Origin of the sequence: Taibaiella chishuiensis (assembly GCF_003014535.1) — a bacterium.
In the GTDB taxonomy this organism is placed as follows: domain Bacteria; phylum Bacteroidota; class Bacteroidia; order Chitinophagales; family Chitinophagaceae; genus Taibaiella; species Taibaiella chishuiensis.
In genome coordinates this window covers 57,672-115,342 of the sequence record NZ_PYGD01000012.1, presented here as the reverse complement: position 1 = coordinate 115,342, position 57,671 = coordinate 57,672, and the positions used below count along the sequence as shown (strand labels likewise).

The window sequence follows — 57,671 nt, the reverse complement described above, 5'->3', positions numbered from 1 at the left end:
TTATTTACCGGCAACAGGACCACAGGTACGGAAGATGCGGTCAAACAGGCTCCTTCGCTGATCGTATACCCCAACCCCTCGTCAGACCATTCCTTTACGATAAAAAACACATCGGAAGGATCGCTCGAATATACCTTCCTGGACTTTAACGGCCGCCGGATCAGCTACGGTACCTTACGCCGGAGCGAGCAAAAACAGTTCCATTTTCCGGAGCTGGCAGCCGGCGTCTATTTCATACGCACCCGTGATGAAAAGACGACCAGGACCATCAAGGTCGTACTGCAATAGCTTTATACAGGCAGCAAAAGCAAGCGCCGGCAATATGTGCCGGCGCTTGCTTTTTGGGGGATACCCTTGCTGGTCTACAACAGCGATTCGCGTTTAAAGTCGAATATCTCGCGGGCGTCTTTCTCGATCAGCCGGTCCAGCAGCGCATTGTAGCCATGGGCTATCTTATACTCGAGCTCCGGTCCGTAAAGCGGGAACACGCTATAGATATTGATAGGACCGTCGGGAGCGGAAAGGGTCGTAAAATCCTCTTCGAAGGTAACGGAAGGCAGGATCACCACACCCCGGTATTCCGTAGCCGGGTCATAAGGCTCCATATCTTCAGTGGCCTGCAGGGTATGCCCTATCGCCAGCCAGCTATCGTAGTGATGCGGGAAACGTGCTGTTTCTTTCAGCAGGTTGATGATCCAGTCATTTCCACCCTCGCCGGTTATCGTGCCCCCAAATTCAATATCCTTCGGCAGGATCATCATCAGTTCGGCAAATCGGTAAGGCTGTTTGTCTTCGACTACATCGGGCACAGTCATCTCCAGCAGGCTCATCCCGGAAGTAACGAGGACATTGTACTCCCGCTCCGGGTCATTGATCATGTACACATCGAGATGAAAGTCGGGCGAGAGCATCTCATGAAAAACGGTGGTTTGTTCTTCTTTAAAAAAACGGGCCAGGTGGTTGCTTACCAGCTCCGGGTGCGCATCATAAAAATGACGGTCGCGGAACTTTTCGGTCAGGGGGTGTATAGCCATATCAGTTTCTATTTTTTGCAGGTAAAAAAATACCGTACGCCGGAGCGCACGGTAGGATCATGATTTATTATTTCAGGCCACGGTTTTTCAGCATGGGATTGATGTCGGGGTCATGTCCGCGGAAGGCTTTAAACATCGTACCGTAGTCCTGGGTATTGCCCCGCGACAGGATCATATCCCGGAAGCGCTGCCCGTTCTCGCGGGTAAGCCCGCCATGTTCTTCAAACCAGGCATATGCATCATGGTCCAGCATTTCGGTCCAGAGGTAGGCATAATACCCTGCGGCATAACCATTGCCCCAGATATGCAGGAAGTAGGAAGAGCGGTACCGCGGCGGCACATAACCCAGGTCGAGATGGGTTTTCTTCAGGGCTTCCGTTTCAAACTGGTCTACGTCCTGCTGTGGCGCATCAGCCTTAAGCGTATGCCATTGGATATCCAGGTCGGCAGCTGCCAGTACTTCGGTAAGCGCATAACCCTGGTTAAAGGTTGCTGCATTCTTGATTTTGGTAACCAGCGCCTCTGGTATCGGGGCATTGGTCTGGTAGTGCTTCGCATAGTTTTTCAACACCGAAGGATAAAGCGCCCAGTGCTCGTTGAACTGCGAGGGGAACTCTACGAAGTCGCGCGCCACACTGGTACCGGAAAGTGCAGGATAACGCTGGCTGGCAAAGAAGCCGTGCAGGGCATGCCCAAACTCGTGGAACATGGTAGTTACCTCGTCAAAGCTAAGCAGGGCGGGCTGTCCGTCGGCAGGCTTGGTATAGTTGCATACATTATAGATCACGGGCTTGGTATTGAGCAGGCCGGATTGCCTTACCATATTGTCCATCCAGGCGCCGCCGTTTTTATTATCCCGTTTAAAATAGTCGCAGTAAAACAGGCCGATGGTAGCGCCATCATGATCGGACAATTCGAACACACGTACATCCTTATGATAAACGGGAATATCGGTACGCTCTTTAAAGGTAATGCCATACAGCTGTGTAGCGGCATAGAACACGCCGTTGCGCAGTACGCTGTCCAGCACGAAGTAGGGTTTGATCTGGCTTTCGTCCAGGTCGTAACGTGCCTTGCGTACCTGTTCTGCATAGTGGTCCCAATCCCAGGCCTGCAGGCTGAAGGTATCTTTCTGTTGGGCGATAAGCGCCTGTATGTCTTTGGCTTCGTTACGCGCCTTGGCGGTAGCAGCAGGTATCAGTTTGCTGAAGAAGGCATCTACGGCAGCCGGCGTTTTCGCCATCTGGTCCTGCAGTTTCCAGGTCGCATAGTCCGGGAAGCCCAGCAGCTGAGCCTTTTCGGCTCTTATCTTGGCAATGCGGGCAATCAGGGCACGGGTATCGTTGGCATCCTTGTGCTCGGCACGGTTCCAGGAGGCTTCAAATAATTGCTGCCTTGTGTTCCGGTCGCTCAGCGACTGCAGTGCAGGTTGTTGTGTGGTATTTTGTAAAGGCAATAACCATTTACCTTCCATACCGGCTGCTTTGGCATCTTTGGCGGCAGCATCCTGTTCGCCGGCCGCCATGCCGGCCAGCTGGTTTTTATCGTTCACCACCAGGGCGCCTTTTTTAGCGGCAGCCAGCAACTGGTTGGAGAATTTGGTGCTCAGGGTAGCTTCTTCTTCGTTCAGTTTTTTCAGCTTTGTTTTTGCATCATCGGCCAGGTTAGCACCCGCGAGCACAAATTGCTGGTAGTAGTATTCGACCAGGCGCAGCGATTCGGCATCCAGGTTCAGTTCGTTCCTTTTCTGGTATAGGGTATTGACCCGGGCAAACAGTTTCGCATCCAGGTAAATGGCATCCTGGTGTGCGGCCAGTTTGGGCGCTTCTTTTTCCTGTACCTGCTGCAACAGGTCGTTGGTATTGGCACTGGTCAATACGCCGAACACCATGCTCACGCGCGACAGTAGTTGCCCGCTCTTTTCCATAGCTACCAGGGTATTTTCAAAAGTAGGCGCTTCGCTGTTGCCTGCGATCTTCTGTATCTCCGCCAGCTGCTGCTTCATACCCTCTTCCAGGGCAGGCTCGAAGTCGCTGTCTTTTATCTTGTCGAAGGGCGGGGCCTGGTAAGGCAGGGTGCTGGCCTGGAAGAACGGGTTGGCGCCGGTTTCAGCGCTCTTATCCCCTTCGCCCTTATTGCCGCAGGCAGTAATTAGTCCGGTCATAGCAAACATACATAAATAGGTGAATTGCTTCATTAAGATCAGATTTTAAGAGCAGTAAAGCTAAGGATAATCGGGAAGAACGGTTACAAAAAAGCGTGTTTTCACGTGTTAAAATAACGTAGAAACGCTGGTGATGCATCCCGTACCGGGTACCAACTTTGTACCGGTAAGCCCGGGTAGCCGAAAACGGGATCCAGAGTAGGCACAACAAAAAAACATCCCTCATGAAAAACATTGAATTCAGTGCACTCGAAAAAGAAGCTGCAAACTTTGATTTTAAAACATTCCTGGAAGCCGACGCTTCTGTAGCCAGGAACAACATCGCAGCCGCGGAAAGCGTAGCCGATGTAAAAGAGCAGATCTGTAAAGTATGGCGCAAGATCCGCAAGTTTGTAAAGATGGCAGAAGTCGTGCCCATCGTTGGTAAATTCATCACCATCCTGGCCGACCTGCTGGATACTATCTGCGGTGAAACAAATTAAGGCAACAGCTACAAACTACGACCGCCCTGATCCAGAGCCAGGGCGGTTGTTACAAAAAGGAAACAACAATATTTAAATACACTTCCGATTAACCCATTCAATTAAAACACCATGAATCATTTTCACAAAAACCACGCCTATGTTTTCCTCCTGTTATGCCTCTGCATAACATCATCATGCGGTGGTGACAGGTGTCCTGACGGAGAAGTGGTATACCGGGATAAAAGCAGTATAGACAACTACAAAGGATTTACCAAAACATTTGAAGCCAGTATAAAAGGGACAGTTGAGGTGATCGACAAAGTAAAGCTGGCCGACCTGGATGCAGGTTTACAAAACCAGGTTACCAAACTGCGGGATGACCTGGACCAGTATAGCGGTCGCTCTTCTAACCTATTAATGACTTCGCTGATCCGGAGCAATATGTACCCCTGCGACAAAGAGCTGCGGCAGAAAACTACGGCCCTTATCGAACAGATGCAATTGCAAAGCTCGGAAATAGAGCGGTTGCGGTATTCTGTTTCGGCAGTTACCCAGGAAAAAAACGAAGCTGCAAAAGATACCGCGATTCAAAATGCACTCATTGACTTTAAAGGCGTGCAGGAGGAAATCACAGACAAGCTGCAGAACAATACCCTGAACACCCTGCAGACAACCGACGAATGGGTGGTTGTATGCTCCGGCGACAAAATCCTGGAAGATTCGCAGTTTGAAAAAAACAAAATAGAAAAACAAGGATTCAGCAATAATATGATCCTGTTGCGCAATGGAAGCTACAGACTGATAACTAGCGCCTTCAGCACCAAGGGTGACGCGACGGAAGCCCTTTACAAACTGAGAAATGCCTATAAAAATGACGTTTACATCGTGAACCTGAAAACATGGTGTCCTAATAAAATTTCCCGCAGCGGTTATTACGAATGCAATTAGCTGGAAAGATTAATACGATGAAGGACGGCTTAAATGACATGAGCAATGATCCCATTCCATTGATCCAGGGAGAAAAGCTACTGCTCCGACTTAAATTGAAATGTCCCTTCCCTGTCGTTAAAAATAACAGCGGCCTTAATCTTTCGTCCCCGGAACTTGGGTCCTATCCAATGTAAACAGTTAAGCCTTGTAATGATTTCTTTTTTCAGCCAAGCAAACTCTTCCAGTTCAAATAGAAGAACTGTTTGTGTGCCGATAAAAACATCCTTGATGTTATCTCCATTAAATGCGATATAAAGTGATTTACCGAATTCTGCCCCATCGCGTTTTGAAGTCAGGGTATCCCAAAAAGGTAGTGCTTTACGGATAGCAGATATCGTACTATCAGGATATACCACATAGGGTAAAGTGAGCCCCTGACCACCCCTCTCCAGGCATACGGCCTCCAGATAAGTTCTGGCATAGAAATCGGCACCATAACGCTGTACAATGGCTCCGTCCATCAAACTGTCATACAAGGTAAACCATCGCTCTTCCATGCAGTCCGGCCGGATATCCCTGGACGATACCTTATACTTATGCGCCAGTAAGTATTCATAGGTCCTGTTACCCGGAGGACTGGATCTCATCCTGTAGGGCCAGGTATACGTGCCTTGTTTCCGGTGGGTATCAAGCAGTGTCGCCACATGTGCATAGGTTTCCGCATTAAAAAAATAATCTCCCTCCGGCTCATAAAACCGGTCCCGCTCCACATGAAGCAAACGCTCGGCCTCCAGGCTATCGCCGGCTGAAAGTGTACAGGGCTGTGCCTTTAGCACACATACCGGCACCAGGAAAAGCAGGCAAAAGAAGAAAGCAGGACTTCGCATATTTTTTTCGTGATTGATAAAAAACAGAAAGCGACCGGAACATAGATCCGGCCGCTTTCTGTTATAAGTTATTGGATTACATATTCCTCCTGTACTGGCCACCCACTTCAAACAAAGCTCTGGTGATCTGTCCCAGCGAGCAATACTTCACGGTTTCCATCAGTTCTTCGAAAATATTTTCGTTGTGTACCGCTTTCTGTTGCAGGCGGTGCAGCATCTCCTGTCCTTTATCGCCGCTGCGGGTCCACAGGTTGTGTACGTTCTCGATCTGGAACTCTTTCTCCTCGGTAGTAGAACGGATAACCTCGGCAGGAATTACCGTAGGCGAACCTTTGGAGCTCAGGAAGGTATTTACCCCGATGATCGGGAATTCGCCGGTATGTTTCAGGGTTTCGTAATAAAGACTTTCTTCCTGGATCTTACCGCGTTGATACATGGTCTCCATGGCGCCCAATACACCGCCGCGTTCCGTGATCCGGTCGAACTCCGTATATACCGCTTCTTCCACCAGGTCGGTCAGTTCTTCGATAATGAACGAGCCCTGCAGCGGGTTTTCGTTTTTGGCCAGTCCCAGCTCTTTATTGATGATGAGCTGGATCGCCATGGCCCGGCGCACGCTTTCTTCCGTAGGTGTGGTAATGGCCTCGTCGTAAGCATTTGTATGCAGGGAGTTACAGTTATCGTATATCGCGTACAGGGCCTGCAGCGTAGTACGGATATCGTTGAAGTCGATTTCCTGGGCATGCAGCGAGCGGCCCGAAGTCTGGATATGGTATTTCAGCATCTGGCTGCGTTCGTTACCGCCATACTTCAGCTTCATGGCTTTAGACCAGATACGGCGGGCCACACGGCCGATCACGCTGTATTCCGGATCCACACCGTTGCTGAAGAAGAAGGACAGGTTCGGTGCAAAATCATCGATATGCATGCCGCGGCTCAGGTAATATTCTACAAAGGTAAAGCCGTTGGAAATGGTAAAGGCCAGCTGTGATATAGGATTGGCGCCGGCTTCAGCGATATGATAACCCGAAATGGAAACGGAGTAGAAGTTACGTACACCTTTATCGATAAAGTATTGCTGCACGTCGCCCATTACCCGCAGGGAGAATTCGGTAGAGAAGATACAGGTATTCTGCGCCTGGTCTTCTTTCAGAATATCGGCCTGAACCGTACCCCGCACGGCTTTCAGCGTATCGGTCTTGATCTTTGCATATACATCGGCAGGCAATACCTGGTCGCCGGTAACGCCTAGCAGCGTTAAGCCGAGGCCATTGTTGCCCTCGGGCAATACGCCGGTACCCTCGGCTGCCGGTTTGCCCATACCTACAGATGAGCTGTATACCGGTCGGGGCAAGCCTTTCTCTTCATAGATCGCTTCGATCTTCGCCTCTACCTCAGCTTCCAGGCCATTGGCTTTGATGTATAACTCGCATTGCTGATCGATGGCGGCATTCATAAAGAAGGCCGTAATCGTAGGCGCAGGACCGTTAATGGTCATGGATACCGAAGTCTTGGGATCGGCCAGGTTAAAGCCGCTGTACAACTTCTTGGCATCGTCGAGCGAAGGCACACTCACACCGGAGTTACCGATCTTACCATAGATATCCGGGCGATGGTCAGGATCCTGACCGTATAGGGTTACACTGTCAAATGCCGTACTTAAACGGGCGGCAGGCAATCCTTTGCTTACATAGTGGAACCGCTTGTTGGTACGCTCCGGTCCGCCCTCGCCCGCAAACATACGGGTAGGATCTTCGCCCTCTCTTTTGAATGGATAGATACCGGCTGCGTAAGGAAATTCACCGGGGAAGTTTTCGGTAAGGGCCCATTTCAGGATCTCACCCCAGGCTTCGAACTTAGGCACGGCTACTTTAGGGATCTGCGAATGCGACAACGACTCGCTGTGTGTTTTAATCTTCAGCTCTTTGTCCCTTACTTTAAACACATAGTATTCGTCCTGGTAATGCCTTTTCTTCGACTCCCAGTTTTGCAGCAATTGCAGGTTTTTCGGATCGATCTCCAGGGTTATTTTGACATACAGCTCTTCGAGTTCTTTAACCAGGCGGTCTTTATCTTCGATCTGTGTAGCCTGCAGGGTTTCGATGGTTTTGCGGATGCCGAACAGCTTCTGGGCAATATCGGCCTGCTCCTGCGAACGTTTGTCGTAACCGCGGTTATTCTCCGCAATCTCGCTCAGGTAGCGGGTCCTGGCAGGAGGAATGATAAATATTTTTTCGCTCAGCTCTTCACTCGGGTGGAAGGTTGATTTCAGGTCGGCGCCGGTCTTGGCTACCACTACATCCATCAAAGCGCGGTAGAGGGTATTGGTACCGGGGTCGTTGAACTGCGAAGCGATAGAACCGAATACAGGCATGGTTTCGGCATCGCGGTCAAACAGCTTATGGTTACGCTGGTATTGTTTTTTTACATCACGCAGGGCATCGAGGGCGCCGCGTTTGTCAAACTTGTTCAAGGCTACGATATCCGCAAAGTCCAGCATGTCGATCTTCTCCAGCTGGGTTGCAGCACCGTATTCCGGTGTCATTACGTACATACTCAGGTCGCAGTAGTCGGTGATCTGCGTATCGCTCTGACCAATACCCGATGTTTCGAGAATGATCAGGTCGTAATGCGCCGCCTTTAAGATGTTTACCGCGTCATGGATATATTTGGATACGGCCAGGTTGCTTTGCCTGGTGGCCATAGAACGCATATACACCCGCTCGTTGCGGATGGCGTTCATACGGATACGGTCGCCCAGCAAAGCGCCGCCGGTCTTACGTTTGGAGGGATCGACAGAAATGATGCCGATCGTCTTATCTTTAAAATCGAGCAGGTAACGCCTTACGATCTCGTCGACCAGCGAGCTTTTACCCGAACCGCCGGTACCGGTAATACCCAGTATGGGGGTCTTGCTTTCCTTAGCCTGTGCAGCCACGTTCTTGAGCATGGCCTGCGTTTCGGGCAGGTCGGAAAAGTTTTCTGCAGCCGAGATCAACCTGGCGATCGACTTGGCTTCTTTATCGACCAGGTGGCCGGCTTCACCGTTCAGTTGGTTGCCTGTTGGGAAATCACTTTTCTTCAACAGGTCGATGATCATGCCTTCGAGGCCCATAGCACGGCCGTCGTCGGGCGAATAGATACGGGTAATGCCATATTCATGCAGCTCTTCGATCTCGGAAGGGAGGATTACGCCGCCACCGCCGGCAAAGATGCGGATATGACCGCAGCCTTTTTCTTTCAGCAGGTCATACATGTATTTCAGGTACTCCACGTGCCCGCCCTGGTAAGAGGTCATGGCTATTGCATTGGCATCTTCCTGGATGGCGCAATCCACTACGTCCTGGACGCTGCGGTCGTGCCCGAGATGAATCACTTCGGCTCCATTGGCCTGCATAATACGGCGCATGATATTGATGGCTGCATCATGACCGTCGAACAGCGACGCCGCAGTTACCACACGGATTTTGTTTGTGGGAGTGTATGACATAATAAAATTTAGGCTTCTTAAATGCAAACCGGTAATACGACCGGCCTGGCACAAAAAATATATTTAAAAATTAAATATTTTATACAAATTACCTGTCCCGGAAGAGGAATACCCACTCCGGGTTTGCAAATTTACGACATTATCCCGCTTAAATCAAGGGGGAAAGCAGCGGCCCTTTGCCCGTGGGCAGCAGCAGCGCAGGGAGCATGGATAAGGATAAAGGCTTGTCAATCTGTATTTTTGTATTTTCAGCAAATACCCGGGAATACAATGAGAAGATCGCTGTTACTTTTGGCCTGTTCAGGCATGATGTCCGCACTGCATGCGCAAAGTGGCTGGCTACCGCCGCAACAGTTTCCGGCGGGCACGAATCTTTGCGATACCGCATCCTGGCAACTGGTATTTACCGATGACTTCGATGGTGACCAGATAGACCGCAGTAAATGGATCACCTTCGGCTCCTACCCCGGTATGGCCGGCGGCGACCATGAGCACTGGAACGGCGCCCGCACCTGGTATGACAATCCCTATATCCTGCGCGACAAAAATGTAGTGGTAAGCGAAGGCACCTGTAAACTGGTTATACGCCGCGAAACCGGCAACTGGTCCTGCACGGACTGCCCCAACCCGGTAGCCTTCAAAAAGCAGGTAAGCGCAGCGCAGATTGCCACGTACCGTAACCTGCCCGATGGCACCGACAATGCCTATAATAACGGACGCTTCGAGGCGCGCCTCCGCTTCCCGGTGTTTAAGGGCGCCTGGTGCGCCTTGTGGACCTGGCATGGCCTCGGTGTAAACGAAATCGATATTGCCGAGGCCTGGGGTGGCGGGCTTAGCGGCGGCAACCAGCGGCGCAATACCTTCAGCACCCACGCCTGGGGCCCCGACCCCTCGGCCAATCCGCCGCTGCCCAACCCGTATAACCTGCCCTATGATGCCGCCTGGAGCAATAAATTTCCAGGCCAGGGCTGGTGGCGCAACCTGCCTGGCGGTAACGCACACCGCCAGGACGACTGGCATACTTATACCTGCGAATGGGATGATAACGAATTACGCTTCTACCTGGACGGCAACCTGGCAGGCAGGCGCTGGAAATACATCCGCGACCAGGGTTATGTCTATAACGGGCACAACTACAAGCTGACCGTTGGCGCGGAATGCCAGCCTCAGCCGGGCGCTAACTATTACATCAGTTATGGTTATCCCTATAACACGAAATCGGCCAGCCAGCTGATCCTCCTGGCACGGGTCAATGAACAGGCAGGGCTGAACCGCGAAGACCGGCAAGCCGGCCTGGATAGTGTACTGCATCCCGGTGTACTGGGACAAATGGAGGTAGATTATGTAAAGATCTGGCAACGGCATCCCGAACAGGATAACCATCGCAAAATCGGGATGAACCTGCTCAAAACGGCGCCGGCAGCGGATTACAATACCCTACCCGGCCAACACGGCCAGACCTTACCCTACACGATCCATATCGTGAGCACCCGCGATAACCGCGACAGGCAACAGTTTCAACTGTTTGAGGGTTCGGGGGAATACCGCTACCCTACTACTCCCCTGAACTTCGAATGGGATATAACGGTAACGACTGCAGGCAGGGAGCAACACTACAAACGGCAGGGCGCCTTCGTAGCCACGCCATGGCTACAACTAGCACCAGGAGCAGCTTACAGCATGAGCTGGAGCCTGCATGTGAGCAGGAATGGCGCAACGGTTGCGCGCTATTCGGGCTGCAGCGACAGCCATAGCCCGGCTTACGAAATGCAAAATAAGGAAGTACATTACTTTAACGCCCTGTTTACAGATGTACCGGCATATGAGCAAAGCGTTGCCGCCGGGGTAAAACAGGCTACCGTATCGGAAATAGAAATTAAAGATACCGCCTACCTGGACCAGTTGATCGAACAGATCCGTACGGAGGCCCTGGCGCCTTACCTGCAACTACAACCGGAAGACCTGTGGGTAACAGGGCATCCTTAAAAAAGTGATAAGAACAGAAGCCTGCGATAAAGGCTATCTTTGCGGCAGGTACTGCGCCCTGTATACAAATGCCGTACCGACCATATTATGGATACCAGGCAACTCAGCCCACAAACCTATAAGGCTATCCTCGGCGAGGCCGGCCGTTTCCATCCCGACCTTGCATTGCGCTTTGGCATGCTGGCCAAGATCAGCGAGAGCGAAGCAGACTATATTCATAAATCGGCCGAACTGATCCGGTTTATGCAACAATATGATGATGCGGCTATAGACGCCGTATTCCTCGATAACCCGCTGAGCCCGCCTGCATTTCGCGATGCCCTGGGCCATATCGCCAACCAGTTAAAAACATTGGAGCCATGAACGAAAAAGCATTGATCGAACAATTCTATACGGCATTTGCCCGGGCCGATGCCGAGGGTATGATCGCCTGTTACCACCCGGATATCGAGTTCGAAGATCCCGCCTTCGGTCCTTTGAAAGGCGCCGATGCCTGCAATATGTGGCGTATGCTGGTGAACCCGGGGCTACACCTTACCTTCAGCAAGGTACAGGCTGCGGGCGATACCGGCAGCGCCCACTGGGATGCACGGTATGTGTTCAGTAAAACCGGCAATAAGGTATTGAACCAGGTCGATGCCAGCTTTGTATTCCGGGACGGGAAAATCATCCGGCATACCGACCGTTTCGATTTCTGGAAATGGTCGCGGCAGGCATTGGGCCTGCCCGGGCTGCTGCTGGGTTGGAGTCCTTACCTGAAAAATAAAGTACGGCAACAGGCCTTACAACGTTTAGCACAATTTAGCGCCAAAGCAAAATGATACAAACCCGGAACATGCAGGCTACAGACGCCGCAGCCGTAAACCGCCTGTCGGAGCAGCTGGGCTACCCGCAAACGCTGGCCGATACGACCGCTTATATACAGTCAGTACTGGATAGTAACGACGACTGTGCCTTTGTGGCCCTGGATGCTGCAAACCAGGTCTGTGGCTGGATACATGGTTTTAAGACCCGCAGGATAGAGTCGGCGGCCTTTACCGAGATCGGCGGCCTGGTAGTAGATAGCAATAACCGCGGACAGGGCGCCGGCAGGATCCTGGTGCAGGCGGTACACGCCTGGTGCCTCGAACAGGGTATCCATATACTGAAAGTGCGCAGCAACGTAATCCGCGATGGGGCACATCGCTTTTACCTCGGCCTCGGTTTCCACGAAAAGAAAGAACAGAAAGTATTCGAAATCTCCATCTGACAAGAGATACAGCCCCGGTTCCACCCGCCGGGAAATACCCGCATAAATAACTACAGCCGCCAATAGCCCGGGAGCATAATATGCCCCTGGGCTATTTGAATTTTGTGGTTAACCAAACCTGCAAAATTTAAAACATGAAAAAGATCCTTATCGCAGCCAGCCTGTTACTGGGCATAGGAACCGCTGCCAGCGCCAACTCCTGCACCTACATCAACCTCACCAACTGTACCTACGCGCTGAGCACACAAGGTGGTTTTGTAAACGTGCCTCCGGGCAATACATTTTATGCCAGCCCGGCTAATATCAGCAACCCGGGCGCACCGCCATCGGGCACTTTCAGCGGCGCCAAGATCGACCTTTTCCCGGCTACCACGGTAGGCATGTACGTGGGTACCGGCGGCCCGCTTAGCGCCAGTAGCGCCACAGCAGGCGTATTCCCGGCCTGTAACAACAGCCAGGCCTTTACCGTATCCTGGAACGTAGGCGCCGCACCCAATTACGACATTGTTATGCTCTTCTTCTAACCCCCAAAAATATCCTGATGAAAAAAGTAATGATAGCCGCCGGCCTTATGCTCGGCGCCGCTTCGATGGCCAACGCCAACAAATTAACCGTAATGAACATCAATGCCTGCACGATTTACGGGATCACCCAGGGCGGCATGATCACCGTGCCCGGCCAGCTCACCACGACCTATGCCAGCCCGGCCAATGTAAGCAATCCTGCGGCTCCGCCTTCTGGCACCTTTACCGGGGTTACCTTCGATTATACGCCGGCATTCCTCAACCCGGTATTTGTAAACGCGTCGGCGCCCAGCTGCACTGGTGGACAACTGGATTGCAACGGCATCCAGTATTGTTACAACTGGAATATAAACACCAGCAACGGCGACATTGTGCTTATTTTCTTTTAACCCAATACTGCGGTTCTTTATAACATCCATACTTTGTTGTAGAGACAGGAGCACGTAAAAAACAGCCTGCAATGAAAAAAACAATACTCGGTTCCTTGCTGGTCCTGGGCCTGGCAACAGCAGCTTCAGGCAATTCGCTCACGATTGTAAACACGACCGGCTGTACCATATACGGTATTACCCAGGGAGGCGCTTTCTCGGCGCCACCCGGCAATACCAGCTTTGCCAGCCCGGCCAATGTTGCCAATCCTTCGGCGCCGCCATCGGGTACCTTTTCCAGTGTTACCTTCGACGTTACATCAAGCTATCTGAACCCCGTTTATGTCGGCAATGGCGTGTTTAACGGCTGCTCCGCCACATCCGGAACTTCGCCGGCCTGCAATGGCGGCACACCGTTCTGCTGGAACTTCTTATATAATGCTGCCGGTAACCTCACACTAATATTTTTTTAGTAACGGCAACCGGAGCCGATAACGAAACAGCCATGCTTTTTTATGAAGCATGGCTGTTTGCATTGTTAAGATAGAGGATTAGTGATAATACACGACCTTGAACTCCCAGTGTTCGCGGCCACTGTTGAGCTTCAGCAGGTATACGCCTGCCGATAAACCAAACTGGTTCAGGTCGAGGGTATAATGCCCGTTGTAGAGATCGTACTCGATCCGGCCCACATTGATCGTCTGGCCGCTTACATTGCTCAGGCGCCAGTCTATAGCCTCGCTGTTGCCTTTAAACCACTCGATATTCAACACGCCATTGCGTACCGGGTTAGGGTAGATATTTACCGTACCGCCAACCTCGCTGAAATCAAGCCTGCGCACCAGGCTGTACAACAGGCTGCCATCCTGCAACTGGTATTGCAGGCGGTAGAAAACCACCGGCGCAACGATAGACGGCGTATCGATATAACTATAAGCATGACCGTTCTGTGCTACGCTGTTTACCGTGGCTATCTTTTCGAAGTTCATGGAAGGATCTGCACGTTCGATGTCATACTTCACCGTCTGCCCGTCCAGTTGCGAGCTCCATTGCAACAGGGCATGACGCTTGCCGTAATGCGAGGCCGTAAAATCAAAAAGATTGGAAGACAGGACCTGGTCGTGGTTCGGACCGCCATCATTAAACCAGAATTCGGAGAACGACTTCACTTTTACTTCCGCATAGTAGCCGATATCATAAGGCACCCAACGTATCTTATCGCGGGTGATAAAGGAATAAGTCCCCCCTGTATTGTCGGCCAGGGTATTGTTTTCTTTTTGCTTGTCGGGATCGTCGTATTTGGTAATGCCCAACTGCTGCACCTCTACGGGCCTGCTGCTACAGGAGTAGCATACCTGGTCTTCCCTTACGGTACGCATCGCCTGGTCGGGCACGAAGAAACGCAGGGTAACGCTGTCGCCCGGCGCATTCGCAGTTTGCACCGTAAAGTTCTTGGGCAGGAAATACTGGGTGCTGTCGTCGTTGATGTAGTCGGTATGCTTGTATGCCTGTACCGTAACCGATCCCAGTGTAGAAGCGCCGTTGCGCAGGTTAAGCCCGATGGCATTACCACTGGTAAAGTCCAGAACCTGCGCCGGTCCGGCATTCTGGCTTATCGCCGCCGGGAATGCCTCCTGGTCGAAGATCGGGCGTTGCAGGTCGTAGATATGAATATCATCGATCGCAATGCCTTCCAGTTCCTTACCCGGATCGGATACCAGTACAAAGCGGAACGAGATGGTATTGCCCGTTTTGGGTAAGCCTATCGTGGCTACATGCCAATAGGTTTCGCCCTCTTTGGCCCAGCCCCCGGCAAAAGTACTGTTGTACCAGTTGGTGCCTTGTCCTGCGGCGCCCAGCCGGTTCCAGGTATACCCGTTATTACTGTATTCCACATAGGCGATATCGAAGTAAGACGTATCGGTAGCGCCTTCCAGGTCGGTAGCTAGGTGGAAGCTCAGGGTCGGGTTGGCCAGGCTGCTGATGTCGAAGCAGGGAGAGTACAGGTAAGAGCGCTCGACGCTGTTGTAATTGCCGCGCAGGTTGGTCTTCCAGGCTTTGCTGCCGCTGGCCGCATGACTGATACGCGGCGATGCCGGGGTACCATAGGCCCAGCTGCTTTTTACACCTTCGGTAAAATAGAACCCGTTGTCCTGTTCAAAATTTTCGAGATAAGGAAACGCGGCAATCATCGGCTGGTTGATGACCTGCACATGCATCAGGCTGTCGTTGAGATGATAGGTATCAGTAGGCACATTTACCCAGGCCGATACATCGAAGGTAGTCGTGGCCGAGAGATCTGCCGTTTGTATAAACGTATAACTCAGCGTATCCTTACCGGCAATGGAATCGATCATTTCGGTAACCGCAGGCAGGTTGCCGATCTTATACGATACGGCGATATTATGTATGGTATAATTTACCCCGTTTACTACCGAAACCCGCACCGGCAACGTGCTGCTGAGCGCGCAATTATAGTGGTATACTGAATCTATAGACAACAGGCTTACATCATCGGTAACCGTGTAGAGTTTGAAATTGTCCATGGTAAAACCATTACCGAAATAGGTTGCCGCAATCAGCGAGGTATCGTACTGCCCGAAGCGGATCTGGGTAGACGAAGAGAAGGTTTGCCCCGCTGCGAGCAGGATATCGGTAAGCGACAAAGAACCCGAATTGCGTACCACGCCGAGGTTTGTGGTATCGATCTGGTAGGCATAAAGCGGTATCCAGGGATCGGTATCGCTGCCCCGTACCCAAGCCTGGTTGCCGGTATCGAACTTAGGTACGCCATGCATGATGTAGTCAAACTCGCAACGCACTTCCCAACCAGCAGGATTATAACCAGCCAGGTTAAAGGTGCCTGTAGCCGTATTGAAACTACTGCCGGCAATATCGAAACGCTGATTATTATTGTTATCCATACTCAGCGAACGGTTGCCCTGTATAGAGATATCGCTGTTGACGAAGCTGCGGATACGGCCGAAAGGTTTGGTTTGTGTAAAGTCCCAGCGATCGGCGCCGTCGATGCCGATCATGCCCTTGCCCATGATATCGAGACCGGCTGCATTTTCGAAGTCTTCGGTATACCCGCCGCCCAGTCCTATCGCAGGATTAGCCAGTTGTTTGATCACGACAACCTGGGTATCGTTGCCCGGCACCGGATCGGTCAGCGCCTGGTTTACTACCGCAACTTTAAGCGTATGGTTGCCTGTAACCGCAAGCGCTCCCAGGTCGGCAATATCCAGCACGCGGGTACCGCCTGCATTGATCACATCGGTAAAGGCCTGGCTTACCCAGGCGGCGTTATCGAGCTGGTAGGCGATACGGTAATCCGCGGCGTTCTGTCCGTCGTAGTTACCTACTCTAACCCGCAGCATACGGTTGGCCGCGATGGTGAGCGAAGTGCTGGTAAGCTCGCGGCCGCTTTGCGGCCCTGTAATAGCTTCCAGGCTTAAGTCGCCATGAGGGGTAAGTCCCGTACAGCTACCATCTGCTGGCTGCCGGCTCAGCGCCACCGAACGCATACCCGGCTTACCATTGACCAGGGGGGCTACAGCCACCCAATAGGTAGAGTCGTGCGACAGGTTTTTGAAGGTATACGTATTACCCGTTAAGGCAGCTACCGCCAACATTTCGCTGCCCTGCTTCAGGTATACCTGGTAATTACTAACGCCCGTAACCGGCGCCCAGCTTAGCTTAACGCTGCCCGGGCATTGCTCGGCCACAGGGTTGAGCACTGCAGCCGGACGTCCGGCCAGGATAAAGGCTTTGCTTTGTTCCTGCTGCGTGGTACCATTGCGGCTAAGCCGCACCAGGCATTGGTCGGAAGCCAGGCCCGCCGGCGGGTACCAGGTATATAAACGCTGGTTGGCCGGTATACTGGCATTTACCGGCGTCCAGCTGGCGCCGTTATCGGCAGAGAACGAAAGAGCAAAGGTATTGCTGCCCGGCGAAGCATCCCAGTATACGATCATGGAATCGCCCGCCACGAGCGATTCTCCCCCGAAAGGATATTGCAGGGTAATGCCCACTTTCTGAAAATCGTAAGCCACTACATATTGCTGGTTGGGCTCGGGCACATTAAAACCTTTTACTTTAAGCGTATAATTACCGGCTGCCGGGTTATCGATCGTTACCTGCTCTACATTATTCACCCGGTCGAAGCCTCTTACCGCCGGTGCAGTTACCGCCGAGGGGGTGGCATCGAGTATCCAGGGCAATACCGTAGCAGCTGCAGGGGTAACCACAGCAAGATCGAGATCGTTAACCAGGGTCGATACCGTCAAAGGCGCTACTGCAGGGTCGTTCCAGCAGATCATAAACCGGGCCTGCGCCGTATTGGGCGGCACGGTTACGGTATAGGTCTGCTCCTGGGTAGTGTTGATGGTGTTGGAAAAATAGCGGTTGCTGTCGAGCATAGTCAGCGAACGGCCCAGGTCGAGCAGGCCGAAGCCATAGGCATAGTCGGGACCGGGCGTAGCCAGGTCGCTGGCGCCGTTCATCAATAAGGTTTTGATCAGCACATTGGCCGGGTTCTGGTTGCCGTGCAACTGGCGGTAACGCTGGTACAAGAGGCCGGCAGCGCCGGTTACATTCGGACAGGCCATACTGGTACCGTAACCGGGACCATAGTTGTTGTTCTGTATACCGGAAAATAAAGCGGAGCCTACTGCCGTGATCTCGGGTTTCATACGGCCGTCCTTTACGGGGCCACGCGAGGTATAACTGCTCAGCAGCTCGCGGCTCTTGCCTACAGCGCCTACGGTCAGTACATTTTTCGCCGTGGAGAAAGAACCCGTAACCGTTGCATAACCCGTAGGATAAGGCGTACAGGTCATATTGCCATCGTTGGCCGAAGCAAATACATGCAGCATGTCGGGCACATCGCGCATCAGCTGGTCGGTAAACTGCGAATAGGCATCGTAGGTACCCGCATAGGCGCAGTTTTTAAGAATATTGCCGTAGGAGTTATTGGATACGACCATATCAAAATCGCTGCGGTAGGTGGCCGCGTTGGAGATGATCTGGCTGAAGTAATCGGAGATCACATTGCTCCTGGGCGCAAAGCCTTTAAAATACTCGTCTTTAAGACCACCGCCTACAACGGTAGTGGCCGTATGAAAACCATGGTCGCTGGAGACCAGCGGATTGAAGCCTCTTAAACGATCGATCACATCGATATGGGTAGGATTGGAATCGTCGCCCACCCCCATGATCACGCCTTCGCCATGGAGGTTGTGGCCGCCAAGGGCAATGGGTTGCCGGGCCACGGCGGTATTGGTAAAGGCTTCGGCTTCGGTATTCATCGGCTGCGGTATCATTTTCGGGTTGATATACCTTACGAAACCCGCAGCGGCCAGTTCGCGGATACGGGCATAAGGCATTTCGACCTGCCAAAGGTCCTGTTTGCTCCAGGGCTGCTCTACACTAAGCCTGCCGCCCAGGCCGGGCAGGGCGGCATTAAGCGCCGCTGCGCCTGAAGGCTTTACTACCGATACCAGCAGTACCTGCTGCGCCTCCTGCCCTGCCGGGTCGCGCAACAGCATATTGAGTTTATCGTCTGCCTGCATAGGCGCCCAGGCCGTTACGGCAAACTGCTGCAGGCGGGCCACCTGTGCCTGCGGTGTACAAAAAGCGGTATAGGTATTGTGCTGTACATAATCCTGGAGTATAATACCTGCGTCCTGCAATTTGCCGCGGTCGGGCGGCATATGGAATTGCAGGTACAGGATGGTGCCGGCCTCCGTTTTCGGCATAGACCGCACTTTTTCTTCCAGGCCGCCCAGCCCTGCCTGCAACGCTATATCCCTATTCGCCAGGGCCAGCTGTGCCGGGGCTTTGGCCAATTGTGCCCGGGCTGCCAGGCCCGACCATAAGAGGAGAACAATTGTAAAAATTTGCTTCATATGTGCTTCACCCTGTTTTTTAGCGGGAAACTTAATAAAAATACATACTAATTCATTATGAATAATTAACTATTCTTTTTCCCAACGTTATTTAATGTAGACAGGTCTTTAATAAAAAAGGGATTGCTGCATTTTTTATAATCTACAAATTATATCATAGTAATATTTTCAAATATGAATATAAAATTTTAAATTGTTCTGAATTTATCGTAATTTGTAACTAATTACTCACAGCTAAAAAAATACAATCCTATGATTTTCAAACGGACTTACCGCTACAACTCCCCGCTGCAGGCCGAGGATATAAGACAGCGTCTTATAGGAAAGCATATTCAAGTGCATCATCTGGATTTTGAAATTTTGGAACGAGAGAAAATGTTGAAGATTATTCCCCATGCAGAAGACACCAATGCCGTTAAAACACTACCCATAACCCATGTAGAAATGCAGGGTGCGGGAAGCGCAGGAACCAGGATTACCCTGACCTCCAAGCCCCGCCGGATCGATATCGGCGGCCCATACCTCATTGTGATCTTCTGCCTGTTCTGTATAGTAGGCGCCAGTGTCCTCTACCTGATGAACCCGCTGGAAAGCCAATGGCCCTCCATCTCTATGATCGGTATCGGGCTGGTGATCTTCATCATCTTCTGGTTGCGCATGGAAGCCGGCTATTTCGACTACACCCGCAAGATCAGGGACTATGTAAAACACTCTGTAAAATAAAAAAGCTGCATACAGCCCATTGACAAAAATAAAAAGGGAGGGAAAATAATTTCCCTCCCTTTTTATTTACCGATCGTTTATGAATTATACGGTTCCCGTATTATTTATTAAGTACCGGATGCTTATGCTCCGCGCGTTTTTCTTGAACAGCTTTCCAGGCTTTTTTGCCTAAAAACCAGGCCAGGTTGAAGGCCTGCCAACGCAGGAAAGATACACCGACACGTTTGGCCACGCGGGCCACAACGGGCTTTTTGACAAAGCCGGCTACCGCACCGGTAACATGGTTCACCTTGCTTTTAGCCGGTGTGCCATCAGCCTTCTTCTTCCTCTTACCGGAGAAGAGTGCAAAGCCGGGGGCCGCCTGCTTGTTCCTGCGCCGCGACAATAGCCCGGTAACCACGGATAACGCCAGCTGTTGCGGATTCAGGATCGAGTCCAGCCATTCGTTTTCCATTTTGGTGGTCATCTTCCTGATACGGTCCTGTTCACGATCCAGTTCTGTCAAACTACCCACCTGCTTTCTGGTATATTTTTTTGCCATTCGTCTCTGTTTAATTAAAAAAGCGTTGCGGAGCGGGTACCGGTACGGAACCTATTCCATATCGTCCTCTTCTTTTTTGCTTTCTTTCTGCTTCGTCAGCAGCCAGGCCATCTTACCCGCAAAAAAACGGATGATCCTTTTACTGGAAAGCACGATACAAATGGAGATGATCAGTACAATCGCCGAAGTGCAGAAATAACCTAAAGCATAACTGTTGAAGATCTGGTTAATGAGCTCGGCTATCCCTAAAAAGAAAAAGAAAGCCGTCGCAAAAAACAGGAACATGCAGATAATGATAAAGGCAAAGTAACCCATTACATTTACCAGGCGCTCTACCACTTCCAAACGGAGCAGTTCAAACCTTAGCTGTATATACTGGGTTACTTTTTCTTTTATTGAACTAATAGGATTTTTCAAATTCCGCAGATTTAGGAATGAAATTGATTAGGCGCTGTAGATCTCTTCTTCGATATCGGAAGCTTTCTTGCCCAGTTTGGCCTTCAGCTTATCGATACTGTTTTTCAGGCGGTCTACCTGCTCCTGGCGCTTATCTTTATCTGTACCTAATACATAACCTACGGCTGCACCTACTGCTGCTCCGATTAATAATGTTGCGACTGTTTTACCTGCGCTGTTTGCCATAATGAATTGATTTTAAATGTTGATTACGAATTATGTGAATAGAACAAAACTACAATCTTTTATGTTATTTACCGGCAAGGCCGGCTCTTTTAATAAAATCTTATCGTTTAATTTTCCCGAACGTTAAAGAAATACATCAGGAAGTAAACCCAGCAGCCCATACAGGAGTGCGATGCCAAGCAGAAAGACAATTAACCCGGCTAAAAGTTTAGTAATCACCCAATAAATTTTGCACTAAACAAAAACGTATACTTTTGGGTTCTATTACCCGCTAACGGAAAAAAGACCAAGCCTTATCTCATTCTATGGATATTTTAAGAACGAACGGACTCAAACAGATTACCCTGCTCCTGCTCATTACCTTTATCGGCATCGTACTGATCTGGCAGCTGCAATATTTTATCCCGGGCTTCCTCGGCGCGATCACCTTATATATTTTGCTCCGCCAGTTTTACTTTAACCTGACGATAAAACGACGCTGGAAAAAATGGGTATCGGCCGTAGTGCTGATCCTTGCCTGCGTGGTGCTCTTCGTATTGCCCCTCTGGGCCCTGGTAGAATTATTAATCCCTAAACTCACTTATGCCATCAACCACTCCAACGAACTGGTAGACCAGGGCAATAAGCTGCTGAATATGGCGGAACAATACGTGCCCCAGCTGAAGATCGACGATCAGCAGATACAGCAGGCCATCCAGAAGGCAATGAGCATCGGCACCTCCTTCCTGAACGCCACAGCCAGTGTAGTGGTCAATACCCTTACCGCCTTTTTTATCCTGTACTTTATGCTCCTGAGCGGCCGCGATATGGAGAAGAGAATTATGCGCCTGCTGCCGCTGCAGGATTCCAATAAAGATTCGCTCTGGCTCGAAACCCGCAACATGGTCGTGTCCAATGCCGTGGGCATACCCGTGCTGATGCTGTGCCAGTGCCTGATCGCGGTAATCGGCTACTGGATATTCGGTGTGGACCAGGCCCTGGTATGGGGTATCCTTACAGGCGTGGCCTCGATCGTGCCCATGGTGGGTACCATGATCGTATGGGTACCGATCTGTATCGTGGTAATGGCTACCGGGCACCTGGGTATGGGCATAGCCCTGGCTTTATACTGTGCCATCGTGGTATCGAACGTAGACAACGTACTACGCTTTACCATTATGAAAAAGATCGGCGACGTGCATCCGCTCATCACCGTATTCGGCGTAATCGTGGGCCTGCAGCTTTTCGGTGTGATGGGCCTGATCTTCGGGCCGCTGCTGCTGGCCTACTTTATCCTGCTGATGAAGATCTACCGGCTGGAATTCTCGTCCTCCAATGCTACCGACGATACCATAACCGGTGTTACCCCTACCCCCGGGGACCCCGCCGGGTAAGGCTCCGGGCCGCCGCCCCGCAGGCCCGTATTATTCCCTGCCTTTTCCTAACTTCGCTGCGGCCTGCAACGGGGCAACTCATGTATACCCGCAGGCCGCCAATCCGTACCTTTTAAATTTCGTATAGTGCCCGATATCATTCAATTGCTTCCCGACCATTTAGCCAACCAGATAGCCGCAGGAGAGGTCGTACAGCGACCGGCATCTGCAGTGAAGGAATTACTGGAGAATGCAATCGATGCCGGCGCTACCGAAATACAGTTGATCCTTAAAGATGCGGGAAAAGAACTGATCCAGGTGGTGGATAATGGCAGCGGCATGAGCCCTGCCGATGCCCGTATGAGTTTCGAGCGCCATGCTACCTCCAAGATCCGCCAGATCGACGACCTGTTTGCCATACGCACTATGGGTTTCCGCGGCGAAGCCCTGGCTTCGATCGCAGCCGTGGCCCAGGTAGACCTGAAAACACGCCGGCATGAAGAAGAACTGGGCACCCACCTGGTGATCGAGGCCTCCGAAGTACTGAAACAGGAGCCTGCGGCCTGCCCGCCGGGCACCAGCTTCTCGATCAAGAACCTGTTCTATAACGTACCGGCACGCCGTAAGTTTTTAAAATCCAATACCTCCGAGTACAAACATATTATCGACGAGTTTACGCGGGTAGCGATGGCCTACCCGCAGATCGCTTTCCGTTTCTTTCATAACAATACGGAACAGTTCCACCTTTCGGCCGGCAACCAGAAGACCCGGATCGTAGAGCTGCTGGGCAATAAATCGGAAAAGAACCTGGTACCCGTAGATGAAGATACCGAACTGCTGAAGATACACGGGTATATCGGCAAACCCGAATCGGCAACCCGTACCCGCGGCAACCAGTTTTTCTTTATCAACAACCGGTTTATCCGCAACGCCTACCTGAATCATGCCGTAGCTACGGCTTTCGATGGCCTGATCGACAAGGAGGCTTTCCCGTTTTACGTGCTCTTCCTGGAACTGGACCCGCAACGGGTGGACGTAAACGTGCACCCTACCAAACAGGAAGTCAAGTTTGACGATGACCGTATGTTATATGCCTACCTGCAATCGGCAGTAAAACATGCGCTGGCCCGCTTTAACATTGCACCTTCGCTCGACTTTACGCTGAATGCCGATATCCAGAACCTGGATGCGGTACGGCTGCCGCAAACCGAGCAACAGAAAGAAATTACCCGCGACAGCTACCTGTTCAGCACCTTTAAAGAAGGCGGTAAGGCCCACCTGATCGAGAAGCAGGGCGACCGCCAGGCCTGGGCTGCACAACGGGAAACGTTTTTCCCCGACCTGCCCTCTGCCGGTAGCAGCAGCAGTTACCGGGCGCCGGCCTATGTACCCGAGGAGGCCGTACAACATAAGATCGCGTTCGAGGATCATAACAGTCACCAGCAACCTGTGCTGCAGTGGCGCGAATACCTGGTAAGCACCATGAAATCGGGCATCCTGCTGATGCACCAGAAAAGGGCCCTGGAGCGCATCCAGTACGAGAGACTGCAGGAGCGCATCAACCAGGAGCATTCGGTAACCCAACAGTTACTGTTTCCCGCAACGCTGCAGGTAAGTCCTGCCGATGCGGCACTGCTGGAAGAGTTATTGCCCTTCCTGCGCAAGCTGGGTTATGACATATCGCCCTTTGGCGCCAATACCTATGCCGTACAGGGCGCACCGCCCGATGTACCCGCCGGTCGCGAGCAGGCGCTGGTAGAAGAGATACTGGAACAGATGAAGCACGAATCGGCACACCTTAAAGACCAGCAACAGGAGAAGCTGCTGCGTACAGTGGCCCGGCGTATGGCGCAGCCCACCATGCTTTCGAGCGATGCGGCACAGGCGCTGATCGATGAGTTGTTTGCCTGTGTGCAACCCCAGTATGCGCCCGATGGCGCACGGGTATTTACCGTGCTTCCGAAAGACAGCCTGGACCAGTTATTATAAGTTGTTTAAAGAGCGGAAAGAAGGGGGGCCCCAGCCCTAAAAGTCCATTTACCCCCGCTAAAAAACATAATATAAGAATTTCTGCAGACCTGGCATAGGGGTTACCTAATTATTTAATGTCCTATTGCCGGTAATGGCTTCGGAAGAGGTCATAAAAAAAGCTATTTTTTTGTCATAAATAACTGACAATAAATAAAGTAATCATAAAGAAGGTAATTTTGGTTTATGATGGAATAACCTTACTTTTGGTTAGTTAATTAACTAATTGATAATTTTTAGGGCAAGCTCTTGTTTTTGTTCTTCAAAAACATATTTTTGTCGCGACTTTTTAGACAGTTCATTTTTTTTAAACATTCAAATTCGTAAACAAAAAAAACAGAATTATGGCAGACGTAAAAACAGCCACCGCAAGACCATCCAGTAACCCCCGTGCCGCAGGCAAACCAAAGAATTCAAACAACTTCTGGATCAATTTAGTAGTGGTACTTGCATGTATCGCAGTGGGTTGGTGTATCCGTATTTTTGTATTGGGTAATCCGGATAACTTTAATGATCCGACCGTGAAACATCAGCCTAAGAACTTCCTGGGTAACATGTACATGGGTGGATACATCGTGCCATTCCTGATCGCAATGTTCCTGGTTATGTTATCTTTCGTTATTGAAAGGGGTGTAACTATTTCTAAAGCTAAAGGTAAAATCAACGGCGGCGAGTTCGTTCGTAAAGTACAGTACCACCTGGCTAATAAAAATGTAGACGCAGCCCTGGCTGAGTGCGACAAACAGAGCGGTTCCGTAGGTAATGTAATGAAAGCAGGTCTGCTGCGTTACAAAGAAATGATCCACGACACCGAGCTGACTACTGATCAGAAGATCATCAGCATCCACAACGAGATCGAAGAAGCTACAGCACTGGAACTGCCTATGCTGGAGAAAAACCTGGTATTCCTTTCTACCATCACTTCTGCTGCAACCCTGTTGGGTCTGTTAGGTACGGTTGTGGGTATGATCAGTGCGTTCTCTGCAATGTCTGACGCAGGTGCTCCTGATGCCGGCGCCCTGGCTGCAGGTATCTCTGAGGCCCTGTACAATACCGCATTAGGTATCGGTACTTCTTTCTTTGCGATGCTGGCTTACAACTATTACACCACCATGATCGACGGTGTAAACTACAGCATCGACGAGAGCGGATTTACTTTAACACAGAGCTTTGCGGCTAGCTACAAATAATCGCAAAGAATTTTTGTGGAAAGAAATCAATTCCTCGTCTTAACTAAAATTACAAGAAGATGCCAAAAATAAAATTGCCTCGTAAGAGTACGCATATTGACATGACGGCTATGTGTGACGTAGCCTTCCTGTTGCTTACTTTCTTTATGCTGGCCACTAAATTTAAACCCCAGGAGCCGGTAATGGTAGACACTCCGTCTTCCACATCCACCAAGGTGATCCCTGAAGGGTTTATGCAGATCACGCTGGATAAAAAGGGTCGTGTATTCTTCGCGGTAGACAACCTGAACGCCAAAAGGAGCATCATCAACCAGATTAATGACGACAAGCAACTGGGCCTCTCCGCTACAGAAATGCAGAACTTCATTAACGGTTCCGGTGTAGGCGTACCCTTTACCAAGCTGAAATCTTACCTGGCAATGACGCCGTCCCAGCAGGCTGAGTACGACAAGACCGCTCCCGGTATCCCAACCGATACCACAGCGAGCTTCGATTCGAACGAACTGGCTTACTGGGTACAGACTGCAAGGTACCATGTGGATGCAGGTAAGGGCCGTATCGCCATCAAAGCCGATGGTGCAGCCGGTTACCCCGAGATCAACAAGGTAATCAGCACCCTGGGTAAGCAAAAGGTGTTCCGTTTCAGCTTCATTACCGACATGAAAGGCGTACCGGCAGGTACCGCTTTGTATGAAGAGCAGAACAGCGGCAAACCTAAGAGTTAATGGGCGCCGGGCTTCCACGTCCTTTCATGGGCGGGCCGAAGTTCCGGAACCTGAATTTTAAACACAAAATAATCAAACCATACAGCCATGGCAGAATTAGAGGTAAAGGGCGGGAAGAAAGGTGCCCCCCGAATTGATCTCACTCCGATGGTGGACTTAGGGTTCCTGCTGATCACGTTCTTCATGTTTACAACGACCATGTCGAAGCCGAAAGCAATGGAGATCCAGATGCCATTCAAGGACGAGAACATGCAAGATGAAGACAAGAGCAAGATCAAGGATGGCACCGCGTTGACACTTTTGTTAAGCCGCGATCACCGCATTTACTACTATAACGGTATCGGCGACGATCCGACAAAACCACCGGTTATCGAAGTAACCTATTTCAAAGATAAAGACGGCATCCGCGACGTGCTGATCAACAAGAAAAAAACAGTACGCGACCTCATCAGCCAGGGTATCCTGGGCGCAACCGATAAGGCCACCGTATTGATCAAACCTGATAGCACCAGTACTACCGGCGACCTGATCAGCATTCTTGATGAAATGACGATCAATGCCATCCCGATCTATGCAGTAGTAGATATAACGCCTGTAGACCGGGAGTTTATCCAGAAAACGGAAGCCGCTAACTAACAGTTTTGAATCAGCATATGTGGAATTTTTGCAATTCCGCATCATTATAAAGAAACAACCGTTATGGACATTAATAAAATATTAAACGCCGATTATCTCGACATTCTCTTCGAAGGTCGGAATAAGAACTATGGCGGTTATGATTTACGTAAAAAGTACCGCAAGCGTGTTACCGTTGCAGGGCTTATTGCCATCCTGGCTGTAGGCGGTGTATTCGGTTCTACCCTGATCAAACCCAAAGAAAAGATCGTAGAAGCGCCACCGGTTATCAACGACGTAAAGCTGGCGGAACCACCACCGGTGGATCCTAAAAAGCCACCGCCACCACCTCCGGTTGCCCCTCCCCCTCCGGTTAAACCAACCGTAAAATTTACACCTCCGGTTATTAAAAAGAACGAAGAAGTAAAAGAGGAAGAGAAACCGGAACCTCCAAAAATGGAGAAAAACGAAGTAGCCGGACCTAAAACCCAGGCTGGTTCAGGCGATCCGGACGCCATCGATCCGGGTCTGAATACCAACCCGGGTACCGGTAAAGGCCCCGTTGATGCGGGTCCGCCACCAGATAAGATCTTTACTTCAGTAGAGCAGATGCCCGAGCCTCCGTTCGATATCAATGCTTACCTGTCTAAAAACATCCGCTACCCTTCAGCTGCCCGTGAAAACGAGATTCAGGGTCGTGTTGTACTGCAATTCGTAGTCGACCAGAGCGGTAACGTTACCAATATCGAAATCAAAAAAGATATTGGCGGCGGTTGCGGCCAGGAAGCTGTACGCGTGGTAAAAGCCATGCCGAAATGGAAACCGGGTAAACAGAACGGTCAGCCCGTAAAGGTGTATTACACCCTGCCTGTTTCCTTCAAACTGCAATAAGTTTTAAATCTTACCGTTTTCTTAAAACCGCTCCCTCCAGGGGCGGTTTTATTTTGCTCCCAAGCCGGGAAATAGTATGTTTGCAACCTAATTTATAATTCGTAATCGTATATGAAGTCATCTTCCAGCATCTTTAATTACCTGTTTGTTTCGGGCCTGGCAGCATCTATGCTGTTCGCCTCCTGCAAAGACAATAAAGCGTCTACTACGGCCCCGGCCGCCACGCCGGCTGCCAATGCCCCGGCTACTGCTCCCAGCGGTAAAATAGCCTATGTAAACCTCGATACGCTCGGTGACCGTTACGAATACTTTAAAACCAAAAAAGCCGATTTCGAAAAACGCCAGGCCGGTATGGAAGCCGAGGTAGAACGCCTTGCCCAGAACCTGCAAAGTGAATATGCCGCCTTCCAGAAAAAAGCACAGGCCGGTACCCTTACCCAGGCCGAAGGCGAAGCCGCCCAGAAGAAACTGGCCGGTATGCAGCAAAACGTAGAAAGCCGCCGCCAGTCTTTAGGCGGACAGCTGATGAAAGAACAGGAAGAATTTAATAAAGAGCTGCAGGACCGCCTTGATAATTACCTGGTAAAATATAATGCCAACAAGGGTTACGACTTTATCCTGTCGTACGTAAAAGGCGGTAATATACTGCTGGCCAATAAAGCCCTCGACATTACCGAAGACGTGATCAAAGGCATGAACGAAGAAGAAAAGAGCAACCCTACGCCAAGTATTGCCCCGACCACAAAGAAATAAACCCCACAGGGTATATCACAAAACGCCGCAGCGGTCGCATAGACCTGGTGCGGCGTTTTTATTTTGTCATATTGTTCCCCAATAACATGTGCTGTAGTGTTTGTATTTTATAGTCTCGCAGCGACAGCGATCGCGGGGGTACTTAATTTGTACGCGGCCTTCGGTCGTAGCGAGACACTACGGCCAGGGGCAGGCATAAAAAAGCAGGACCGTGGCCCTGCTTTCCGGTGATAGGGTTACCTCCGGCAACTAAGGTGTAAGGGTATAGGTAAGGGTCGATCTATCGGCGTTATTATGCGGCGTACCCAGGTTAATCACCGAAGCCGTTTTTATGGAAGCACCGGCATTGAGCGGCTGGTTGAAGATGATGTTCTCATCCAACCTTTCGTAATAAGCGCCATCGGCCGCCTTTACCTTCCAGCGTATGCTCATACCCTTCGGAAAGTTTTTGGACGATACATTCTTGATGGTATAGTCGATGCGGAGGTAATCTTCGCCCGGGTAGTCGTCGCCCGGCTCGTAGTATTCATCGATCGTAAGGGTAAAATCGGCCGCGGTAAAGCTATTGCCGGGGTCATTGTTACCGGGATCGTTATTACCCGGGTTATCCGGTGTTACACTGTTGCTTTTACTACAGCTGTTTAATGTGATCAGGGGGATTGCCACCAGGGCAACATAGATGAGTTTTCTGAGGGTTTTCATATTTTATCTTTTGACAATAAAAATTTATACGTCAAAATTAGGTCGCCTACATAGCCCGGAAAATACCGGCAAACCAGTATTTACGGTATTTCCAGCCGATTTTAAGAAATCCTTAATACCGGGAAACCGGGAGAAAGGGCACATAAAGACGGCTTATAGGCATAAAAAACTGCCCGGCGTTTGCCGGGCAGTTCGTACCTGTAACTATTTTTTATTTAGTGACGGAAGTGGCGCATGCCGGTAATCACCAGGGCCATACCATTGGCCTGGCAATAGGCTACCGTATCTTTATCGCGGATAGAGCCACCGGGCTGTATCACGGCGGTAATGCCCGCCTCGTGGGCCATTTTCACGCAATCATCGAAGGGGAAGAAGGCGTCGGAAGCCAATACAGCACCGTTAAGATCGAAACCGAACTGCTTCGCCTTGTCCAGCGCATGACGCAGGGCATCTACACGGCTGGTCTGGCCACAGCCTTTACCCAGCAGCTGGCCGTCTTTTACCAGGGCGATGGCGTTAGACTTCAGGTGTTTGCACACAATATTGGCAAACTCGAGGTCGGCCTTCTGCGTTGCGGTAGCAGGTTGTGCACCTTCTTCCTTCCAGTCGGCAAAGCTGCCAGCATCGGCGTCCTGGGTAAGGATACCGCCCAATACGTTTTTGAACACGGTTTTGGTTTGGAGGGCTTCTTTCTGCGCCAGCAGGATCCTGTTCTTTTTCGTTTGCAGGATAGCCAGGGCTTCGGGGGAATAACCCGGCGCCAGCAGGATCTCGAAGAAGAGTTCGTTGATCTTATTGGCAGCAGCCTCGTCTATCGTTTTATTGGCTGCCAGCACACCGCCGAAAGCGCTTTCCGGATCGCCGGCCAGGGCTGCATCCCAAGCTTCGCTTAAGGTAGCACGTTGGGCTACGCCGCATACATTGGTATGTTTGATAATGGCAAATACGGCCTCGTCGCTTGTACCGAACTCGGCGATGAGTTGTGCGGCTGCATCTACGTCCACCAGGTTGTTGTAGGAAAGCTCTTTACCATGCAGTTTATCGAATATTTCGGTAAGATCTCCATAGAATACGCCCTCCTGATGCGGATTTTCGCCATAACGCAATACCTGGCGGCCGTGGAACGGCGGCACGATGGTACCGTTAAAATAGTTATTGATCGCGATATCATAATTCATAACCACGTAGAAGGCTTTAGCGGCAAAGGCACGGCGCTGTTCGAGCGTGGTGCTGCCTTCCTGCGTACGCAGCAATTCTTCCAGTGGGGCATAATCTTCTTTAGCCGCAATTACCGTAAGGTCCTTGTGGTTTTTAGCTGCCGCGCGGATCATAGACGGTCCGCCGATATCGATCTTTTCGATGATCAGCTGCTCTTCTGAAGTGTTTTTCACGGTCTCCTCGAACGGATAGAGATCTACGATCACCAGGTCGATTTCGGGGATATTGTATTGTTTCATTTCTTCCAGGTCCTGCGCCAGCTCCCTGCGCCCCAGGATACCACCAAATACGGAAGGATGCAGGGTTTTAACACGGCCTCCGAGGATGGAAGGATAAGTGGTTACTGCTTCTACAGGTGTACAGGCAATGCCCAGGTCTTCGATAAACTTCTGGGTGCCCCCGGTAGAATAGATTTTCACCTGCAGGCGTTCCAGTTGCCTTAATACTGGTTCCAGACCATCCTTATAAAAAACAGAGATAAGCGCGGATTTGATTTGCTTTTGCGACATGAATTAATAATAAAACAATTAGAAATGAGGCGCAAAGTTCCGGAATATACCTTATATATGCAAGTGGTATTGTTAGCCCCTATTAATCGGCTCAATAGCGGGCAATCATTTATCCGGCCACACGGTTTTTTATTCCGATCAGCGGGAAAGCCCCGGGTAACCGCCGGTATTCCATCGTATGATCCTGTAGCATTGCGGGCACTCCCGGCGGAAAAAATGTAAAAAGGTACGATCCTTCACCAATGCCTGGAGCGTTCTACCTGATCCCAATCCCCTCCCCTTCCGCATAAAAAAAGCCGCCCTGGAGAGGCGGCCGTAACTTGAGTTTTTTCTTAGCGTTATCCTGAAAAGTAGTTTAATACCCGGTGGTTTGAAGCTGGCCTTTAGGGCCAAAAAAAGTAACTTGAAAAAATTAATTTATACAAATGTACTACCATTTATTTAAACGACAAAAAAATTATGGTTTTAACCATTCGTCATCCGGTTTAGCAATCAGCCGCGCATTGTTTATGGCCATATCGAGGGTCAAACAGGTCGATGCCCGGTAGATATCATTTTGTTTTTCAACCACCAGAGCCAGGTCTGCCTTGGATGTCATTTGCATACACAGCGGTAGCAATAGCTGTATCTTACCGTTATAATACTGGGGTATTGCCGTTTTGTAATTACGCCGCACCCTTTTTATCGCATTTTTAATCGTTCCTTCCAACAGGTTGGCGACCAGGAGCGGCTGCATACTTTTAATCGTATCCGGGAACCTGCCCAGGTTATCCTCGATAATATGATCGACATTAGGCCGCAGCTCGATCCTGGTATCAAAAATAAGATCGGAAGGATCCCGGAAATAGTTGGCGACATCGGGCAGATTCGCAAACCGGGTCAATTCTCTTGCCGATTTTTTCTTCCAGCCTGCAAAAAACCATTTTACAGTAGAGGTAGGGTGCCTGTTTATTTGAAAATAGCCATAAATCTCTTCCTTGTTTTCCGTTACCAAACCGGTATCGAAAACAGCAGATTCGGCTTCAAACAGGACCTTGCCCTCCTCCAGAACCTTTTTGAAGGTGTGATGCAGGTAATTGTAGAGAATGGGCAGACGGCCGGAAGGGCTTTGCTGGTAGTCCCAGAGTTCGGCCATTGCCAAACCAGCCAGCTCTCTTAAAGCAGTTTCAAAATCTTTAAACCAGCAAAAATCGAAAAGCGGGGACCTAACAGAACCTTTTGACATAAAAATTATATTTTATACTAAAATAATATTATTATTCTAAGCCTGCTTAGTTTTTTTTATTTTTGCAACCCACTCCTCTAACTCTGATACTACAGTGCACGGCAAAATAATCAACGACCCGGTATATGGCTTTATCCGTTTTCCCGAACCGGGTATGATGCAATTAATAGAACACCCTCTTTTCCAGCGGCTGCGCCGTATCAAACAAATGGGCATGGCCCATTTTGTATACCCCGGGGCCGTCCATACGCGTTTTCATCATTCGATGGGCGCCGCCCACCTGATGCATATCGCATTGAACGAACTTAAGGGTAAGGGCGCCGATATCAGCCCGGAAGAATGCCTGGCCGCCCGGCAGGCCATCCTGCTGCACGACATCGGCCATGGCCCATTTTCGCATGCCCTGGAGCACACCATCGTACAGGAGATCTCGCACGAGGAGATTTCCAAACGCATTATGCTCCGCCTCAACGAAGAGCAAGACGGGGGATTGAGCACCGCCATTTCGATATTCGACAATACCTATCCCAAAACCTTCCTGCATCAATTGGTATCGAGCCAATTGGATATGGACCGCATGGACTACCTGAACCGGGATAGTTTTTACTCCGGCGTTTCAGAAGGGGTAATCAGCTACGACCGTATCCTGCAAATGCTTACCGTGGCCGATGGCGGGCTGGCGGTGGAGGAGAAAGGCATTTATTCGGTAGAAAAGTTCATTATTGCCCGCAGGCTGATGTACTGGCAGGTATACCTGCATAAAACCGTATTGGGCGCCGAGCAACTGATCATCAATATCCTGCGCCGGGCCAAACAGCTGGCACAACAGGGCGCTGAACTGTTTTCGACCCCGGCCCTGCGTGTTTTCCTGTACGAGCAGATCGGCGTGCGCGACTTCGACGAGCCTAAGGTGCTGGATTTGTTCTGCCAGTTAGACGATGCGGATATTACCGCCTCAATCAAAGTATGGGTCAACCATCCCGATGCGATACTGAGCCGGTTATGCTCCATGATGCAGAACCGCCAGTTGTACAAGGTAAAGCTGAGCACACAGCCCCTGGACGATGAATTTAACGAACGTAAAGCCGAAGCCCTGCGTTCGGGCCGCATCAGCGAAGAGGAGCTGCCCTTTTACCTGTTTGCCGGCACCACCAGCAACAGTACCTATAATGTAGATGACGAACGGATCAATATCCTGATGAAATCGGGCAAAGTGGTCAATATTTCTGATATCGACAACGGGCTGATCCGTTCTGACCTTACTGTGCCGGTGCAAAAGTATTACTACTGCCGCATCAGCTAGGACAAGGCCTGGCTCATTTTTTTATTTTTCATTTATGACCGATAACCAATAATTTCGCAGCTTAAACCATATTCCGATTCATGCAGTTTACGGCCGCGCAAATAGCCCTGTTTATCAATGCCCGCATAGAGGGCAACCCTGAAGCCGCGATTTCCGATATTTCCAAAATAGAAGAAGGTCGCCCGGGCACATTGAGTTTTATCGCCAATCCCAAATACGAACACTACCTTTATACCACCAGCTCGTCGGTAATTATCGTTAACGATGCCCTGCAGCTGGAACAACCGGTATCGGCGACCCTGCTGCGCGTGCCCGACGCTTATACCGCCTTCGCCACCCTGCTGGACAAGTACAACGAGTTTATGGCAATGAACAACCAGCATACCGGTATCGAACAGCCTTCCTTTATACATGAAACGGCAACCATCGGCAAAGATGTGTATATCGGTGCCTTTGCCTATATCGGTAAAAACGCCCGGATCGGTGATAATGCCCGGATATTCCCGGGCGCTTATATCGGCAACCAGGTATCTATAGGCAACAGTACGGTAATTCATGCGGGGGTAAAGGTGTACCAGGACTGCAAAATAGGCGCGCAGGTGATCGTGCATGCAGGTACCGTGATCGGCGCCGACGGTTTTGGCTTTGCGCCGCAGGCTGACGGCAGTTATAAAAAAGTACCGCAACTGGGCAATGTCGTGATCGAAGACCATGTAGAGATAGGCGCCAATACTACCATAGACCGCGCCACTATAGGCGCTACGCTGATCCGTAAGGGCGCTAAGCTCGACAACCTGATCCAGGTGGCGCATAACGTAGAGATCGGGGAAGGTACCGTAATTGCGGCCCAGACCGGCATTTCGGGCAGTACCAAAATAGGCCGTCATTGTATGATCGGCGGCCAGGTAGGTATTGTAGGCCACCTGCAGATCGCCGACGGTACCCGGATCAATGCACAGAGCGGACTTTCCAAATCGGTAACTACCCCCGGCACAGCGCTGAACGGCAGCCCTGCCTACGAATATAAAAGTTCATTGAAAAGTCAGGCAATTTTCAGAAATTTGCCCGAATTGTTAAACCGACTACAGGAATTGGAGCGCAAAATTGGTGATTTATCAAAAGATGGTTAATGTTATAATAATATTTCCATTTGATTTATCTTTGCCGACCCATTTAGAAATTAGTTTGACCTTATTGTAAATGAGGTTTTTGGAAAAAAGGGGCGCTTAAGGTTATGTAACCTGTTGCATGGCCTGATCGCCCGATTTATTTTATATAGTGATGGAGCTACTTACAAAAGGCAGAATTAACGATAAGAAAACCGAAAAAACAATAATGAACAAGGAATACCAACAAACGCTCAAAGGCGAGGTCACGATTAGCGGAGTAGGACTGCATACCGGGAAAGAAGTAACGCTGACCATGAAACCCGCCAATGCCGGTTTTGGTATCCGTTTTAAGCGGGTAGATCTGCCGGATCAGCCGGTGGTAAAAGCAGACGTAGATTATGTGGTAGATACCGCGCGGGGCACAACCCTGGAGCATAACGGAGCCCGCATCTATACCACCGAGCACATACTGGCTGCCCTGGTGGGTATGAGCGTAGACAATGTACTGCTGGAACTGGATGCCCCCGAAGTGCCGATTATGGACGGCAGCGCCCTGGAGTTTATAGAAGCGATCGAAAGTGTAGGCGTACTGGAGCAGGATGCGAAAAAGATCTATTATGCCATAGATACCAATATCCATTTCTACGACCCGGTAAAAAATGTAGATATGCTGGCCATCCCGGCCAATGAGTACCAGATCACGACGATGATCGACTTTAACTCGCCGGTACTGGGCACACAGCATGCCACACTGAAAAACCTGGCCGACTTTAAAAGCGAAATTTCCAGCAGCCGTACGTTCTGCTTCCTGCATGAACTGGAAGTATTGCTCGAAAATAACCTGATCAAAGGCGGTCAGCTCAACAATGCCATCGTAGTGGTGGACAAAGTAGTAAGCGACGACGAGCTGGAAAAGCTGGCCAAAGTATTTAACCAGCCCAAAGTAGAAGTAAAGAGCGAAGGCATCCTCAACAACCTGCAGCTCCACTACCCCAACGAGCCGGCACGCCACAAGCTGCTCGATATCGTGGGCGACCTGGCCCTTACCGGCTACAACATTAAAGCCCATATTATTGCCAATCGCCCGGGACATGCCACTAACGTGGAATTTGCCCGCAAACTGAAGCAGTACATTAAAAAGAACAAACACCTTTCCGATATCCCGAGCTACGATCCTAACCAGCCTCCTGTTTATGATATTACTCATATCGTAAAATCATTGCCGCATAAATTCCCCTTCCTGCTCGTTGATAAGATCATCGACATGACGGACAAAGAAGTAGTTGGCGTTAAGAGTGTAACCTTTAACGAACATTTCTTCCAGGGCCACTTCCCGGGTAACCCGGTAATGCCCGGCGTACTGGTAATCGAAGCCATGGCCCAGGTAGGTGGTTTGCTGGCGCTGAATAATTATAACGACCCGGAAAACTATGATACTTACTTTATCAAGATCGATAAAGTGCGTTTCAAACAACGTGTAGTGCCGGGCGATACCCTGATCCTGAAACTGGAACTGATAAACCCGATCAGGAGGGGTATTTGCGAGATGCGCGGTACCGCGTATGTGGGTAACAAAATTGCAACCGAAGCAGAACTGGTAGCCCAGATCCTGCCGAAACAAAAATAAACTGAAGTTTAAAACCCTTAAACAGGTTGATCGGCCACTACCCTGGTTCTTTTTGACCCCCTGATATTTTTCAATGATCCATCCATTAACATACGTACACCCGGAAGCCAAAATCGGACCCAATGTACAGATCGATCCCTTTGCAGTAATCCATAAAGACGTGGAAATAGGCGAAGGGTCCTGGATTGCATCGCATGTAACCATTATGGAAGGTGCGCGCATCGGTAAAAACTGCCGTATTTTCCCGGGGGCTGTAATCTCTGCCATTCCGCAGGATCTGAAATTTAACGGGGAAAATACCAAGGTCATTATCGGGGACAACTGTACGATCAGGGAATGTGTAACCATTAACCGTGGTACTTCGGACAAGCAAATGACACGCCTGGGCAACAATTGCCTGATTATGGCCTACTCGCATATTGCACACGACTGTATTATCGGCAATCACTGTATTTTTTCAAACGATACCACACTGGCCGGCCATATCGTGATCGGCGACTACGTGGTGCTGGCGGGCCTGGTAGCCGTACAGCAGTTTGTACGCATCGGCTCGCATGCCTTCGTTACCGGCGGTTCTATGGTACGTAAGGATGTACCGCCTTATGTAAAGGCCGCCCGCGAACCGCTGTCGTATGTAGGCGTTAACTCCGTAGGGCTGAAACGCAGGGGCTATAGCACCGAAAAGACCAATCATATACTCGACATCTACCGGTTGCTGTATGTACGCGGTTATAATGTAGCCAAAGCCACCAGGATCATTGAAGCGGAAATCCCGGTTTCCGACGAAAGAGATGAAATCCTAACCTTTATCCGTGAGTCGGGCCGCGGTATTATGCGCGGTTATACCCGCCGCAACACCAATGACGATCTCGCTTAACCAGGTTTCCAAACGTTACCAGAGCCACTGGATCCTCAAAGGGATTGATTATACCTTTGAAGCGGGTATGCAGTATGCTATACTGGGCGCCAACGGTTCGGGCAAGTCCACCCTGCTGCGGGCTGTAGCCGGCATGCAGGATATCAATAAGGGCAAGATCGACTATACCCTTAACGGCAAACCGGTAAAACCGGAACATGTATACCGCCATATCAGCTACTGTGCACCTGGCATGGACCTGGTCGAAGAGCTTACCCTGGAGGAATTCCTCAAATTTCATTTTTCTTTTAAAGCGATCCGCAAAGGATACGGCATCGATAGCATGATCGACGAGATGGGCCTGCAACAGGCTGCCGGTAAGTTTATCCATGAGTTTTCATCGGGTATGAAACAGCGGGTAAAGCTGGCCCAGGCTTTCTTTTCCGATACGCCTGTACTGCTGCTCGATGAGCCCTGCAGCAACCTGGACCTGGCCGGGGTGGAGATGTACCTGCAATGGTTACGCGATCATACCGCAGGCCGGCTCGTAATCGTAGCCTCTAACGATGAGCGGGAATACGATGGCATAAGCAGGCTGTTACAGGTAACAGATTACAAATAAGACCACCGCTGGCTCATTAATAAGCCAGGCTGCGCTCCTCCACAGTTTCCAGCAAATCATTAATATAAACCTCCCTGCTCGTCCAGTTATTGTGGTCGTCGTAGCGGTAACGGTATACCCTGTGCTCCTCCCGGGCTGCACCAATTACCTTTTCCGCAACCACATCGCCCTGCTCATTGTATTCGTATCCCTTGTATTCGGTAACACGACGGTCTTTATCGACCTGGCTCTCTTCGGTAACGTGGCCGGAGGCATCTTTTACCTGGGTATAGCCATCCATAAGCGCATTAAGGTCGTTGTACGAGGCCGACGACATATTCAGCATACCGTCTTTATCCCGTTTTATACTGTACCGTTTGGTCGCTACCTGCCTGAAGTTCCGGTCGAAATGCTGGGTTTCGGTAAGCAAGCCGGAGGCCGCATATTTATACTTGATCATCTCCACGGGAAAATCGTCTTCATTCAGCTTGCGTATAATCGTCAGCTGCTTCTTACGGTCGTAGGTATACGTAACACGGAAAGCGGGTTTGCTCTTGCCATCGGTGGCAATGTACTGCAACAACTGGCCACTTTTATTGTACCGCAGTGCTGCAGAGTCGGTCAGGCGGTCCTTGTCGTAATTACCTATGCCCTGCAGGCGTTTGCCCGGTTTGCTGTAAGTGTACTGTACCGTATGCAGCTCTTCTTTTTTCCGTTGCAGTTCGCGGGTACTTGCTTTCAGCAATACACCCGAGGTATCGAACTGCCATTGTTCTTCTTTCTGGAGCCCCCAGGATGGCCCCGTGGCTACGGGTGCAGCTGCGGGTACGATAAGCGTGTCCTTAGGCGGTTTCAGGGTCCTGGTCGTTACGGTAACCGGAGCACCGCGAAGCTGGAAATAACTGTAATCTTTTGCAGTACCCAGGGATTCGAGGTCCTGCGCCTGTACCCCGGCTACCAGTGCCAGTAAAATAGGAGTAACAATAAACTTCATCATAGCATAAGCCGGCCGGTGGCTGGCAAGGTTATTAACGGCCTGAACGGACAATCCGTATCAGCAGGTTTAAAAATAACAAACTCTGCTGAAAAAAGAAAGGATTACAATGCCAGCCACCAGTTTAGCGCCGTGGTATAATCCTTATCCCAGCCGTCGGTGCCCTTATGCAGCGCTTCGAGCAATTGCTGGTTGCTTGCCTTTTTTTGTTTACGGCCGGGCTGCAATACGGCAATCTCCGGGGTTTCGAGCGTTACGGCCGAGGCAAACCAGGTTGTATACAGGCGGGGTATGGCCAGGCCAAGGATCATGCCGGGCAGCCCGTTAAAACCTTCGGGCCCGCCGCTTACCAGGATCTGTTCCGAATAAAAAGCGACGACCACCACGCTGTCGCAGATACGGGTAACGGCTTTGCGGCAATTATACCCGGCAATAACGCGTACCTCATCTTCTATTTTCCAACGGAACCGGCGTATGCTGTCTTCGACCAGGTAATTGTTTTCGTATACCTGTTTTAACGAGCTTACTTTACCGGTACGGAAATCGGTAAAAACGGTATTTTCCCGCGCGATCTTCCCCCAACCGAACACCACCCCGGTTACTTCGCGTTCTTTTTCGAACTGGTACCTGCTCTGGTTTTCGTCGAAGGCCAGGGAAAATTCGGAGATCGTGACCGGCGCCATTTTCGACAGCAGGGATTGGGTAAATTCGTCCTGCTTTTCGGTCTGGGTTTTCTGCTTTACGTTCGTTTTGCGTTCGTAGGTTATTTTACCCCGCCCTGCAAACTGGGCGGATACCAGGCCAGGCGCCAGGATCAATAAGGCAATCAGTAAATATGGGATAGCTCGTAGCATAAGGTTTGTTTTATTCGGATATTTCGATCATGCCCGCGCCGGTATCGGGCGCTTGCCCGCCGGTTTTGGTAAAGTTCCAGGTAAGGCTGAACAGCACATACCTGCGCAGGGTGTTATAGGTATTCTCTGCAATATACTCGGCATTGGTCGTACGGTTGTAGCCTATATTGCGGTCCAGGATATCGTTTACATAACATTTGGCCACCAGCGAGCGGTCTTTCAGCATAGACTTGCTGATATAGGCATTCCAGAGAAACACGTTATTGTTGCGCTCGGCCGGATCGAGCCGCTGGCGTACATTCCAGCTGATATTGGTACCCAGCTGTATACCCCGGGGCAAGGTAAGCGTGGCATCAAACCGTTGTTCGAAGGTCCAGTATTCGGTACGGATGTCCTTACGGATCGACGATTGGTTCAGGTTATACCGCGGGTTGAAGTTATAGCTGAGGGTGATCGTCGTATCCTTTTCGTAGTATAACGAAAACCCGGGACCATATTGCTGGTTATCGTTCCGGTTGGCCAGCCCGTTGATAAAGTTGTGCGAACGGTCGTAATTGGCGTTGATGTCCAGGCCCGGCCGTATGCCGGCTATTTTTTTAAATCCGAAATAGCCATACATCCAGCCCGTAAAATTACCATCCACATTTACATACCGGTAATTACGCCTGCCGCTTACATCAACATTCTGCTGCTGGCTGATCGCATTTTGCGTAAAGAGAAAATCGACGCTCAGGTATTTGCTTGTACCGGTCATTACGCGGTAATCATTATAGCTGAGCTGGAAGTCATGCTTAAAGGCCTGTTTCAGATCGGGATTGCCGATAGCGATATTGAGCGGGTCGGTGTTATTACGCAGGGGCTGTAGCTGCTCCATGGTGGGCTGCTGGGTACGGCCGGCATAACTAAACCGTAAGCTGGTCTGCTGCGACTTGCGGAAGGTAAAGGTAGCACGCGGGAAGAAGTTGAGGTAATGATACGTATAACTGGTATCGTACATCAGGTCGTCTTGCCGGAAACGCGTATCGGCTATATTACCGCCGAAGGCCAGATTGATTTTTTTAAAATTGAACCGTAAAAATGCACCGCCCTGGTTGCCGGTAACATTAAAAACATAGTGGCTGCTGAAGTAAGGATTGATCACATCAGTGCCCTGGTCGCGATCCCGGGTCTGGTTGTCGGCATTGTTGTTATTCAGGCTCAGGCTGTAGTTGAGTTCGAGGGAGGCTATTTTGGATAAAGGTTCCGAATAGGTAAGCTTCAGGTTACCCGTCAGCGCCCGGTTGTTGTTGCTTTTACGCTGATCCAGGCTATCGGCCGTATTCAGGGCATACAGGTTGATGCGGGATTGCAACAAACCGGTACCGGCATTTTCGTTGAACTGCCCTTTGAAATTGGCAGAGAACGTTCGCCCCTTTTTCCGGAACTTCTTCCGGAACAGCAGGGTGGCCAACAAGCTTTTTTCTTCGTTTTCCGATTGTTGTAACCTGGTGTTATCGTTGATCAGTCCGCCTTCCAGGCTTTCTGCTTTGCTGGCGTACCGGCTGCCGGTCTGCCTTTTGTTATAACCGCCGTTCAGGGTCAGTTTCAGCGAAGCCGTAGAATCCAGTTGGTATTCGGTGGTCGTATTTATATTATGTTTCTGGCTTATGGTGGTGTTGGCCGAGTTGACGGTGTTGGTATATTGCGTATCGGGCAGTATATAACGGGTAACCGACCGGCTTTCGGCTTCGGTAATCTGTTTGCCGTATTTATAGTTACCGCTGAAACTGAGCGAATCGCCGAGCCATTTGTTGCTGTAATGGGCGCCCCCGGTCCAGCTCCGGGGCAAACCTTCGCCATCGTAACTGCTGCCATCGCCCATAACATAAAAGTTCTCCGACTCCTCGTCAAAATTCATTTCACCGCCACCACCGTATTTACGCTGGTCGTCCCAGCCCAATCCGTTGGTACTGGTATTGGACATAAGACCATAGGCCGCTATTTTTCTTTTGCCCCTGAAAGCATTGATCATGGCCTGGTTCTCCCAATAAGAGGGTATCCCCCCGCCTGCACTTACTTTTCCAAAATAACCGCGCTTGGCATTATCTTTCAGTTTCAGGTTGATGGTCTTTATCCTTTCGCCATCGTCGATACCCGTAAAAGCAGCCTGGTCGCTCTTTTTATCGAATACCTGCACCTTATCCACCGACGATGCACGCAGGGTTTGTGCGACGATAGCCGGGTCGTCGCTAAAAAACTCTTCCCCGTCGACCAGCATTTTTTTCACTACTTCGCCATAGGCCTTGATCTTGCCGTCGCGGCCTACTTCAAGCCCGGGCAACTTCTTCAGCAACTCATCTACATTGTCGTATACCCTGGTTTTAAAACTATCGGCCGTATACTCGACCGTATCGCCCTTAATCACAATCGATCTTGAATCTGTAATGACCACCTCCTGCAGCAATTGCTTGCGCGACATCAGGTCGATAGCCCCGAGCGGTGTCTCCTGTTGCTGAACCGTTACCCGGTCGCGGTAAGTAAGAAACGATGGATGCACCACCAGCAACAGGTAAGCTCCGGCGGTATCGGTCTGCAGGGTAAAACGTCCCTGTTCGTCGGCCCGTGTATAAGCCTGCAATACGGAATCTGAAGCCCGCAACAGCGCGACCGAGGTATATTGTGCCGGAGATAAATTTACGGTATCCCGCAGGGTACCGGCTATACGGTACTGGGCTATGGCTCCCGGGCTGCAGAGCAGGACCAGGAGCAACAAGAGTAAAAGGGGTTTGTGCATGGATCAGGTAAGGGGTTACTACAACCAAATATAGAATAAATCCAATAAGATTTACCTTTTACCTAAAACGCCGTCGCTTATAAAATATTGCAGGAAATGTTATAGATGATCAATCTTTGCGGATCATCGAAACCGGTGGCGCAACGGAATCCGTGGCCTCGGCTTTTTTCAGCAGTTGTTTGGGTTCCTGTTGTTGCTCGGATAACCTGCGCAGGCGGGTCTGGCTCCGGAACAGTTCGCCCAGGTTATTGAACGATTTGCGATAACTGAGGCCCATACCCTGCCGGCCTATATTCTGCAGGAAGATCGCATCGTAATTGCTGGTACGGAAAAAGTTAAGCCGGATACGGCCATCTTCGGTAAGCAGGTACTGTACCCGGAAGTCGCCTGCGAAATTGGTGGTAAAGTCGCTTTGCGCCGAGGACCGGCCCCAGTCGTATACACCGCCCACCTCTACTACCAGGCGGTTGTTGAAAAAGCTTTTACGCAGGTTAAGTCCCGCTTCGTTGCGGTTCAGGAAATTGGTCTGACTTAATGGATCATAACCGGTAAGCGTATAGTTTTTATACCGCACGCCTACATAAAGATCCTGCATACCCAGCACCTTATTGGCAAAGTTGGTGATCTGCGAGGAGGCGGCCGAGGAGATCAGCTCGCTCATGTTGTTGATGGTGCCGCTCGATATGGCACTGTTGTTGAGCCCTTCCGGCGGCACAAACTGTTTAAGGATGAGCAGGGAAGCGACCTGGTTCAACAGCTCTTTGTCGTCGCCGTTGATACGCTGCAGCTTCTGGTATGCATAGGTACCTACCGAGCGGTTTTCGGCAAGATCGAGTTTAAAGCTCATCTTGGGTTCGTTCAGCGAACCCTGCATGGTCAGGTACACGTTTACGTTCTGCATGATCTGGGCATCGCGTATCTCCTGCGGCGACAGGCCTACACGGTCCACCTCGTTGATGATAAGATCGTATAACCGGGCTTTGACCTGGGCATAGGCCGTTACATCGAGATCGGCATTGGTGATATCGCCGTTCCATTTGATCACGCTATTGCTGTTGATCGTAAATTCTTCCTGGTAGTTCAGTACGCCCTGCAGCTGTTTAAAGGAGAAGTTGTATTTACCCTCGTCGATAATGTAATTGCCGTTCATCCGCATATCGCCATCGGCCGGTATATCCAGGATAATGTTACCGCTGCCCTTAGCCGTGATCTGTTCGCCGGTAGCCTTGTCGATAATGATGGTCGCCGTAAGGTCGGGCGTGGCTACCGCATCCAGGCGTATGTTGAGCTTGTTATGACTTTTATGTTCGAGTGGTTTCTGTTCTACCCCGTATTCTTTGAAATGCACATAACCATATTCTCCCAGGTCATTACCATAGCCTACGGGTATGTATAAATGCGAGTTCTTCTGCGGCGTCGCAAAAATATTCATGTTCAGGTTATTGACCGGGCCGGACAGGCGCAGTTGTACGGCTGCCATTACATTACCATGGAAGTTGGGATTCTGGTAATCGAGCAGGTTCAGCACTTCGATGTTATCGCTGCGCATCGTCAGCCGGAAGTTCATCTTACTGAGCTTGTCGTGGGTAATGTTACCGGTTAGGGTTCCGGTATTTTCCATATCATCGGCTACCGTTATCGATCCCATTTCGAAGTGGGTATCGCTTACTTTGATATTCCCGTCCTTAATGGTGTAGTGCACACCGGTAATGTCTGGGGTAAAACCGATATTCTCGAGCTGCAGGGTGCCGGATGTGGAGGGGTCTTCAGCCTTGCCTTTAATGGAGATACTGCCGTTTACATAACCCGAAAGGTTATGCACATAACCGTCGAGGAAAGGGGCCGCCCAGGCCATATGCGCCTGCTCCAGGTTGATCAGGCCATCGATGTTTTCGTCGGAGTTGGGATCGAGGCTCAACAGGCCGGTTACACTAGCCTTCGATCCTTTGTAGCTCAGGCCGCTGCTTTCGTCCATATAGATCAGCGCCTTGGCCGCATCGTAAGATCCTTTGGCCCTGGCCGTGCCTATGGTATCGCCGTTGATACGGATATCGCTTGCTTGCAGGTCGAACCCGATCTGCTGGTCGCTCAGTATGGAACTGACGTGGATATCGCCATTGACGCGACCGTCGAAAGTAGTGCCGCTCAGGCCCGTAAGACTATTAACGGGCTCGAGGTCGAGGTTACGGATCTCTACCAGCGCATTGTTCGGCTTTTCGCTACGCCCGGGCTGGTTGATGGCGATGCGTTGTAAACCCGACTGGAAAATAAAGTTGCTGATCGCGATATAGTTTTTGGCAAACACCACCTCGTTGCCCTCAGGAATTTCCCAACGCGATTGGTTCAGGAAAAATTCGGAAGGCAGCACTTTTACATAAAAGCTGTCCCGGTTGGCGTAAGCAGTCCCGTTAAGTTCGGCCTTACCGATACTGGTAGGCGTAGTGGTCAACAACTGGAAGCGGGCCGAATCCTGGAAAACATTGGTTTCGAATTGTACGGTGGAGGCAATATCGCGATCGCCGAAGCGGATACCATTGGCTATGGCCTCGAGCCGGAACCCGGAGTAGGTGCCCTTGCTGTTGAGCTGTATATCGCTGAAGCGCATATCGCCATAAGTAAGATACGGGATAGTACCCGCAAGCTGCAGCTCCTGGTTGGCCATGTTCATCGATCCCGACACATGAGTATTGCTACCGATATGGAGCGACCGGCTAAACAGGGACACGATATCATCGGTATTACCCAGGTCGATCCTGAAATCGAGATTCTGCCTGGTGTTGTACTTGGAAGGCGTCGCCACGTATTGCGGCAGGTAATAGGATAGGAACATCTGCACCGACTGCGGCAGGTCCATAATGGAGAACTGGCCGGTGACGGAAGCGGCAATATCGTTAGTCGAGAATAACAATTGCTTTTGCCCCCCGGCCCCTACGGTGGACAGCAGTTGCAGGGAATCGATATTAAGCCGTGTACTGTCGCGCCGTATATCCATGTTATAGATATATGCCGAGCCGATGAAGTTGTCGATATTGCTGCCCTTGAAGTCGAGCCGCATATCGGCATTGGCGATAATACTGTCCTGGGTAAACCCCAGGGCCTTGGCATTGATATGCGCGATATTGGCCGACAGGTTAAACTCCGGTTCCTCACCGGCAAAGTCGACGCGGCCATCGAAGTTCAGCTGCACGTTCGGATCATCGGCTTTGAGCTTACCCTCAAACTTACGCGATGCCATAACGCCGTCGATCTTCAGGTTGCTGTAGTTATACCCGTTCAGTTCGATACCGTTTACCGTACCATCTATTTTGAGGTTAGCCGTTTTTGCATCCAGGCCCGAGCCGGTTACCTTGGCCGATACCGTTGCCTTGCCCAGCGTTGGTTCCAGGCGGAAGAGCCGCCCGATATCGAAATGATCGGTAGCCAGGTTGCCCGAATAGCGGGGCACAGCGCCTTTCGGCAATTTCCAGTTAATATCCGCGCGGGCATTACCCAGGTTGCTTCGGATATCGCCATACGCTACAAAGTCGTTGATAAAGCCGGTAAAGCTACCGGTAAAAGATACCTGGCTCAGGGCGCCGAGATCAATGCTTTTTTCCTGTTTCAATTCGGGCACATACAGGAAGGCCGCCAACCCGTTGGTATGCACCTCGCCCTTACGGAAATCGATAAAGGTATTGCCGATATCGGGCAGGCCATTCATATACAGGTCGCCTTTCAACTGGCTGATACCATCGTTGAGCACCAGGTTCTTTACATTCAGTTTTTCTACAGAACCCTTACCGTTGCCGCTTATCTTTACCGATATGTGTTCGAAACGTTTCAGGTCGGGCGCGAAGTAAACGATGTCCTGCATGCCTACTTCCGAGTTTTTCAGCTCGGCCACCATTACCACATTGGTCAGGTAATCTTCGAAGTCGGGGAAGCGCTCGTACTTCATGGCATAGTAGTCGTTCAGCGAGCTGTTGGCGGTTTGCAGTACCAGGTTTTTACATTCCGAGATATTGGGCGAAACGGTCACATCGGCAGCCAGTTTTTTGATCACGAAGCCGCAGCGTTCATGAGCGCTAAGCGCCTCCAGCCTGCCTTTGAGCGTATCGCCCTTTATAGCGATGTTACGGGCTTCGATACCGATGCCTGTAATATCCATATGGGTTTCGTCGAAGTAGCCGGCTATAGGTTTGGTATCGGGGTCTTCGAGAAAGAAACGGCTGTTGGTCAGTTTCAGCTTTTGCAAGGCCACTTTCCACAGGCCGGGGTTAAATGGTGTGGTATCGATCACCGGTGCAGCGGTGGATTTGGGACGTGGCGGGCGCCCGCCTTTATAGTCGCGCAGGCCGAAGGTAACTTTGTCGCCTTCTATCGACCGGATATCGATGGTCTTTTTACTGAAATCAATATCCCGTGCATTGACGCTAAAGGAGCCCAGTTCGCCGATCATATCGCTGCCCGCCCATTGGTCCACCATATGAAAACGGATTTGCTGCAGGTCCACCCTGCGCAGGTCCATTTCCAGCTTGCCGCCTTCCTTCTTCTTTTTGGCAGGTTCCTTACTGGCAAAGGCATCGATAATAAACTGGTAGTTCCAGGTATCGGAATCCCGCTTCCGGTAGAGGTTCACGTAAGCATCCTTAAGCCCGATATAACTGATCACCGGTTCCTTTTTGAGGAAGAACCAGTCCGTGATCTTCAATTTGGCTTCGCCGGCGTAGAGCAGCGTATCATTTTGTTTATCGGCGATAAAAAGTCCTTCCAGCGCTACGGCATTGAGCAGGTCGATGCGTACGTGTTTCAGGACTACTTTGGTATGCAGTTTTTCCTCCAGGTACCCTATGGCTTTTTGTGCAAGAAAGTTCTGTACGGGCGTGAGATTGATCAGCACTATCAACACCAGGATAATACTGAACAGGATCAACAGGGAGGTCCGTAATATTTTAAGAAATCGCTTCAGCCAGGAATGAAATTTAGCTGCAAAGATAGCGACTTAGGCCATTTACAAATGTTATAATTTCCCGGTGTGTAGCCCCGGGCGCCCTAGTCTTCATCGAGGTATACGAGGGGTACGAGATCGTTGAGCTCTGCATCGGTAAAGATGCGGGAACGGATCAGGAAACGAAGGCCCAGCGGTATTTCGAGCGAAAAGCTGGCGCCCCTGCCTGGCGTCACATCCACGGTGAGCTGGGTATGCTGCCAATAGGCAAACTGGTCCTGGCTCATCCAGAACGGGCTATCGCAGATCGCCCCCAGGCACACATCGTTGCTGCCGACCCTGAAATCGCCCTGTTCGAAACACATGGGCGAAGAGCCATCGCAGCAGCCGCCGCTCTGGTGAAATAAAAGCGGTCCGTGTTTTTCCTTCAGCTGCTCTATAACAGCAGCCGCTTCCGGTGTTACCAATACCCTGCTGGTCATAAACGTGTTTTTTATAAAACGGCAAAAGCCTTAAAGATGTTTAAAAGGGAGGAATAAATCATTCCTCCCTTTTGTACTGTTGCTAAAAGAAACCCAATTTCTGCTTGTTGTACGACACCAGCATGTTTTTGGTCTGGCGGTAATGTTCCAGCATCATCTTATGATTTTCCCTGCCGAAACCCGATTTTTTATACCCGCCAAATGGAGCATGCGCCGGGTAGGCATGGTAGTTGTTGACCCATACACGGCCCGCCTTGATGGCGCGGGGCACCTGGTACAGTTCGTGGGCATCGCGGGTCCATACACCGGCGCCAAGACCGTACAGGGTATCGTTAGCGATTTCGATGGCCTCTTCAGTTGTTTTAAAAGTGGTTACGCAAACTACCGGTCCGAAGATCTCTTCCTGGAAGATGCGCATTTTGTTGTGCCCTTTGAAAATAGTAGGTTGGATATAATAGCCGCCGTCCAGGTCGCCGGGCAGTTTGTTAGCTTCGCCGCCGGTAAGCACTTCGGCGCCTTCTTCCTTACCGATCTGCAGGTAGGAGATAATCTTTTCGTACTGGTCGTTGGATGCCTGTGCGCCCATCATTACCGAACCATCGAGCGGGCTGCCCACTTTAATAGCCTTGGTCCTTTCGACTACCTTGCTTATAAATTGATCATAAATGCTTTCGTGCACCAGGATACGCGAAGGACAGGTACACACCTCACCCTGGTTGAGGGCAAACAGCACCGCGCCCTCTACCGCCTTGTCGAAAAATTCGTCGTCGGCATCGGCTACCGAAGGGAAGAAGATATTGGGCGACTTGCCCCCCAGTTCCATCGTAGCGGGAATAATGTTTTCAGACGCGTATTGCAGGATGAGCCTGCCGGTAGTGGTTTCGCCGGTAAACGAGACCTTGGCAATGCGTGGCGAGGTAGCCAGCGGTTTACCCGTTTCGAGACCAAAGCCGGTTACTACATTCAACACGCCCGGCGGCAGGATATCGCCGATAAGCTCGAGCAATACCATAATCGAAGTTGGGGTTTGCTCGGCCGGTTTTACCACGGTGCAGCAGCCTGCAGCCAGCGCCGGTGCTATCTTCCAGGTCGCCATCAGCAACGGGAAGTTCCAGGGAATGATCTGTCCGACCACACCCAGCGGCTCATGCAGCACGATGCTTACGGTATGCTCGTCATGTTCGGATATGGTACCTTCTTCGGCACGGATCACGCCGGCAAAATAACGGAAGTGATCAACTACCAGCGGCAGGTCGGCAGCGCGTGTTTCTCTTATGGCTTTACCATTATCGATAGTTTCGACGATGGCCAGGTATTCCAGGTTATCCTCGATCACCTGGGCAATCTTCAGCAGCAGGCTGCTGCGGTGAGCAGGCGATGTCTTGCTCCAGGCCGGGAAGGCGGCGTGGGCGGCATCCAGCGCCAGTTCTACGTCTTCTTTGCCGGAACGGGCAGCCTGGGTAAATACCTTGCCGTCGATAGGCGAAACATTATCGAAATATTCCCCTTTTACGGGAGGTACAAATTTGCCGCCGATATAATTTTCATAACGGGCCTTGAATTCAGGCCTTTTTGCAATTGCTGACATAGTACATTCGTTTTTTGTATCACGAAGTAAGTCATTACTTTTTTTTACACGGCGCACGATCCGCTCATTTTATAGCACGATCCGCTCATTCCCTGCCCTGTATTTTGTACCGTTTTTTTACCTAACTTAGTTGTCCACAATTTTGTGCTCCATTTCCCAAAAAACAGCATAAAATGGCTATGAAATATCTGCCACAGCCAGTAGGCCTTACGCCGAAGCAAAAGCTGAACACGCTTGTTGAAAACCGGAAAGCATTTACGCTGAGCAATTGCGAACTGAACATTTTCGAGACCTATACCCCCTCCGACAACGTGCCGCTGTCGTTCAACGACTTCGTGGTAACGAGTATGCTGCGGGGCAAAAAGGTGATGCACCTGTACGACCGTCCCGGCTTCGATTACCTGCCCGGCGAAACGGTGATTGTACCGGCACGCACGACGATGAATATCGACTTTCCCGAAGCCCGCGACGAAAGCCCAACACAGTGTATCGCACTGGCCATAGAGCAGATGAAGATCAACCAGACCCTCGACTTCCTCAACGAACATTATCCCAAACCCGAACAGGCAGGTTACTGGCAACTGAACTACCAGGACTACCATTTCCCCAACGACGCTGCCCTTTCGGGGCATCTCAATAAACTGATCCAGATCTGTTCGGCCGCGGGCGAACATAAAGACATACTGGCCGACCTGGCCCTGCAGGAACTGGTGGTACGCATTGTACAAACGCAGAACCTGCAAAAGGCCCAACGAACCGCGCAACCCGGCAATGGTCATTCCCTGGCCTTCGTGGTGGGCTATATCAAGGAGCATATTACCGACAAGATCAATGTAGAGCAACTGAGCAGGCTGGCCTGTATGAGCCGCGCCACCTTTCACCGGGTATTCCGCAAGGAGTTCGGCATCAGCCCGCTCGAGTTTATCCTGCACGAACGCATCCGCAGGGCCAAACAATTACTCTCCTGCCAGGAGTTCAGCATCAGCGATGTATGTTACCAGCTGGGCTTTATGGACCTCAATTATTTCCACCGCCAGTTTAAGAAAGCCGAAGGTATTACCCCGCGCCAGTTCCGCTTGCTGAGCCTGCCGGGATAAGCCGTTTTTTAGCGGCCCGAAACCATAAGCAAATCATTATATTTGCTGCCTAACCTTAAAAAAGAATGACCGTAGTACAAACTATTCTGGAGATCCTTAAATATACGATCCCCGCGATTGTGGTTTTAATCGCCGCTGCAATCATTGTCAACAAGTTTCTCGTTAACGAAACCCAGCGTAAACGCCTTTCGATCTTTAAAGAAAATATGGATACCACGCTGCGCCTGCGTTTACAGGCTTACGAACGCCTGGCCCTGTATATGGAACGTATCCACCCCCGGGTGCTGATCCCGCGCCTGTACGAAACCGGTATGACGGTAAGAGACCTGCAATCGGCCATTGTAGCAACGGTTAACGGCGAGTTCGAGCACAACCTCTCCCAACAGATCTATGTATCGGCCCAGGTATGGAAAACCGTACAGGGCGTTAAAGAACAGGAACTGGCTATGGTGAACCAGATCGCCAGCCAGCTTAATGCCGAAAGCCCCGCCCGGGAACTGCACCAGCGTATGATCGATTTCATTTTATCGAACGAAAATAATATCCCCGTAGAAGTAGCCCTGGAGGTGATCAATAGCGAAGCCAAACTGGTACTGACCCAACAAGGTTAATGCGGGCTACGCAACCCTTTTACAAAAGCTTTACTATCCCCGGTAGTAAAGCTTTTCTTTTTTATGCTAAAAACGGGATAGCTTCGTAAGATGAAGCCTACCCTGCCCCGGATCCTGTTTACGATGTTTACCGTGCTCGTCGCAGCGGGCCTTACCGCCCGTGCCCAACAGCATCTATACTGCAACCCGCCGGTAGCCTATAACCCGCGCACCGCTATGCTCGATACCGCAGACCGTACAGCAATCCTGCACGCTATCGACGCTTTTTTCGCCACCAAAAACCAATCGCCCTCGGCCAACGCCTGGTGGCTGGCTGCCGACTTTGCCCGCTACCGCTTTCCCTACCGCGACCTGTACGAGGCCGAGCTCAGCCCCCGCCTGCAGGACAGCCTGCACTTCCGCCCCACCCTGCTGGAACTGATCCCCGCCGGCACAGATACCTGCCTGGCCAAAGTGGCCTTTATGGGACAGGAAGCAGGCGGCTTTTCTTCGTTGAAATTTATCTATAATATCCTGGTAACGCGCCAGCAGCAAGGCTTCCGGCTAAGCAGGATCACCGACTACCATACCCGCAGCTGGAAACGTTATACTGCAGGCACGATCCGGTTTATCGTATCGCCGGGCAGAACCTATAACCCACAGGAAGCACAGCGCCTCGACAGTATGAACAGGCACTACGCCGCCCTACTGCAGTTGCCGGTGGTACAGGCCACGTATTACTCCTGTACAGGCAGCGTGGAAATGTTTGGGGTAAAGGGCTACGACTATGTACCCAATATGTACGTGGCGGAAAGCGGCGGGCAGGCCGATGCCGATGCCCACATCCTGTATTCGGCCCTGAATACGGAGTGGTACCCGCATGAGCTTGTTCATCTTTATATTGATAAACTGGCCGGCGACCAGGGCGGTTACCTGGCTAAAGAAGGCGCCTGTACCTTCCTCGCCGGCAGCCTTAACCTGCCGCTTAGCAGGCATGCACAGGCCTTATTGGCCTATAGCAACGCACACCCGGAGCAAGATCTTTACGATCTGCTCTTTAATGAAAAACAGGTAACCGGAACCACCAGCAGTGTATACGGACTTGGCGGTATTATTGCCGCTGCGGTCTATGACCGGTATGGGTTACGCGGGTTACAGGAATGGCTGCAAACGGGCGACAGTCCTGCAGCGGTATTGCAGTTCCTGGACCAGCGGTTTAAGACGGGTGATGCAGCCGGGGTTTCGGCCTGGTTGAAAAAACAATTGCAACAGGTAGCGAGCAAGGCGCGTCAGAAAGGATAACCGATGGCGATATTGAAGTTGAGGTTTTGCCTGCGCCAGTCGGGGTCGCCCAGGTCGATATCTTTGATCACCCAGCCGGCATTGCTTTTTACATAAGGCTTCTTAACCGGGAAGGCCCAGTCGAAACGCAATACGAGAAAGCCGCCGAGATCGAGCCGCAAACCCGCGCCCGTACTGATTGCCAGGTCCTGGTACAGGTTTTTAAATTCGAAATTGGCGCCCGGCAGGGTATTGTCTTTCCGCGCCAGCCAGATATTACCGGCATCGGCAAACAGGGCGCCGTTAAGACTTACGCTACCGGAGAACAATTTGATCATGGCAAAACGGTATTCGCCGTTCAGCTCTAGCTTGATATCGCCCGCCTGGTCGATAAAGAGGTTGTCGGTAGAGTTTTGCCGCAGGGAATCGTAATAGCTGCCCGGGCCCAGTACCCTGGGCCGCCAGCCCCTGATGCTGTAAGCGCCGCCTACGAAATACTGTTTCAGGTAAGGCAGGATGGTAGAACCGCCATAAGGTATACCCACGCCGCCATAGAACCGGAAAGCCAGCGAGGAGTTGCGCTGCAACAGGTATTGCCGCAAATCGAAGTCGAAGCGCACATAACGGGCATGACTGAATTTCAGGGGCGCATTGACCAGGTCGGCCAGCCCTTTGATACCGCTCATCAGGCCCCCGGCCTCTTCGCCTGCAATGCGGAGATAGGCGTATTTCCACCGTTTCCGGTTCTCCGTATTGATCACGAACTCCACGCTTTCCCCCTCGATAAAGGTTTCCTGGTAACTGTTGCGGATGGCCGGTATACTGTCCATACGGGCCTGGAAAGAAGGCGAGATACCGGAAAGCTGCAGGGTATTGACAAATACAGGTTTTACGGTCCAGGTCTTGATGTCCGTTTCGCGCCAGATATAACCATAACTCGCCGCAATATTACTCAGCCGGAAATAGTCGCGCCGGTCGAGGGTATTGACGCCCGCATCCAGTACGGTACGCGGCAGCGAGCTCTGGCTGAACTTGCTCTGGCTGATGGGCAGGATAAACTTCGGGAAGGTAAGCCTGAAGTTTATCCCCACATTTTGAGAGAACAGGTAGAATTGCTGCAGGAAGGGCACATCCAGGTTTTTATTCTGCCCAAGCTCCAGGCCATAGGATACGGTGGTGGTCAGCTGGTTGGCCCCGCGTAAAAAGTTCTTATCCGTTACCGATACATTGGCTGCGGTACCTACGGCATACAGATCGCCGCCCGAAACTTCTACATTGGTATTGAAATCATACTTCTTGTTTTCATTCATCATGATAAAACAATTGAGCGTATGATCGAGGCTGTCCTGGCGGTCGGCGAATATAAAGACCCGCACATACTGGAAAATACCCAGGTCGTTGAGCTGCCGGATGGTTTGGTTATAATCCGACTGCGAGTATACCCTGCCCGGCCGTATAAAGATCTTTTTATCCAGGATGGTCGTGTTGACATAAGGCTTACGGAAACGGAACTTGATCCCGTTCACGGTCTTCTCGGTCATGGCGGCGCTACGCAGATCGCTCGTATCGCGGTAGTCGGGCAGTACGATCACATCGCCGAAGGTATACTTCTGAAAAGCAAGACTGTCGTCGGTTTCATGGATGATCACCTTTACATTAAGCGAGGGTTTCTTGCCTTGTTTCTTAAGCGTGATAAAGTTAACTGCGCTTTCGAACGGGTTTTCAAGGTTGTTGAAGTAAGACTTATCGAGGGTATCCAGCTCAAAGTCTATATTGTCGGCGCTGAACTGGTAGTAACCATAGTTACGGATGGCATTGGCCAACCGGTTGCGTTCGGCGCCCACCAGGGTATTGCTGTAGGGCTTGCCTTTGGCCAGTAAAGTAGACTTGCTGATGGCCCGCACCTCCTCTTTCAGCGCCGGGTCGCCTACATCATAACTTACCGCATCGATCAGGTATTCGGTACCCGTTTTTACGATGTAGGTTACCGAAGCCTTTTTGCCACTGTACTTTACGGTATCGTCGACCCGGGCATAAAAGTAGCCCTGGTTACGGAGAAAGTCGCGCATATTGGCTTTGGTACGGGCGATGAGCTGGGTATCCAGTACCACCGGCCGCTCCACCACTTTTGAGGAGATCTGGAAATTGGAGGTATCTTTCTGGTATTTCTTGTAGCGCATGTTGTACAGCCATACTTTTAAAGGCGCAACACCCAGCAGGTAGGTATTGGGCCTTTGCGGCATAATCGAATACAGCTGGTCGTTAAGCGCGCCACGCTCGGCCAGGGTCCGGTCGGTATTCAACTTTATATTTACACTGCGCAACAGGTACTCGTCCTCTTTAAGATAACGGGTAGTAGAGCATCCGGTCAACACGGCTATACCCGCCAACAGGCAGATCGCAAGCAGGAATTGTAGGAAAGGCCGCATGTACAGGTTTATACCGTAATTTATAAAAATGATTGCAAGTTTGTATAATTTGCACCTCTAAATTATAGAAATGACCAAAGCCCAGATTAAATTTTTCCAGGCGTTAAGCAGGCAAAAGTACAGAAAAGAGTATAATGCATACCTGGTGGAAGGCTATAAAAATGCTAAAGAATGGCTGCAGGCTGATTGCCGCATCAGCCATATCGCGGCATCTGCAACCTGGATCGCAGATAACCGGGCTTTGATCGCCGCGCACCCCGAAGCCACGCTGATTGCCGCCGAAGATTTTGAACTGGAAAAGATATCGGCCCTGCAAACCGCACAGGAAGTAGTGCTGGTGGTAGAAAGCCCTGCACAAGATACGATCCTGCCCGCAACCGGCGCCTGGAGCCTTCTGCTGGAAAAAGTGCAGGACCCGGGCAATATGGGTACGATCATCCGCACCGCCGACTGGTTCGGCATCAGCACTATCATCTGTTCGCCCGACTGTGTAGAGGTCTATAATCCCAAAGTGGTGCAGGCCACCATGGGCAGCCTGTTGCGCGTACGTATACTGGAAATGGAGTTGCAGGATTTCCTGGCACAGAACCAGGCGCCCCTGTATGCCGCATGTCTTTCGGGCGAAGATATCCGCAACGTTCAACAACCGGAACCCGGTATTATCGCCATGGGCAACGAATCCCGCGGACTGTCGGCCGGGCTGCTCGAAGCCGCATCGCATAAGATCACCATTCCAAGCCGGGGCCGGGCCGAATCGCTCAATGTATCGGTAGCCACCGGCATCATCTGCGCCGCACTCACCCTGCAATCCTGATATATCCTATACACCGGCCGGTAAAGTAAAGCACAGGGCCTGTAATAAAGCCGGCCCTGTTATACAAGGCCGGCGTTTTTTATTTCCTATTTTATAGCTTATACCCAATACCTCAGACGTGACAGCCCGATTCCCATATCTCAATTCCGATACCAGATAGCTACCACCTGACACCTAGCAGCTCCTACAGGACCTGCCATCCTGAACACCTCGAAGCACCCCATTAGAGAGCTGGCTTTGTTACATGATGCCTTGTGCCTAATCAGGCCTTTGGTTTAGCACACCTGCTCCCTCCATTAAGAACCTTCGCTCCGCTCCGGATGACCGGAAAGTGGCAGGACATTCCATATCTAACACCTGGTATCTACCGCCTCAAATCCAATATCTAAAATCTAACATCTAATATCTAATATCTAACACCTCACTCCTCCGGGTAATTACTTCTTAGGGATGCTCATACGGGTATAGGAATCCGGTATCGAGAAACTTACATCTACGGGCACATCCAGTTCGGCCTTGCTGAATTCCATATCCAGCTTTACTTCCTGCCCTTTGTTATTGATTACGATATAACGGTTAAAGGCAAAGGGTTGCTTATTGGTAATAGGTCCGTACTTTTCGTAACGGATGGTGCAGGTAAAATCGCGCTTATCGGAACGGAGCTCCAGGTGCTGCAGCATGCCCGTTTGTTTGTTATAGGTAAGCACTTCGTTAAAGTCGTCTTTTACCAGGGTAAGTAAGATCAGGCTGTCTTTTTCCTGGTGACTTTTAACCGGCACGTCACTGATCAGGGGGTTACCGATCATGAGGTTCTGCAATACGGGAAACTCTACCTGGGCCTGTATCAGCTGCAGCCCTTCCTCGTACGAAAGCGCATAAGCCTTTTTACCGATCCGCACGATGGCCCTAAGGCTATCTGGGGTAATCGAAGCGCGGGCTACCTCGGCGATGCCCAGGGCCACTACCGAAGCCCATATGGTCTTGCCTTTCTGCATCCGGATATTGCCGGAGAAGTCCTGGTTCTGGTCTTTGTTTTCAAAATGCATCTGCGCCTTACCGGAGAAGCTGGAATACTGGATCTGTTGCTCCAGGTAGGCTTCGGGTTTCATGCCCTGCTGCTCTATTTTCCGGGGTTCGGTTTCTGTTATTTTCTTCGAGGTTTTACAAGCCGGCAGGATAAAACAGGCCACCGCCAGTAGACCGGCCGCGACCCAATTGCTGTTTGCTTTTTTGAGATGCTTATACATGATCTTATTCTTTTAATTTTTGTTCGTTAATTTTTTGCTCCAACAGTTCGGATTTACCGCCTTTGGTTTTGGCAAGCCGCCAGTTTTCCAGGGCCTTATCCGTATTACCGATCTTGTACTCGATGTCGCCCAGATGTTCGTAAAGCGTAGCATCGCCATCGCCCTTGATCGCGCTGATGGCCTTTTCGATATAACCCTTAGCCTCTTTGTATTTGCCTTGTTTATAGAGGATCCAGCCATAAGTATCCAGGTAAGTCGCTTCACCGGGTCGCAACGTCAGCGACTTCGCCGACATCCGTTCCGCATCATCGAGGCGCTCCCCTCTTTCAGACAAGTAATAGCTGAAATTGTTTAAAGCCGACGCATTATCGGGCTCCAGGGCCAGGGCAGCCTGGTAGCAACTATCCGAGGCAGCGAACTTCTTCGCACTGTTATAAGCGTCGCCAAGCGCTGTCAGCATTTCCGACAGCAGTTCGTCGTTGCCGGTCTTATGCAGGCTTATGGCCTTTTGCAGAAAAGTTTCGGCATTTCCATGATCGCCTTTCATCTGGTAGGCAAGCCCCCCAAGGTAAAACACCATCTGCTCTTTGGGAAACAAGGGCGCGGCCCGCTGGCTATAGTTGAGCAGGGAATCGTATTGCTGCTGTTGCGCATAGACCAGCAGGACCTGCTGCCAGGCGCCGAAGCGGGTCGAGTCCAGCGTGATCACTTTTTTATATTCTGCCAGGCCGCTATCGATAAGGTTATCGGCGACCAGCAGATCGGCGTAAAGCAATTTGGGTTCCGGTTGCGGCGGTTCCTGTGCCGCCAGCTTACGGATAAGCCCCATGGCCATATTCCCGATAGGTGTGTTTTCCTGGTTACGGCTCTGGATAAAGGGCGCAATCAGGCTGATGCGCTCTTCCATACTCAGTTCGTTGTTGAGGATCGCTTTTTCGAGATAATGCTGAAAGTTGGCGGTATCCTTATTCTTGAGGTAA

General features: G+C 50.8%; 47 protein-coding genes (2 of these 47 cut by a window edge). 27 read left to right on the top strand and 20 right to left on the bottom strand.

Features of this window, described 5'->3' with window-relative positions:
• Nucleotides 1-288, top strand: partial view of a right-handed parallel beta-helix repeat-containing protein gene (locus B0I18_RS22185; RefSeq protein WP_106524953.1) — the 3' portion only. It extends 1,665 nt beyond the left edge of the window; only the last 288 of its 1,953 coding nucleotides appear in the window; its start codon lies beyond the left edge, outside the window; it ends in the stop codon at nucleotides 286-288.
• Nucleotides 289-362: 74 nt separating this feature from the next.
• Here B0I18_RS22185 and B0I18_RS22180 read toward each other — a convergent pair whose 3' ends face one another.
• On the bottom strand, nucleotides 363-1,034 hold the full coding sequence (locus B0I18_RS22180; protein WP_219906030.1) for a suppressor of fused domain protein: 672 nt from the start codon (nucleotides 1,032-1,034) through the stop codon (nucleotides 363-365).
• 67 nt (nucleotides 1,035-1,101) lie between these two features.
• Nucleotides 1,102-3,198, bottom strand: coding sequence for a peptidyl-dipeptidase Dcp (dcp, locus tag B0I18_RS22175; protein ID WP_245882138.1), 2,097 nt, complete (start codon nucleotides 3,196-3,198; stop codon nucleotides 1,102-1,104).
• A 224-nt stretch (nucleotides 3,199-3,422) separates the two neighbouring features.
• Here dcp and B0I18_RS22170 point away from each other — a divergent pair, with 224 nt between their 5' ends.
• Nucleotides 3,423-3,680, top strand: a complete 258-nt coding sequence (locus B0I18_RS22170) for a hypothetical protein (protein WP_106524951.1) — start codon at nucleotides 3,423-3,425, stop codon at nucleotides 3,678-3,680.
• Nucleotides 3,681-3,791: 111 nt separating this feature from the next.
• Complete coding sequence (locus B0I18_RS22165; RefSeq protein ID WP_146146843.1) at nucleotides 3,792-4,610, top strand: hypothetical protein; 819 nt, start codon at nucleotides 3,792-3,794, stop codon at nucleotides 4,608-4,610.
• A gap of 77 nt (nucleotides 4,611-4,687) precedes the next feature.
• Here B0I18_RS22165 and B0I18_RS24995 read toward each other — a convergent pair whose 3' ends face one another.
• Entirely contained in the window at nucleotides 4,688-5,149 is a 462-nt protein-coding gene (locus tag B0I18_RS24995; protein WP_146146842.1) for a hypothetical protein, read from the bottom strand.
• Nucleotides 5,150-5,555: 406 nt separating this feature from the next.
• Complete coding sequence (locus B0I18_RS22155) at nucleotides 5,556-8,969, bottom strand: methylmalonyl-CoA mutase family protein (protein WP_106524948.1); 3,414 nt, start codon at nucleotides 8,967-8,969, stop codon at nucleotides 5,556-5,558.
• 270 nt (nucleotides 8,970-9,239) lie between these two features.
• Between B0I18_RS22155 and B0I18_RS22150 the strand changes: the two genes are divergently transcribed.
• From B0I18_RS22150 to B0I18_RS22120, 7 genes are all read left to right on the top strand, one after another.
• Nucleotides 9,240-10,955, top strand: a complete 1,716-nt coding sequence (locus B0I18_RS22150; protein WP_181358579.1) for a glycoside hydrolase family 16 protein — start codon at nucleotides 9,240-9,242, stop codon at nucleotides 10,953-10,955.
• A 39-nt stretch (nucleotides 10,956-10,994) separates the two neighbouring features.
• Nucleotides 10,995-11,318, top strand: coding sequence for a hypothetical protein (locus tag B0I18_RS22145; protein ID WP_106524946.1), 324 nt, complete (start codon nucleotides 10,995-10,997; stop codon nucleotides 11,316-11,318).
• Nucleotides 11,315-11,776, top strand: a complete 462-nt coding sequence (locus B0I18_RS22140; RefSeq protein ID WP_106524945.1) for a nuclear transport factor 2 family protein — start codon at nucleotides 11,315-11,317, stop codon at nucleotides 11,774-11,776. Before B0I18_RS22145 ends, B0I18_RS22140 begins: the two co-directional genes overlap by 4 nt.
• Before the next feature lie 14 nt (nucleotides 11,777-11,790).
• On the top strand, nucleotides 11,791-12,204 hold the full coding sequence (locus tag B0I18_RS22135; protein WP_219906029.1) for a GNAT family N-acetyltransferase: 414 nt from the start codon (nucleotides 11,791-11,793) through the stop codon (nucleotides 12,202-12,204).
• A gap of 134 nt (nucleotides 12,205-12,338) precedes the next feature.
• Complete coding sequence (locus B0I18_RS22130) at nucleotides 12,339-12,728, top strand: hypothetical protein (protein ID WP_106524943.1); 390 nt, start codon at nucleotides 12,339-12,341, stop codon at nucleotides 12,726-12,728.
• Between the two features lie 17 nt (nucleotides 12,729-12,745).
• Nucleotides 12,746-13,117, top strand: a complete 372-nt coding sequence (locus B0I18_RS22125) for a hypothetical protein (RefSeq protein WP_106524942.1) — start codon at nucleotides 12,746-12,748, stop codon at nucleotides 13,115-13,117.
• Nucleotides 13,118-13,188: 71 nt separating this feature from the next.
• The gene (locus B0I18_RS22120; protein WP_106524941.1) at nucleotides 13,189-13,569 is read left to right on the top strand and encodes a hypothetical protein; all 381 of its coding nucleotides are present in this window, start codon (nucleotides 13,189-13,191) and stop codon (nucleotides 13,567-13,569) included.
• Nucleotides 13,570-13,647: 78 nt separating this feature from the next.
• Here the strand turns inward: B0I18_RS22120 and B0I18_RS22115 are convergent, their stop codons facing one another.
• Complete coding sequence (locus B0I18_RS22115; protein WP_106524940.1) at nucleotides 13,648-19,005, bottom strand: S8 family serine peptidase; 5,358 nt, start codon at nucleotides 19,003-19,005, stop codon at nucleotides 13,648-13,650.
• Nucleotides 19,006-19,380: 375 nt separating this feature from the next.
• Here B0I18_RS22115 and B0I18_RS22110 point away from each other — a divergent pair, with 375 nt between their 5' ends.
• Nucleotides 19,381-19,728 (top strand): hypothetical protein, encoded by a 348-nt coding sequence (locus B0I18_RS22110; RefSeq protein WP_146146841.1) that lies wholly within the window; start codon nucleotides 19,381-19,383, stop codon nucleotides 19,726-19,728.
• Between the two features lie 100 nt (nucleotides 19,729-19,828).
• On the opposite strand, the gene B0I18_RS22105 is transcribed toward B0I18_RS22110, so the two are convergent.
• From B0I18_RS22105 to B0I18_RS22095, 3 genes are read right to left on the bottom strand one after another with little or no spacing between them, the layout of a single operon-like run.
• On the bottom strand, nucleotides 19,829-20,269 hold the full coding sequence (locus B0I18_RS22105; protein ID WP_106524938.1) for a hypothetical protein: 441 nt from the start codon (nucleotides 20,267-20,269) through the stop codon (nucleotides 19,829-19,831).
• Nucleotides 20,270-20,320: 51 nt separating this feature from the next.
• Nucleotides 20,321-20,686 carry a phage holin family protein gene (locus tag B0I18_RS22100; protein WP_181358578.1) on the bottom strand — a complete coding sequence of 122 codons (366 nt, stop codon included), beginning with the start codon at nucleotides 20,684-20,686 and terminating at the stop codon, nucleotides 20,321-20,323.
• A 27-nt stretch (nucleotides 20,687-20,713) separates the two neighbouring features.
• The gene (locus tag B0I18_RS22095) at nucleotides 20,714-20,911 is read right to left on the bottom strand and encodes a glycine zipper domain-containing protein (protein ID WP_106524936.1); all 198 of its coding nucleotides are present in this window, start codon (nucleotides 20,909-20,911) and stop codon (nucleotides 20,714-20,716) included.
• 305 nt (nucleotides 20,912-21,216) lie between these two features.
• Here B0I18_RS22095 and B0I18_RS22090 point away from each other — a divergent pair, with 305 nt between their 5' ends.
• The 7 genes from B0I18_RS22090 to B0I18_RS22060 all read left to right on the top strand — a co-directional run bounded on the left by B0I18_RS22090 (nucleotide 21,217) and on the right by B0I18_RS22060 (nucleotide 28,465).
• Entirely contained in the window at nucleotides 21,217-22,284 is a 1,068-nt protein-coding gene (locus B0I18_RS22090; RefSeq protein ID WP_106524935.1) for an AI-2E family transporter, read from the top strand.
• A 126-nt stretch (nucleotides 22,285-22,410) separates the two neighbouring features.
• Nucleotides 22,411-24,252, top strand: coding sequence for a DNA mismatch repair endonuclease MutL (mutL, locus tag B0I18_RS22085; RefSeq protein WP_106524934.1), 1,842 nt, complete (start codon nucleotides 22,411-22,413; stop codon nucleotides 24,250-24,252).
• Nucleotides 24,253-24,635: 383 nt separating this feature from the next.
• Nucleotides 24,636-25,481, top strand: coding sequence for a MotA/TolQ/ExbB proton channel family protein (locus tag B0I18_RS22080; RefSeq protein WP_106524933.1), 846 nt, complete (start codon nucleotides 24,636-24,638; stop codon nucleotides 25,479-25,481).
• A gap of 59 nt (nucleotides 25,482-25,540) precedes the next feature.
• Complete coding sequence (locus tag B0I18_RS22075) at nucleotides 25,541-26,206, top strand: ExbD/TolR family protein (protein WP_106524932.1); 666 nt, start codon at nucleotides 25,541-25,543, stop codon at nucleotides 26,204-26,206.
• Nucleotides 26,207-26,293: 87 nt separating this feature from the next.
• Complete coding sequence (locus tag B0I18_RS22070; RefSeq protein WP_106524931.1) at nucleotides 26,294-26,842, top strand: ExbD/TolR family protein; 549 nt, start codon at nucleotides 26,294-26,296, stop codon at nucleotides 26,840-26,842.
• 63 nt (nucleotides 26,843-26,905) lie between these two features.
• A complete protein-coding gene (locus B0I18_RS22065) occupies nucleotides 26,906-27,712 on the top strand; it encodes an energy transducer TonB (RefSeq protein WP_106524930.1) in 807 nt (268 codons plus the stop codon).
• Nucleotides 27,713-27,823: 111 nt separating this feature from the next.
• Complete coding sequence (locus B0I18_RS22060; RefSeq protein WP_106524929.1) at nucleotides 27,824-28,465, top strand: OmpH/Skp family outer membrane protein; 642 nt, start codon at nucleotides 27,824-27,826, stop codon at nucleotides 28,463-28,465.
• Nucleotides 28,466-28,714: 249 nt separating this feature from the next.
• On the opposite strand, the gene B0I18_RS22055 is transcribed toward B0I18_RS22060, so the two are convergent.
• The 3 genes from B0I18_RS22055 to B0I18_RS22045 form a co-directional block, all read right to left on the bottom strand.
• Entirely contained in the window at nucleotides 28,715-29,167 is a 453-nt protein-coding gene (locus B0I18_RS22055) for a hypothetical protein (RefSeq protein WP_106524928.1), read from the bottom strand.
• Nucleotides 29,168-29,382: 215 nt separating this feature from the next.
• Nucleotides 29,383-30,894, bottom strand: coding sequence for a bifunctional phosphoribosylaminoimidazolecarboxamide formyltransferase/IMP cyclohydrolase (gene purH, locus B0I18_RS22050; protein WP_106524927.1), 1,512 nt, complete (start codon nucleotides 30,892-30,894; stop codon nucleotides 29,383-29,385).
• 457 nt (nucleotides 30,895-31,351) lie between these two features.
• The gene (locus B0I18_RS22045) at nucleotides 31,352-32,119 is read right to left on the bottom strand and encodes a DUF3825 domain-containing protein (RefSeq protein ID WP_106524926.1); all 768 of its coding nucleotides are present in this window, start codon (nucleotides 32,117-32,119) and stop codon (nucleotides 31,352-31,354) included.
• 94 nt (nucleotides 32,120-32,213) lie between these two features.
• Between B0I18_RS22045 and B0I18_RS22040 the strand changes: the two genes are divergently transcribed.
• From B0I18_RS22040 to B0I18_RS22020, 5 genes are all read left to right on the top strand, one after another.
• Nucleotides 32,214-33,422, top strand: a complete 1,209-nt coding sequence (locus tag B0I18_RS22040) for an HD domain-containing protein (RefSeq protein ID WP_245882137.1) — start codon at nucleotides 32,214-32,216, stop codon at nucleotides 33,420-33,422.
• A gap of 80 nt (nucleotides 33,423-33,502) precedes the next feature.
• Nucleotides 33,503-34,552 (top strand): UDP-3-O-(3-hydroxymyristoyl)glucosamine N-acyltransferase, encoded by a 1,050-nt coding sequence (gene lpxD, locus B0I18_RS22035; RefSeq protein WP_106524925.1) that lies wholly within the window; start codon nucleotides 33,503-33,505, stop codon nucleotides 34,550-34,552.
• Nucleotides 34,553-34,757: 205 nt separating this feature from the next.
• Entirely contained in the window at nucleotides 34,758-36,158 is a 1,401-nt protein-coding gene (locus tag B0I18_RS22030; RefSeq protein WP_106524924.1) for a bifunctional UDP-3-O-[3-hydroxymyristoyl] N-acetylglucosamine deacetylase/3-hydroxyacyl-ACP dehydratase, read from the top strand.
• Between the two features lie 73 nt (nucleotides 36,159-36,231).
• Nucleotides 36,232-37,035 (top strand): acyl-ACP--UDP-N-acetylglucosamine O-acyltransferase, encoded by an 804-nt coding sequence (gene lpxA / locus B0I18_RS22025; protein WP_106524923.1) that lies wholly within the window; start codon nucleotides 36,232-36,234, stop codon nucleotides 37,033-37,035.
• Nucleotides 37,019-37,636: an ABC transporter ATP-binding protein gene (locus B0I18_RS22020; protein WP_106524922.1), complete on the top strand. Its 618-nt coding sequence runs from the start codon at nucleotides 37,019-37,021 to the stop codon at nucleotides 37,634-37,636. The genes lpxA and B0I18_RS22020 overlap by 17 nt, the downstream gene beginning before the upstream one ends.
• 16 nt (nucleotides 37,637-37,652) lie before the next feature.
• Here the strand turns inward: B0I18_RS22020 and B0I18_RS22015 are convergent, their stop codons facing one another.
• The 6 genes from B0I18_RS22015 to B0I18_RS21990 form a co-directional block, all read right to left on the bottom strand.
• Entirely contained in the window at nucleotides 37,653-38,612 is a 960-nt protein-coding gene (locus B0I18_RS22015) for a hypothetical protein (RefSeq protein WP_146146840.1), read from the bottom strand.
• Between the two features lie 101 nt (nucleotides 38,613-38,713).
• The gene (locus B0I18_RS22010) at nucleotides 38,714-39,463 is read right to left on the bottom strand and encodes a GLPGLI family protein (RefSeq protein ID WP_106524920.1); all 750 of its coding nucleotides are present in this window, start codon (nucleotides 39,461-39,463) and stop codon (nucleotides 38,714-38,716) included.
• A gap of 10 nt (nucleotides 39,464-39,473) precedes the next feature.
• On the bottom strand, nucleotides 39,474-42,236 hold the full coding sequence (locus B0I18_RS22005; protein WP_106524919.1) for an outer membrane beta-barrel protein: 2,763 nt from the start codon (nucleotides 42,234-42,236) through the stop codon (nucleotides 39,474-39,476).
• A 109-nt stretch (nucleotides 42,237-42,345) separates the two neighbouring features.
• The gene (locus B0I18_RS22000) at nucleotides 42,346-47,148 is read right to left on the bottom strand and encodes a translocation/assembly module TamB domain-containing protein (RefSeq protein WP_106524918.1); all 4,803 of its coding nucleotides are present in this window, start codon (nucleotides 47,146-47,148) and stop codon (nucleotides 42,346-42,348) included.
• A 119-nt stretch (nucleotides 47,149-47,267) separates the two neighbouring features.
• Nucleotides 47,268-47,645, bottom strand: a complete 378-nt coding sequence (locus B0I18_RS21995; protein ID WP_106524917.1) for a DUF779 domain-containing protein — start codon at nucleotides 47,643-47,645, stop codon at nucleotides 47,268-47,270.
• An 82-nt stretch (nucleotides 47,646-47,727) separates the two neighbouring features.
• On the bottom strand, nucleotides 47,728-49,233 hold the full coding sequence (locus B0I18_RS21990) for an aldehyde dehydrogenase family protein (RefSeq protein WP_106524916.1): 1,506 nt from the start codon (nucleotides 49,231-49,233) through the stop codon (nucleotides 47,728-47,730).
• A gap of 173 nt (nucleotides 49,234-49,406) precedes the next feature.
• Here B0I18_RS21990 and B0I18_RS21985 point away from each other — a divergent pair, with 173 nt between their 5' ends.
• The 3 genes from B0I18_RS21985 (at nucleotide 49,407) to B0I18_RS21975 (ending at nucleotide 52,222) form a co-directional block, all read left to right on the top strand.
• The gene (locus tag B0I18_RS21985; protein ID WP_219906028.1) at nucleotides 49,407-50,330 is read left to right on the top strand and encodes an AraC family transcriptional regulator; all 924 of its coding nucleotides are present in this window, start codon (nucleotides 49,407-49,409) and stop codon (nucleotides 50,328-50,330) included.
• 65 nt (nucleotides 50,331-50,395) lie between these two features.
• Complete coding sequence (locus B0I18_RS21980) at nucleotides 50,396-50,941, top strand: DUF7935 family protein (RefSeq protein ID WP_106524915.1); 546 nt, start codon at nucleotides 50,396-50,398, stop codon at nucleotides 50,939-50,941.
• 90 nt (nucleotides 50,942-51,031) lie between these two features.
• Nucleotides 51,032-52,222, top strand: a complete 1,191-nt coding sequence (locus B0I18_RS21975; protein ID WP_106524914.1) for a hypothetical protein — start codon at nucleotides 51,032-51,034, stop codon at nucleotides 52,220-52,222.
• On the opposite strand, the gene tamL is transcribed toward B0I18_RS21975, so the two are convergent.
• A complete protein-coding gene (tamL, locus tag B0I18_RS21970) occupies nucleotides 52,210-54,630 on the bottom strand; it encodes a translocation and assembly module lipoprotein TamL (protein WP_106524913.1) in 2,421 nt (806 codons plus the stop codon). The genes B0I18_RS21975 and tamL overlap by 13 nt on opposite strands.
• Nucleotides 54,631-54,700: 70 nt before the next feature.
• On the opposite strand from tamL, the gene B0I18_RS21965 reads away from it, so the two are divergent.
• Nucleotides 54,701-55,444, top strand: a complete 744-nt coding sequence (locus tag B0I18_RS21965; RefSeq protein WP_106524912.1) for an RNA methyltransferase — start codon at nucleotides 54,701-54,703, stop codon at nucleotides 55,442-55,444.
• A gap of 437 nt (nucleotides 55,445-55,881) precedes the next feature.
• Here B0I18_RS21965 and lolB1 read toward each other — a convergent pair whose 3' ends face one another.
• Entirely contained in the window at nucleotides 55,882-56,691 is an 810-nt protein-coding gene (gene lolB1 / locus B0I18_RS21960; RefSeq protein WP_106524911.1) for a lipoprotein insertase outer membrane protein LolB1, read from the bottom strand.
• Between the two features lie 4 nt (nucleotides 56,692-56,695).
• Nucleotides 56,696-57,671: the 3' portion of a tetratricopeptide repeat protein gene (locus B0I18_RS21955; RefSeq protein ID WP_181358577.1), read on the bottom strand. The gene runs 818 nt beyond the window's last position; only the last 976 of its 1,794 coding nucleotides appear in the window; the start codon falls outside the window, past its right edge; the stop codon is at nucleotides 56,696-56,698.

Coding starts and splice junctions, on each gene's coding strand:
- B0I18_RS22180 (WP_219906030.1), bottom strand. CDS start 1,034: ATGGCTATACACCCCCTGACCGAAAAGTTCCGCGACCGTCATTTTTAT.
- dcp (WP_245882138.1), bottom strand. CDS start 3,198: ATGACCGGACTAATTACTGCCTGCGGCAATAAGGGCGAAGGGGATAAG.
- B0I18_RS22170 (WP_106524951.1), top strand. CDS start 3,423: ATGAAAAACATTGAATTCAGTGCACTCGAAAAAGAAGCTGCAAACTTT.
- B0I18_RS22165 (WP_146146843.1), top strand. CDS start 3,792: ATGAATCATTTTCACAAAAACCACGCCTATGTTTTCCTCCTGTTATGC.
- B0I18_RS24995 (WP_146146842.1), bottom strand. CDS start 5,149: ATGGAAGAGCGATGGTTTACCTTGTATGACAGTTTGATGGACGGAGCC.
- B0I18_RS22155 (WP_106524948.1), bottom strand. CDS start 8,969: ATGTCATACACTCCCACAAACAAAATCCGTGTGGTAACTGCGGCGTCG.
- B0I18_RS22150 (WP_181358579.1), top strand. CDS start 9,240: ATGAGAAGATCGCTGTTACTTTTGGCCTGTTCAGGCATGATGTCCGCA.
- B0I18_RS22140 (WP_106524945.1), top strand. CDS start 11,315: ATGAACGAAAAAGCATTGATCGAACAATTCTATACGGCATTTGCCCGG.
- B0I18_RS22135 (WP_219906029.1), top strand. CDS start 11,791: ATGCAGGCTACAGACGCCGCAGCCGTAAACCGCCTGTCGGAGCAGCTG.
- B0I18_RS22130 (WP_106524943.1), top strand. CDS start 12,339: ATGAAAAAGATCCTTATCGCAGCCAGCCTGTTACTGGGCATAGGAACC.
- B0I18_RS22125 (WP_106524942.1), top strand. CDS start 12,746: ATGAAAAAAGTAATGATAGCCGCCGGCCTTATGCTCGGCGCCGCTTCG.
- B0I18_RS22120 (WP_106524941.1), top strand. CDS start 13,189: ATGAAAAAAACAATACTCGGTTCCTTGCTGGTCCTGGGCCTGGCAACA.
- B0I18_RS22115 (WP_106524940.1), bottom strand. CDS start 19,005: ATGAAGCAAATTTTTACAATTGTTCTCCTCTTATGGTCGGGCCTGGCA.
- B0I18_RS22110 (WP_146146841.1), top strand. CDS start 19,381: ATGTTGAAGATTATTCCCCATGCAGAAGACACCAATGCCGTTAAAACA.
- B0I18_RS22105 (WP_106524938.1), bottom strand. CDS start 20,269: ATGGCAAAAAAATATACCAGAAAGCAGGTGGGTAGTTTGACAGAACTG.
- B0I18_RS22095 (WP_106524936.1), bottom strand. CDS start 20,911: ATGGCAAACAGCGCAGGTAAAACAGTCGCAACATTATTAATCGGAGCA.
- B0I18_RS22090 (WP_106524935.1), top strand. CDS start 21,217: ATGGATATTTTAAGAACGAACGGACTCAAACAGATTACCCTGCTCCTG.
- B0I18_RS22080 (WP_106524933.1), top strand. CDS start 24,636: ATGGCAGACGTAAAAACAGCCACCGCAAGACCATCCAGTAACCCCCGT.
- B0I18_RS22075 (WP_106524932.1), top strand. CDS start 25,541: ATGCCAAAAATAAAATTGCCTCGTAAGAGTACGCATATTGACATGACG.
- B0I18_RS22070 (WP_106524931.1), top strand. CDS start 26,294: ATGGCAGAATTAGAGGTAAAGGGCGGGAAGAAAGGTGCCCCCCGAATT.
- B0I18_RS22065 (WP_106524930.1), top strand. CDS start 26,906: ATGGACATTAATAAAATATTAAACGCCGATTATCTCGACATTCTCTTC.
- B0I18_RS22060 (WP_106524929.1), top strand. CDS start 27,824: ATGAAGTCATCTTCCAGCATCTTTAATTACCTGTTTGTTTCGGGCCTG.
- B0I18_RS22055 (WP_106524928.1), bottom strand. CDS start 29,167: ATGAAAACCCTCAGAAAACTCATCTATGTTGCCCTGGTGGCAATCCCC.
- purH (WP_106524927.1), bottom strand. CDS start 30,894: ATGTCGCAAAAGCAAATCAAATCCGCGCTTATCTCTGTTTTTTATAAG.
- B0I18_RS22045 (WP_106524926.1), bottom strand. CDS start 32,119: ATGTCAAAAGGTTCTGTTAGGTCCCCGCTTTTCGATTTTTGCTGGTTT.
- lpxD (WP_106524925.1), top strand. CDS start 33,503: ATGCAGTTTACGGCCGCGCAAATAGCCCTGTTTATCAATGCCCGCATA.
- B0I18_RS22030 (WP_106524924.1), top strand. CDS start 34,758: ATGAACAAGGAATACCAACAAACGCTCAAAGGCGAGGTCACGATTAGC.
- lpxA (WP_106524923.1), top strand. CDS start 36,232: ATGATCCATCCATTAACATACGTACACCCGGAAGCCAAAATCGGACCC.
- B0I18_RS22020 (WP_106524922.1), top strand. CDS start 37,019: ATGACGATCTCGCTTAACCAGGTTTCCAAACGTTACCAGAGCCACTGG.
- B0I18_RS22015 (WP_146146840.1), bottom strand. CDS start 38,612: ATGATGAAGTTTATTGTTACTCCTATTTTACTGGCACTGGTAGCCGGG.
- B0I18_RS22010 (WP_106524920.1), bottom strand. CDS start 39,463: ATGCTACGAGCTATCCCATATTTACTGATTGCCTTATTGATCCTGGCG.
- B0I18_RS22005 (WP_106524919.1), bottom strand. CDS start 42,236: ATGCACAAACCCCTTTTACTCTTGTTGCTCCTGGTCCTGCTCTGCAGC.
- B0I18_RS21995 (WP_106524917.1), bottom strand. CDS start 47,645: ATGACCAGCAGGGTATTGGTAACACCGGAAGCGGCTGCTGTTATAGAG.
- B0I18_RS21990 (WP_106524916.1), bottom strand. CDS start 49,233: ATGTCAGCAATTGCAAAAAGGCCTGAATTCAAGGCCCGTTATGAAAAT.
- B0I18_RS21985 (WP_219906028.1), top strand. CDS start 49,407: ATGGCTATGAAATATCTGCCACAGCCAGTAGGCCTTACGCCGAAGCAA.
- B0I18_RS21980 (WP_106524915.1), top strand. CDS start 50,396: ATGACCGTAGTACAAACTATTCTGGAGATCCTTAAATATACGATCCCC.
- B0I18_RS21975 (WP_106524914.1), top strand. CDS start 51,032: ATGAAGCCTACCCTGCCCCGGATCCTGTTTACGATGTTTACCGTGCTC.
- tamL (WP_106524913.1), bottom strand. CDS start 54,630: ATGCGGCCTTTCCTACAATTCCTGCTTGCGATCTGCCTGTTGGCGGGT.
- B0I18_RS21965 (WP_106524912.1), top strand. CDS start 54,701: ATGACCAAAGCCCAGATTAAATTTTTCCAGGCGTTAAGCAGGCAAAAG.
- lolB1 (WP_106524911.1), bottom strand. CDS start 56,691: ATGTATAAGCATCTCAAAAAAGCAAACAGCAATTGGGTCGCGGCCGGT.